The sequence below is a fragment of the Rhodococcus sp. P-2 genome (assembly GCF_016598535.1).
In the GTDB taxonomy this organism is placed as follows: Bacteria; Actinomycetota; Actinomycetes; order Mycobacteriales; family Mycobacteriaceae; genus Rhodococcus_F; species Rhodococcus_F baikonurensis.
In genome coordinates, this window is the sequence record NZ_CP066779.1 from 2,634,017 (window position 1) to 2,690,670 (window position 56,654).

The 56,654-nt window shown below is 62.7% G+C and carries 56 protein-coding genes and 1 pseudogene (2 of these 57 running past the window's edge); 32 read left to right on the forward strand and 25 right to left on the reverse strand.

The features are described from left to right. The 5 genes in view from benC to I7X09_RS12650 are tightly spaced (at most 44 nt apart) and all read left to right on the forward strand, a layout consistent with a single transcriptional unit that may run on beyond the window. Positions 1–1,200, forward strand: the 3' portion of a protein-coding gene (benC, locus tag I7X09_RS12630) for a benzoate 1,2-dioxygenase electron transfer component BenC (protein ID WP_200317095.1). Its footprint begins 354 nt before the window's first position; only the last 1,200 of its 1,554 coding nucleotides appear in the window; its start codon lies beyond the left edge, outside the window; the stop codon is at positions 1,198–1,200. Further along, positions 1,197–1,979, forward strand: coding sequence for a 1,6-dihydroxycyclohexa-2,4-diene-1-carboxylate dehydrogenase (locus I7X09_RS12635; RefSeq protein ID WP_200317096.1), 783 nt, complete (start codon positions 1,197–1,199; stop codon positions 1,977–1,979). The genes benC and I7X09_RS12635 overlap by 4 nt, the downstream gene beginning before the upstream one ends. A gap of 44 nt (positions 1,980–2,023) precedes the next feature. After that, a complete protein-coding gene (locus I7X09_RS12640; RefSeq protein ID WP_200317097.1) occupies positions 2,024–3,409 on the forward strand; it encodes an MFS transporter in 1,386 nt (461 codons plus the stop codon). Continuing rightward, entirely contained in the window at positions 3,406–6,108 is a 2,703-nt protein-coding gene (locus tag I7X09_RS12645; protein WP_200317099.1) for a helix-turn-helix transcriptional regulator, read from the forward strand. Before I7X09_RS12640 ends, I7X09_RS12645 begins: the two co-directional genes overlap by 4 nt. A 4-nt stretch (positions 6,109–6,112) precedes the next feature. Then, the gene (locus tag I7X09_RS12650; RefSeq protein WP_200317101.1) at positions 6,113–7,384 is read left to right on the forward strand and encodes a benzoate/H(+) symporter BenE family transporter; all 1,272 of its coding nucleotides are present in this window, start codon (positions 6,113–6,115) and stop codon (positions 7,382–7,384) included. On the opposite strand, the gene I7X09_RS12655 is transcribed toward I7X09_RS12650, so the two are convergent. Beyond that, positions 7,370–8,212, reverse strand: coding sequence for an alpha/beta fold hydrolase (locus I7X09_RS12655; protein WP_200317103.1), 843 nt, complete (start codon positions 8,210–8,212; stop codon positions 7,370–7,372). The two genes, I7X09_RS12650 and I7X09_RS12655, sit on opposite strands and share 15 nt — an antisense overlap. 137 nt (positions 8,213–8,349) lie before the next feature. Between I7X09_RS12655 and aztD the strand changes: the two genes are divergently transcribed. Beyond that, positions 8,350–9,597 carry a zinc metallochaperone AztD gene (gene aztD, locus I7X09_RS12660; RefSeq protein ID WP_200317105.1) on the forward strand — a complete coding sequence of 416 codons (1,248 nt, stop codon included), beginning with the start codon at positions 8,350–8,352 and terminating at the stop codon, positions 9,595–9,597. 275 nt (positions 9,598–9,872) lie between these two features. Here the strand turns inward: aztD and I7X09_RS12665 are convergent, their stop codons facing one another. Continuing rightward, a complete protein-coding gene (locus I7X09_RS12665; RefSeq protein ID WP_200317107.1) occupies positions 9,873–10,340 on the reverse strand; it encodes a VOC family protein in 468 nt (155 codons plus the stop codon). A 102-nt stretch (positions 10,341–10,442) separates the two neighbouring features. Between I7X09_RS12665 and I7X09_RS12670 the strand changes: the two genes are divergently transcribed. From I7X09_RS12670 to I7X09_RS29745, 5 genes and pseudogenes are all read left to right on the forward strand, one after another. Then, a complete protein-coding gene (locus I7X09_RS12670; protein WP_200317109.1) occupies positions 10,443–11,405 on the forward strand; it encodes a helix-turn-helix transcriptional regulator in 963 nt (320 codons plus the stop codon). Between the two features lie 122 nt (positions 11,406–11,527). Beyond that, the gene (locus I7X09_RS12675; protein ID WP_234036902.1) at positions 11,528–12,736 is read left to right on the forward strand and encodes an MFS transporter; all 1,209 of its coding nucleotides are present in this window, start codon (positions 11,528–11,530) and stop codon (positions 12,734–12,736) included. Positions 12,737–12,837: 101 nt separating this feature from the next. Further along, a complete protein-coding gene (locus I7X09_RS12680; protein ID WP_095971964.1) occupies positions 12,838–13,506 on the forward strand; it encodes a FadR/GntR family transcriptional regulator in 669 nt (222 codons plus the stop codon). 19 nt (positions 13,507–13,525) lie between these two features. Then, positions 13,526–13,957 (forward strand): hypothetical protein, encoded by a 432-nt coding sequence (locus tag I7X09_RS12685; RefSeq protein WP_234036903.1) that lies wholly within the window; start codon positions 13,526–13,528, stop codon positions 13,955–13,957. A gap of 435 nt (positions 13,958–14,392) precedes the next feature. Then, positions 14,393–14,725: pseudogene (locus I7X09_RS29745) on the forward strand (HNH endonuclease signature motif containing protein); the annotation flags it as partial. A 49-nt stretch (positions 14,726–14,774) separates the two neighbouring features. On the opposite strand, the gene I7X09_RS12695 reads toward I7X09_RS29745, so the two are convergent. Then, positions 14,775–15,776, reverse strand: coding sequence for a PHP domain-containing protein (locus I7X09_RS12695; RefSeq protein WP_054831839.1), 1,002 nt, complete (start codon positions 15,774–15,776; stop codon positions 14,775–14,777). A 60-nt stretch (positions 15,777–15,836) separates the two neighbouring features. Here I7X09_RS12695 and I7X09_RS12700 point away from each other — a divergent pair, with 60 nt between their 5' ends. Together I7X09_RS12700 and I7X09_RS12705 are read left to right on the forward strand one after the other, a co-directional pair. Then, complete coding sequence (locus tag I7X09_RS12700) at positions 15,837–16,247, forward strand: TIGR03668 family PPOX class F420-dependent oxidoreductase (protein ID WP_200317111.1); 411 nt, start codon at positions 15,837–15,839, stop codon at positions 16,245–16,247. A gap of 144 nt (positions 16,248–16,391) precedes the next feature. Further along, positions 16,392–17,144, forward strand: a complete 753-nt coding sequence (locus I7X09_RS12705) for a cyclase family protein (protein WP_200317815.1) — start codon at positions 16,392–16,394, stop codon at positions 17,142–17,144. Here I7X09_RS12705 and I7X09_RS12710 read toward each other — a convergent pair. The 4 genes from I7X09_RS12710 to I7X09_RS12725 form a co-directional block, all read right to left on the reverse strand. Beyond that, the gene (locus I7X09_RS12710) at positions 17,141–18,736 is read right to left on the reverse strand and encodes a GGDEF domain-containing protein (protein WP_200317113.1); all 1,596 of its coding nucleotides are present in this window, start codon (positions 18,734–18,736) and stop codon (positions 17,141–17,143) included. The two genes, I7X09_RS12705 and I7X09_RS12710, sit on opposite strands and share 4 nt — an antisense overlap. A 149-nt stretch (positions 18,737–18,885) precedes the next feature. Continuing rightward, positions 18,886–19,764 (reverse strand): metal ABC transporter permease, encoded by an 879-nt coding sequence (locus tag I7X09_RS12715; protein ID WP_200317114.1) that lies wholly within the window; start codon positions 19,762–19,764, stop codon positions 18,886–18,888. A gap of 3 nt (positions 19,765–19,767) precedes the next feature. After that, positions 19,768–20,499, reverse strand: coding sequence for a metal ABC transporter ATP-binding protein (locus tag I7X09_RS12720; protein ID WP_200317115.1), 732 nt, complete (start codon positions 20,497–20,499; stop codon positions 19,768–19,770). Further along, positions 20,496–21,422, reverse strand: a complete 927-nt coding sequence (locus I7X09_RS12725) for a metal ABC transporter substrate-binding protein (protein ID WP_200317116.1) — start codon at positions 21,420–21,422, stop codon at positions 20,496–20,498. Before I7X09_RS12725 ends, I7X09_RS12720 begins: the two co-directional genes overlap by 4 nt. A gap of 77 nt (positions 21,423–21,499) precedes the next feature. Here I7X09_RS12725 and I7X09_RS12730 point away from each other — a divergent pair, with 77 nt between their 5' ends. The 4 genes from I7X09_RS12730 to I7X09_RS12745 all read left to right on the forward strand — a co-directional run bounded on the left by I7X09_RS12730 (position 21,500) and on the right by I7X09_RS12745 (position 24,449). Then, entirely contained in the window at positions 21,500–22,177 is a 678-nt protein-coding gene (locus I7X09_RS12730; protein ID WP_070796666.1) for an SDR family oxidoreductase, read from the forward strand. A 139-nt stretch (positions 22,178–22,316) separates the two neighbouring features. Then, the gene (locus I7X09_RS12735) at positions 22,317–22,652 is read left to right on the forward strand and encodes a hypothetical protein (protein ID WP_200317117.1); all 336 of its coding nucleotides are present in this window, start codon (positions 22,317–22,319) and stop codon (positions 22,650–22,652) included. Beyond that, a complete protein-coding gene (locus tag I7X09_RS12740; protein WP_200317118.1) occupies positions 22,621–23,544 on the forward strand; it encodes a TIGR04222 domain-containing membrane protein in 924 nt (307 codons plus the stop codon). Before I7X09_RS12735 ends, I7X09_RS12740 begins: the two co-directional genes overlap by 32 nt. Beyond that, positions 23,541–24,449 carry a TIGR04222 domain-containing membrane protein gene (locus I7X09_RS12745; protein ID WP_200317120.1) on the forward strand — a complete coding sequence of 303 codons (909 nt, stop codon included), beginning with the start codon at positions 23,541–23,543 and terminating at the stop codon, positions 24,447–24,449. Before I7X09_RS12740 ends, I7X09_RS12745 begins: the two co-directional genes overlap by 4 nt. On the opposite strand, the gene I7X09_RS12750 is transcribed toward I7X09_RS12745, so the two are convergent. Genes I7X09_RS12750 through pdhA form a run of 5 tightly spaced genes read right to left on the reverse strand, consistent with a single transcriptional unit; the run spans position 24,378 to position 30,272 of the window. Continuing rightward, positions 24,378–25,484: a Glu/Leu/Phe/Val dehydrogenase family protein gene (locus I7X09_RS12750; protein ID WP_166810434.1), complete on the reverse strand. Its 1,107-nt coding sequence runs from the start codon at positions 25,482–25,484 to the stop codon at positions 24,378–24,380. The two genes, I7X09_RS12745 and I7X09_RS12750, sit on opposite strands and share 72 nt — an antisense overlap. 24 nt (positions 25,485–25,508) lie before the next feature. Next, the gene (gene lpdA / locus I7X09_RS12755) at positions 25,509–26,918 is read right to left on the reverse strand and encodes a dihydrolipoyl dehydrogenase (RefSeq protein WP_200317122.1); all 1,410 of its coding nucleotides are present in this window, start codon (positions 26,916–26,918) and stop codon (positions 25,509–25,511) included. Further along, positions 26,918–28,141: a dihydrolipoamide acetyltransferase family protein gene (locus tag I7X09_RS12760; RefSeq protein WP_200317124.1), complete on the reverse strand. Its 1,224-nt coding sequence runs from the start codon at positions 28,139–28,141 to the stop codon at positions 26,918–26,920. The genes lpdA and I7X09_RS12760 overlap by 1 nt, the downstream gene beginning before the upstream one ends. Beyond that, positions 28,138–29,142 carry an alpha-ketoacid dehydrogenase subunit beta gene (locus tag I7X09_RS12765; RefSeq protein WP_200317126.1) on the reverse strand — a complete coding sequence of 335 codons (1,005 nt, stop codon included), beginning with the start codon at positions 29,140–29,142 and terminating at the stop codon, positions 28,138–28,140. Before I7X09_RS12765 ends, I7X09_RS12760 begins: the two co-directional genes overlap by 4 nt. Before the next feature lie 2 nt (positions 29,143–29,144). After that, complete coding sequence (pdhA, locus tag I7X09_RS12770) at positions 29,145–30,272, reverse strand: pyruvate dehydrogenase (acetyl-transferring) E1 component subunit alpha (protein WP_442800589.1); 1,128 nt, start codon at positions 30,270–30,272, stop codon at positions 29,145–29,147. Positions 30,273–30,425: 153 nt separating this feature from the next. Here pdhA and I7X09_RS12775 point away from each other — a divergent pair, with 153 nt between their 5' ends. From I7X09_RS12775 to I7X09_RS12785, 3 genes are read left to right on the forward strand one after another with little or no spacing between them, the layout of a single operon-like run. Continuing rightward, the gene (locus tag I7X09_RS12775) at positions 30,426–30,896 is read left to right on the forward strand and encodes an Lrp/AsnC family transcriptional regulator (protein WP_095973450.1); all 471 of its coding nucleotides are present in this window, start codon (positions 30,426–30,428) and stop codon (positions 30,894–30,896) included. Positions 30,897–30,942: 46 nt separating this feature from the next. Then, positions 30,943–31,767: a DUF692 domain-containing protein gene (locus I7X09_RS12780; protein WP_200317132.1), complete on the forward strand. Its 825-nt coding sequence runs from the start codon at positions 30,943–30,945 to the stop codon at positions 31,765–31,767. Next, positions 31,764–32,090 carry a hypothetical protein gene (locus tag I7X09_RS12785; RefSeq protein WP_200317134.1) on the forward strand — a complete coding sequence of 109 codons (327 nt, stop codon included), beginning with the start codon at positions 31,764–31,766 and terminating at the stop codon, positions 32,088–32,090. The genes I7X09_RS12780 and I7X09_RS12785 overlap by 4 nt, the downstream gene beginning before the upstream one ends. Here the strand turns inward: I7X09_RS12785 and I7X09_RS12790 are convergent. From I7X09_RS12790 to I7X09_RS12825, 8 genes are all read right to left on the reverse strand, one after another. Further along, positions 32,079–32,873, reverse strand: coding sequence for a family 1 encapsulin nanocompartment shell protein (locus I7X09_RS12790; RefSeq protein WP_166810427.1), 795 nt, complete (start codon positions 32,871–32,873; stop codon positions 32,079–32,081). The two genes, I7X09_RS12785 and I7X09_RS12790, sit on opposite strands and share 12 nt — an antisense overlap. Next, complete coding sequence (locus I7X09_RS12795; protein ID WP_200317136.1) at positions 32,870–33,928, reverse strand: Dyp-type peroxidase; 1,059 nt, start codon at positions 33,926–33,928, stop codon at positions 32,870–32,872. Before I7X09_RS12795 ends, I7X09_RS12790 begins: the two co-directional genes overlap by 4 nt. A 68-nt stretch (positions 33,929–33,996) precedes the next feature. Beyond that, positions 33,997–34,953: an SMP-30/gluconolactonase/LRE family protein gene (locus tag I7X09_RS12800; protein WP_200317138.1), complete on the reverse strand. Its 957-nt coding sequence runs from the start codon at positions 34,951–34,953 to the stop codon at positions 33,997–33,999. Between the two features lie 33 nt (positions 34,954–34,986). Next, positions 34,987–35,943, reverse strand: coding sequence for an alpha/beta fold hydrolase (locus tag I7X09_RS12805; protein ID WP_124567008.1), 957 nt, complete (start codon positions 35,941–35,943; stop codon positions 34,987–34,989). A 1-nt stretch (position 35,944) separates the two neighbouring features. Then, the gene (locus I7X09_RS12810) at positions 35,945–36,319 is read right to left on the reverse strand and encodes a nuclear transport factor 2 family protein (RefSeq protein WP_095973457.1); all 375 of its coding nucleotides are present in this window, start codon (positions 36,317–36,319) and stop codon (positions 35,945–35,947) included. A 65-nt stretch (positions 36,320–36,384) separates the two neighbouring features. Continuing rightward, positions 36,385–37,065: a hypothetical protein gene (locus tag I7X09_RS12815; protein WP_200317141.1), complete on the reverse strand. Its 681-nt coding sequence runs from the start codon at positions 37,063–37,065 to the stop codon at positions 36,385–36,387. A gap of 54 nt (positions 37,066–37,119) precedes the next feature. Beyond that, positions 37,120–38,550 carry an APC family permease gene (locus I7X09_RS12820; RefSeq protein WP_234036904.1) on the reverse strand — a complete coding sequence of 477 codons (1,431 nt, stop codon included), beginning with the start codon at positions 38,548–38,550 and terminating at the stop codon, positions 37,120–37,122. 98 nt (positions 38,551–38,648) lie between these two features. After that, entirely contained in the window at positions 38,649–39,371 is a 723-nt protein-coding gene (locus tag I7X09_RS12825; RefSeq protein ID WP_007729085.1) for a FadR/GntR family transcriptional regulator, read from the reverse strand. Positions 39,372–39,557: 186 nt separating this feature from the next. On the opposite strand from I7X09_RS12825, the gene I7X09_RS12830 reads away from it, so the two are divergent. The 5 genes from I7X09_RS12830 to I7X09_RS12850 are packed head-to-tail and all read left to right on the forward strand — an operon-like array spanning position 39,558 to position 44,506. Beyond that, positions 39,558–40,364, forward strand: a complete 807-nt coding sequence (locus I7X09_RS12830) for a gamma-glutamyl-gamma-aminobutyrate hydrolase family protein (protein WP_234036905.1) — start codon at positions 39,558–39,560, stop codon at positions 40,362–40,364. After that, complete coding sequence (locus I7X09_RS12835; protein WP_021332597.1) at positions 40,348–41,121, forward strand: SDR family NAD(P)-dependent oxidoreductase; 774 nt, start codon at positions 40,348–40,350, stop codon at positions 41,119–41,121. The genes I7X09_RS12830 and I7X09_RS12835 overlap by 17 nt, the downstream gene beginning before the upstream one ends. Beyond that, the gene (locus I7X09_RS12840) at positions 41,118–42,494 is read left to right on the forward strand and encodes a glutamine synthetase family protein (protein ID WP_200317143.1); all 1,377 of its coding nucleotides are present in this window, start codon (positions 41,118–41,120) and stop codon (positions 42,492–42,494) included. The genes I7X09_RS12835 and I7X09_RS12840 overlap by 4 nt, the downstream gene beginning before the upstream one ends. Positions 42,495–42,525: 31 nt before the next feature. Further along, entirely contained in the window at positions 42,526–43,989 is a 1,464-nt protein-coding gene (locus I7X09_RS12845; protein ID WP_200317145.1) for an aldehyde dehydrogenase family protein, read from the forward strand. Positions 43,990–44,008: 19 nt separating this feature from the next. Beyond that, entirely contained in the window at positions 44,009–44,506 is a 498-nt protein-coding gene (locus tag I7X09_RS12850; protein ID WP_124567004.1) for a hypothetical protein, read from the forward strand. A 67-nt stretch (positions 44,507–44,573) separates the two neighbouring features. On the opposite strand, the gene I7X09_RS12855 is transcribed toward I7X09_RS12850, so the two are convergent. Next, complete coding sequence (locus I7X09_RS12855) at positions 44,574–46,022, reverse strand: MFS transporter (protein ID WP_200317816.1); 1,449 nt, start codon at positions 46,020–46,022, stop codon at positions 44,574–44,576. 337 nt (positions 46,023–46,359) lie between these two features. Then, on the reverse strand, positions 46,360–49,206 hold the full coding sequence (gene leuS, locus I7X09_RS12860; protein ID WP_200317151.1) for a leucine--tRNA ligase: 2,847 nt from the start codon (positions 49,204–49,206) through the stop codon (positions 46,360–46,362). 101 nt (positions 49,207–49,307) lie between these two features. Between leuS and I7X09_RS12865 the strand changes: the two genes are divergently transcribed. Further along, on the forward strand, positions 49,308–49,802 hold the full coding sequence (locus I7X09_RS12865; RefSeq protein ID WP_030537477.1) for an SdpI family protein: 495 nt from the start codon (positions 49,308–49,310) through the stop codon (positions 49,800–49,802). A 5-nt stretch (positions 49,803–49,807) separates the two neighbouring features. Beyond that, complete coding sequence (locus I7X09_RS12870) at positions 49,808–50,767, forward strand: DUF1648 domain-containing protein (protein ID WP_234036906.1); 960 nt, start codon at positions 49,808–49,810, stop codon at positions 50,765–50,767. Here the strand turns inward: I7X09_RS12870 and I7X09_RS12875 are convergent. Next, complete coding sequence (locus tag I7X09_RS12875; RefSeq protein WP_095973466.1) at positions 50,736–51,431, reverse strand: FadR/GntR family transcriptional regulator; 696 nt, start codon at positions 51,429–51,431, stop codon at positions 50,736–50,738. The genes I7X09_RS12870 and I7X09_RS12875 overlap by 32 nt on opposite strands. 162 nt (positions 51,432–51,593) lie before the next feature. Here I7X09_RS12875 and I7X09_RS12880 point away from each other — a divergent pair, with 162 nt between their 5' ends. The 3 genes from I7X09_RS12880 to I7X09_RS12890 all read left to right on the forward strand — a co-directional run bounded on the left by I7X09_RS12880 (position 51,594) and on the right by I7X09_RS12890 (position 53,986). Further along, on the forward strand, positions 51,594–52,763 hold the full coding sequence (locus tag I7X09_RS12880; RefSeq protein WP_200317152.1) for an MFS transporter: 1,170 nt from the start codon (positions 51,594–51,596) through the stop codon (positions 52,761–52,763). Between the two features lie 4 nt (positions 52,764–52,767). Then, entirely contained in the window at positions 52,768–53,748 is a 981-nt protein-coding gene (locus I7X09_RS12885) for a bile acid:sodium symporter family protein (RefSeq protein WP_095973468.1), read from the forward strand. 73 nt (positions 53,749–53,821) lie between these two features. Continuing rightward, positions 53,822–53,986, forward strand: coding sequence for a hypothetical protein (locus tag I7X09_RS12890; RefSeq protein WP_172436805.1), 165 nt, complete (start codon positions 53,822–53,824; stop codon positions 53,984–53,986). 28 nt (positions 53,987–54,014) lie between these two features. On the opposite strand, the gene I7X09_RS12895 is transcribed toward I7X09_RS12890, so the two are convergent. Together I7X09_RS12895 and I7X09_RS12900 are read right to left on the reverse strand one after the other, a co-directional pair. After that, entirely contained in the window at positions 54,015–54,620 is a 606-nt protein-coding gene (locus I7X09_RS12895) for a YqgE/AlgH family protein (protein WP_200317153.1), read from the reverse strand. Between the two features lie 53 nt (positions 54,621–54,673). Beyond that, positions 54,674–55,369 (reverse strand): TetR/AcrR family transcriptional regulator, encoded by a 696-nt coding sequence (locus I7X09_RS12900; protein WP_166810412.1) that lies wholly within the window; start codon positions 55,367–55,369, stop codon positions 54,674–54,676. A gap of 134 nt (positions 55,370–55,503) precedes the next feature. On the opposite strand from I7X09_RS12900, the gene I7X09_RS12905 reads away from it, so the two are divergent. Next, positions 55,504–56,445: an NAD-dependent epimerase/dehydratase family protein gene (locus I7X09_RS12905; protein WP_200317155.1), complete on the forward strand. Its 942-nt coding sequence runs from the start codon at positions 55,504–55,506 to the stop codon at positions 56,443–56,445. A 54-nt stretch (positions 56,446–56,499) separates the two neighbouring features. Continuing rightward, positions 56,500–56,654, forward strand: partial view of a TetR/AcrR family transcriptional regulator gene (locus I7X09_RS12910; protein ID WP_095973475.1) — the 5' portion only. 469 nt of this gene lie beyond the right edge of the window; the window shows 155 of its 624 coding nt (coding positions 1–155); the start codon lies at positions 56,500–56,502; its stop codon lies beyond the right edge, outside the window.

Sequence of the window (56,654 nt, forward strand, 5' to 3'; positions counted from 1 at the left end):
ATCGTCCGTCATTCGGATTCGACGGTGGGTTTCACCGTCTCGGTCGACAACCGCGCAGATCTGGTCTTCCTCCCCGGCCAGTACGTGAACATCCTCGTTCCCGGAACCGAAGCGACGCGGTCGTACTCGTTCAGCACCGGTCCCGAGGTCGAGTCGGCGTCGTTCCTGGTCAAGATCACCCCCGGTGGGCTGATGTCCGACTATCTCAGTCAGCGGGCGCAGGTAGGTGACACTCTCGAACTGACCGGACCGATGGGTAGCTTCTTCCTGCGGGCAGGTCAACGGCGAGCCCTACTGCTTGCCGGCGGAACCGGCTTGGCCCCGCTGCTCTCCATACTGGAGAAGATGCGTACCGAAAGCTCGACTCGGCCCGTTCATCTGGTCTACGGCGTCAGCTCCGACACCGATCTCGTCGAGCTCGACAAACTGCATGACCACGCGCAGTCCCTACCCCAATTCACCTTCGACTACTGCGTATCCGATCCCGACAGCACAGCACCCAACAAAGGCTATGTCACCGGCTTGATCGAGGCCTCTCACCTCGACGACGGCAACGTCGACGTCTACCTGTGCGGCCCGCCGCCCATGGTCGAAGCAGTACGCCGGCACTTCAAGGAAGTCTCGATCACACCCACGAACTTCTACTTCGAGAAGTTCAACAACGCGGCAGCACCGGCTGATTCACCGGCAACCTCGACCGAAGAATCTGCAGCCGGCACGTACGAGATCGGTGAAGAACACCTGCCGGTCGCGGAGTCGGATGCCCAGTTCGACGCCCGGATGGCACTTGAACTCGGAGCAATGGAACTCACGATCGGTCGCCTCACTTCGGCACAGTTGACGGAGTACCGCATTCTGGCGGAGAACTCGGCTGCTTCGATCGACCGTGATCGTTTCACGGACGCACCGGCATTCACCGAAACCAATGCTCTGTTCCACGACTTTCTCTTCCGCTGCACCGGCAACGAAGTACTGCTGCAGGCATACCACCGCCTCGAGGTCACGCAGTTGATGAACCGTGTGCTCCGCACCGCCGATTGGGTGGACGAGCATGTCGCGGAGGATCACTCGAGGATCGTGCGCGCATTCGAGCAGAATGATCGCGTTGCGGCACGCGAGCTGATCGTCCAGCACAGCGAACACGCAAAGTCGACGATGCGCCGAGCCATCACCGACGCTCGGGAACGTGTGGCGTCGTGAGCACCCGATTCTTCGCCGGACGGTTCGACGACCGCGTGGTGGTCGTCACCGGAGCGGCTCAGGGGATCGGGCGCAGCGTAGCCGAAAGAATTTCCGCCGAAGGAGGTTCCGTCGCACTGGTGGACCGGGCAGAACTGGTCCACGACATAGCGATACCGTTGAAACGATCCCATTCGGTGACGGCGGACCTCGAGACGTTCGAAGGAGCCCAACACGCAATAGATTCCGCGTTGGAGCACTTCGGGCGCATCGACGTCCTGGTCAACAATGTCGGCGGGACCATCTGGGCCAAACCCTACGAGCACTACACGCCGGAGCAGATTCAATCAGAGGTCACACGATCGCTGTTCCCCACTCTGTGGACGTGTCGAGCGGTACTGCCCCATCTGATCGAGCAGGCGAGCGGCACCATCGTCAACGTCTCCTCGGTCGCCACCCGCGGCGTCAACCGTGTTCCTTACGCGGCGGCCAAGGGCGGAGTCAGCGCGATCACCGCGGCCTTGGCAATGGAGGTCGCGCAACACGGAATACGGGTTGTAGCAACCGCTCCCGGCGGAACCGAGGCGCCACCACGCGTCGTGGCACGCGGACCGGGCGCCGAGACCGACGAGGAGAAAGCCTGGTACCAGCAGATCGTCGACCAGACCGTCGACTCGTCGCTGCTCAAGCGTTACGGCACCCTGGACGAACAGGCTGCCGCCATCACTTTCCTTGCCTCCGAAGAGGCTTCGTATGTCACCGGAACGGTCCTTCCCGTTGCCGGTGGCGACCTCGGCTGAATCCAGCCTCCCCCGATTCCTGATCTCTCGAACGGAGATTCGCCATGTCCTCGATCGATCGTGGTTCCTGGGCCAGTGCCCGCCATCGCTCGTCAGTGTTGTGGGTGGTCACCATCGCCGCCATTGCCATTCTGTTCGACGGATACGACCTGGTCGTGTACGGCACGATCCTGCCGGTCCTCATGGACGACCCCGGCCATATCGGCACCTTGACCGCATCTCAGGCGGGCGCATTGGGTTCGTACGCCCTCGTCGGAGTGATGGTGGGCGCGCTGACGTGTGGAGCGATCGGTGATCACTTCGGTCGCCGAAAGATGATGCTGATCAACATCATCTGGTTCTCTGTCGGAATGGCACTGGCAGCGTTCGCCACCAGCATCACCACCTTCGGTCTGCTGCGGTTCTTCACCGGCATCGGGGTGGGTGGACTTGTCGCCACCGCCGGAGCCATGATTGCCGAGTTCGCACCGCCGGGACGCCGCAATCTGTTCAACGCCATCGTCTACAGCGGTGTCCCGGCCGGTGGCGTCATGGCTTCCGTCCTGGCGATCGTTCTCCGCGATTCCATCGGATGGCGCGGACTGTTCCTCATCGGCGCTCTGCCATTGATCTTCCTGTTTCCCCTTGCCTGGTTCAAACTGCCCGAGTCTCCCGCTTGGCTTCTTGCTCGCGGACGTGTCGAGGAAGCTCGCGCCATTTCCTCGCGAACAGGAATTCCGTTGCCTGTCAGTGCAGATCGACCCAACGACGCCGTAGCCGAGAAGGTCGGGTTCCGAGCGTTGGCGAGCAGACAATATGTCTGGGGCACCGCGCTTCTCGGCCTCATGAGCTTCGCCGGCCTCCTGCTGACCTACGGACTCAACACCTGGCTGCCCAAGATCATGGAAAATGCAGGTTACAACGCGAAGGGTTCCCTCTCGTTCCTGCTGGTACTCAACGGCGGCGCCATCATCGGCGGACTTCTCGCCTCCAAGATCGCGGACGTCACCGGTCCGCAGCGCGTTGTCGCCACCACCTTCGGCCTGGCTGCACTTGCCCTGCTCCTGTTCACTTTCGGATTCCCACTTCCCGTGCTCCTTGCCTCTGTTGCCATCGCCGGTGTCGGCACCATCGGTACTCAGGTCCTGATCTACGGATTCGTGTCCAACTACTACTCGACGGCCGCTCGGGCCGCAGGTGTCGCGTGGTGCGCCGGCTTCGGACGTCTGGGCGGAATATTCGGGCCACTGATCGGAGGAAGTCTGATCAGCGCGGGGATCAGCTCGGAATCGGCGTTCTACGTCTTCGCCGGCATCGCGGTGCTGGGCGCCATCGTCACCTTCTTCGTGCCGAAGCAGGCTCCCGACCCTGGCGCCGCTGCACTTCGAACCGATGACGACCGTGCCGAAAAGGAAACCCGTGGTGAGCCCGGCGTTACGGTAGTCGGGTGACACTTCGTGACCTGCTGCTCGGCCGAGAACGCGAGCTTGCCGTTCTCGGCCGAGGCTTGGCCGCGGCGGAGGCAGGAGTACCGACTCTCGTGCTGGTCGAGGGCGATGCCGGCAGTGGTAAGTCCACTCTCGTCGACCGGTTCGCCGAAATCTCTTCCGCCCACACGCTCCGCCGCGCCCGTGGGCTGGAGTGGGAGTCGAACACCGACTTCGGGGTGATCGGACAACTACTCGAACGTCCGGTTTCGAATTCGGACCCGGTAGCCGTAGCGCACGAGATCATCGACGCGGCGGCACAACTGACCATCGTCGTCGTCGACGACGCCCATCACAGTGACGTCAGCTCGCTTCAGGCAATCACCTCAGCCCTTCATCGAGGCCGAACGGCCCCACTGTTGTTCGTCCTCGTCACCGAGGAAACGCCGTTCCTGGGCGAGGAGGTCAGGAAGATTCTCGACCTGCACCGGTCGGCGCGATTGCACATCAGCCCGCTCGACGCTTCCGTCATCATCGACATCGCACGGATGCGAAACGGAATCGACCTCAGTTCCGGCGTCGCGCTTCAACTTCAGGGTTTCACCGCCGGCAACACACTCGACGTCGTCTCGCTTCTCGACGAGCTGCCACCGACCTATTGGACCCGATGGCACCGAACCTTGCCGGTCCCTCGCCATCGATCAGTGTCGATCGCCGCCGCTCTCTCGGCATGTCCAACTGGAGCACGAACGTTGATCGAAGCAGCAGCAGTTCTCGGACGCAGCACGACGTTGTCACATCTTGCCCAGTTGGCCGAAATCGACGACGTGGTCGGTGCCTTGGACAGCGCCTTCGCCACCGGTCTCCTCACCGTCCACGAGCAACGGGGCAGCACCGAGGTGTCACTGAGCGGCCCGATGGTCACGGCGGCAGTACTCGCGGCCTTGGGACCAGCGCACTTGCATCGACTGCACATCCGCGCAGCCGACATCGCGTGGGGAGAAGGCGAACGACTTTTCCACCTTGCTGCTGCCAGTACCACCCACGACGAGGGCCTCGCCGCCGAACTGGTTGCGTACGCGGCACTACGAGCATCCGAGGGCGCGTGGTCGGAGGTCGCCGACGCCATGGTCACGGCCAGCCGTCTCACCACGGCCCGAGCCGAACACGAAGACCGACTGCTCCGCGGAGTCGACGCACTTACCGGATCGGGCGACATCCCCCGGGCAATGGTCTTCGCGCCGGAGATAGAAAGCATTTCGCGCGGGCCTCTGCGCGACGCCGTCCTCGGCTACCTCGCCATTCATCGAGGGCGTCCGACCGAGGCTGCAGATCTGCTGACCAGAGCGTGGGACAACTGCAGTGCCGATCGTGAACCAGGCACCGCTGCGATGATCGCTCAACGAATGGTCTTGCATTCTCTGGCTCGACTCGATGGCACAGCTCTCGTCGAGTGGGTGGACCGCGCAGTCGAATTGGTGGGCCCTTCGGATCCCGCAGCAGTGGAGTCCGAGGCGATCAAGGGTCTCGGACTCGGCGCCACCGGAAGGACCGTCGACGCACTCGCGGCATACGACGAACTGTCCGATCGCGTTCGTCCTGGAGCCCAAGCACAACGCTTCCAGATGGGACGCGGATGGCTCGAGCTTGCGTTGGATCACCCGGAGTCCGCCAGACGCGACCTCGAAAGCGCGGTGTCAACGGAGTTTTCCAGTGGTTCGGCGCGAATCTCACTGTGGGCACAAGCCTGGCTCGCCCGCACTCAATTCGCGCTCGGCGCCTGGGACGAAGCGCTCTCGACGGTCGAGGGCGCCGCGGCCGAGGTGGATCGGTTCGAGATAGAAATCATCCGACCGTTGGTCCACTGGTCGGGAGCGCAGATTCACGCTCTGCGCGGCAACTGGGAACTGGCCCGTGACCATGTGCGACGCGCATACGCAGGCATTCACGCCTACGAGATCATGTACGTTCCTGCGCTTCTCGCCAGAGCACAGGTTGCCGAGGCAGCCGCCGACTACGCCGAAGTCCTGGTGGCACTCACTCCGCTCACCTCGAGCAAAGCACAACAATGGCTCGACGAGCCGGGCTTCTGGCCGTGGGTCGATCTCTACGCCAATGCATTGGTCATGGTCGGGCGAGTCGATGATGCCGACACCTTCCTACAAACACACGAGCAGACAGCGCGAGGTCGCGAGCACCGCTCCGCCGCGGCACGTCTCGGCTACGTTCGCGGCCGGATCCACGGAGCACGGGGTGAACTCGACTCGGCGAGAGAGGTTTTCGACGCTGCCCTGTTCAGCATCGAGACGCTGCCCCTGCCCTACGACCGAGCCCGAATCAATTTTGCCTACGGCCAGACTCTCCGCCGGGCCGGCAAACGCGCCGAGGCCGATGTCGTTCTCCGGGCCGCCCGCGAGCTTTATCACTCGTTGGGCGCCGCCACTTACGTCGAGCGCTGCGAGCGCGAACTCCGGGCAGGCGGATTGAACCTCTCGCGAACGGAGAAGGGAATCACCGACCTGACCCCGCAGGAGCGAGCCGTCGCCGACCTTGTCGCAGCGGGCAAGTCCAACAAGGAAGCTGCCGGGGAATTATTCCTCTCCGTCAAGACTATTCAGTATCATCTCACGCGCGCGTACGCCAAGCTCGGACTGCGATCACGGAGCGAACTCGCGGCATTGTTCCGCGATCGGGGGCTTTCGGATCCGCGCCAGGAGAACTGAGAACATGCCGGATACTTCGACGACCGCGCCCGTTCGCGTCGTTACCGAGCCACTCCCCCAACCGCTCTACGGCCCGAAGCGGGTCTTGCGCGACTTCGGTGCAACGTCCATTGCCAACGGAGTCATCGGCATCGTCTTCTCGGCCACCGGGCCGGTAGCGGTCATTCTCGCCGCGGGATTGACGGGTGGTCTCAGTCAAGCTCAATTGGCCTCTTGGCTTTTCGGCGCCTTCTTCGTCAACGGCATTTTGACCGTCACGGCTTCCTGGCTGTACCGACAGCCACTGGCCTTCTTCTGGACGATCCCTGGAACCGTTGTCGTCGGAGCGTCATTGGAGCATCTGCCGTGGGAGCAAGTGCTCGGCGCCTTCTTCGCGACGGGTGTCCTGATCTTGTTGTTGGGATTGACCGGGTGGGTCACACCGATTATGGCCGCCTTACCCATGCCCATCGTAATGGCAATGGTGGCAGGCGTTTTCCTTCATTTCGGAACCGATTTGGTCGAGGCACCCGCCCACGACGCGTTGATCGCACTGCCGATGATCGCCACCTTTGTCGCTCTGAGCGTGTTCACCAAGTTGGGAAGATTCGTTCCACCCGTACTCGGCGCGTTGATCGTCGGTGTGGTCGTGATACTCGTGACTGGAAGATTCACCTCCGCCGGCAACGCTCACGAGTGGATGGCGCACCCGATGCCGACCACGCCGACCTGGTCCTGGCAGGCGATGATCGAACTGGTTGTACCGCTGGCGATCACAGTCGTCGTGGTGCAGAACGGCCAGGGAATCGCAGTCCTGCGAGCCGCCGGTCATCAGCCGCCGATCGGCACCGCGACTATTGCCTGCGGAGTGTTCTCCCTGGTGAACGCGGCGGTGGGGTGTATATCGACGTGTCTGACCGGGCCGACGAACGCATTGCTCACGGCGTCAGGAGAGCGGGCACGCCAATACACCGCCGGAATCTTCTGCGGCCTACTCGCCGTCGCCTTCGGCCTGTTCGCCCCGACGTTCGTCGCGATGATGTTGGGAACTCCGATCGCATTCATCGTCACGCTGGGTGGCCTGGCCATGCTCAAGGCCTTGCAGGGCGCCTTCGTCGCCGCATTCGGCGGGAAATTCACCTTCGGCGCTTTGATCGCGTTCCTCGTGACGATCTCCGACGTCGAACTACTCCATATCGGAGCCGCTTTCTGGGGACTCGTGTTCGGGGTCATCGCCTCGCGGATGCTCGAGCGTGGTGACTACCCCGACCGAGTCGCGATCTCAGGTACGAGTTGAATTCGGCAACCCGTGGGCGATTTCGTCGAGGATATCGGCAACATCCTCGGGCGCGGCGAGCATGGGGGAATGTCCCGTCGTCAACGTAAAGACCCTCTCGCAAGAGTGCCGAGAGACCATCTCTCGTTGATGTGCAGGAGTGATCACGAGATCGCGAAGGGTTTCAATGTAGTAGCGAGGCACAGTCCCTTCCCGCTCCGGCGTCAGCGATACCGAACCACCGAAAACACTCATCGGTTGCGGGCGAAGTTTCGACATCGATTCACGCGCCACCTCATCTGTGCAGTCCCCGAACAAGAGCATCGGATACAACGTCAAGGCAACCTCAGGGTCGATCCCGAGTTCATCGCACGCGAAGAACAATCTCGCAGTGCTCCTGTCCTCTCGCGAACTACTCAGGCAGGATTCCCCGTCTCCGGGTAGCGTCGCGGCCAGATAGACGGCCGCAGCAACTTTCTTCGGGTGCATTTCAGTCAGTTGTGCCGTCAGTGTTCCGCCCATCGAGTGGCCGACAAGTATCACTTCTCCAGGCAGTTGAAGCAGATCGGCCGATAGCTTGGAAAGCGTTGATTCCCAAGTTATTTCTCCATCTTTCGTCATGTCTCGACCCAAGCCTGGTTGATCGGTGGCCAGAGCCGTGTGCCCGCGTCTCTCCAGCGCCTCGACCACATGGTCCCAGCACCAGGCTCCGTGTCCTGCGCCATGAATCAACATGAACTGCGTCATTGCTCCCCAGCTTTCGATCGACCGATGTGATCTACAGCATGTCCCTGCCGACATCCGTGCACTAATACCTAGTTGAACCAGCGCCATACCCAAATCGAACACACCTGCACCGAATATTCAGCGAACACACACCAGGCGATCGCCAGCGCTTTCTCGCCCTCTTGGCGGCCGTCCTGACATGCGAACATTCGCATACTCGACTTTGACAATCATTTACATTAAGCAGTAGATCTATACCCATGCACCTCAACACCCGCATGTCGCGGCGCCTCACCCTTGCCACATCAGTAGGCCTCTCAATCGCCCTCGTTACGGGTTGCTCATCCGACAACAAGGACTCAGCCCAGTCCGAAACCACGACCACGACGTCGGCCGCACCCACCGAACAGGCCTTGGCAACACCGCGTCTCGCGGTGTCGTACGACGGTGGCGTCCTGGTGCTGGATGCTACTTCCCTCGACGTGGTCGGCGAGACCGAGATCGACGGCTTCACCCGACTCAACCCGGCCGGCGACGGTCGCCACGTCATGATCTCTGCCGGCGAAGCGTTCAAAGTACTCGACACCGGCACGTGGTCCTCGGCCCACGGCGACCATTCTCATTACTACACAGCCGATCCCGCGATGTCCGAGGTCGAGTTCGCAGCCAACGAACCCGGACACGTTGTACGCCATGCCGGAAAGACAGCCCTCTTCAACGACGGCTCGGGACTCGTCGAGATATTCGATCCGGCGCAACTCGCAAAGCGCCAACCCCGCGTCGAGACGTACACCACCCCGGAACCCCATCACGGCGTTGCCGTCGCACTTGCCGACGGAAGCCTGTTGACGACAATCGGAAATTCGGAGTCCCGCAACGGCATTGTCGTCCTCGATGCCGACCGCAAGGAAATCCTGCGCAACGAACAGTGCCCGGGCGTCCACGGCGAAGCAGTGGCCGCAGGTGAAGCCATCGTGCTGGGCTGCCAGGACGGCCTGCTCGTGTACAAGAACGGAGCAATCACCAAAGTCCAGAGCCCCGATGCCTACGGCCGCATCGGCAACCAAGCCGGCTCCGAGGAGTCGGACATCGTTCTGGGCGACTACAAAACCGACCCGGATGCCGAACTCGAACGCCCGCAACGGGTCTCCCTGACCAACACGTCGACGTCGGAACTCAAGCTCGTCGACCTCGGCACCAGCTACACCTTCCGCTCTCTCGGGCGCGGACCACATGGTGAGGCCCTGGTGCTCGGCACCGACGGCGCCATCCACGTCATCGACCCCAACACCGGCGTCGTCACCAAGAAGATTTCCGTCATCGACGCATGGACCGAACCCACCAAGTGGCAAGAGCCCAGGCCCGCACTCTTCGTAGAAGATCACACCGCCTACGTCACCGACCCCGCGTCGAAGAAGCTGATCGCAGTCGACCTCGAGGACGGCAGCGTCCTGACCGAGACCACCCTCGACCACGCCCCGAACGAATTGACCGGTGTCACCGGCTGATCCCGACGCTCACGTCGGCCAATCGAAGCCGTTGTCGCCCAACTCTGCCGGAGCTGAGCGACGAGCAGGACCACGACTGAGGGCGGCCCAAGTCAGAGTGGAATAACTCTGCGTAGAGGTTCGTTGTAGAGGGTGTCGGTGTTCGGTTCTTTGCCCCGGGTACCACCCCAGAAATGCCGCTTCGAGCGGCCACTTGCCGAGAGGCGCAAGACGGGCACCGACGCGCTGGAGCCGCCGGACACCTTTAGGTGCCGGCGGCTTCGTCGTGGGAATGATCAGGCCGGGTTTTCGCCGGAAGCAACGTCGAGGATCCACGTCACCCCGAAGGCATCGGTGAGCATGCCGAAACCGGGGCTCCACGCCGCGGCGGCAAGACCCTCGATGATCGATGCGCCAGCAGAGAGTTTGGCCCAGTAACTCTGCACCTCTTCGAGAGTTTCACCGCGAACCGAGACGAAGAACGGTTGGTCGGTGATCGTGGTGCCGTTCTCGCGGTGCGTCGTGCCGGCGTTGCCGGGCGAGCCTCCCGATTGTCCTGGGATGTCGTACGCCATTACGCGAAAGCCGTCCGTTGTCTCCACCTGGCCGAACACGACTTTCTCAGCGCCGGGCACCTCCTTGGGCATCCCGAAGTCGCCGTAGGTTGCGATCGTGACCTGTCCACCGAAGACGGACTGGTAGAACTCCAGCGCCGCGCGGGCGTCTCCGCGGAAGTTGAGGTGGGTCGTTGTTCTGATGCTCATGTCAGCTCCTGGTACGAACTTCGCCCGGGTTTTCCCTGGCAGCCTCAACTCTCACAGCCATATAGGACTGTTTTCGTCCTAGACTCGTCGTAGTCTCACGGCATGGCGACCACCACTCGACTCTTGAATCTGCTGTCCCTCTTGCAGACGAGGCGCGACTGGCCGGGCGCCCTACTCGCCGAGCGGCTCGACATCAGCCACCGCACGGTCCGCCGCGACATCGACCGGCTCCGGGAGATGGGTTACAGCATTGCGGCGACCATGGGCCCGGACGGCGGATACCGACTCGACGCCGGTAGCGAGCTGCCGCCCCTGCTGTTCGACGACGATCAGGTCATCGCCTTGGCGGTTGCCCTGCAGGCGGCGACGCTGACCGGCGTCGGTATCGAAGAGGACGCGGTGCGAGCGTTGACCACCGTGCGGCAAGTGATGCCGTCGCGTCTGCGCCATCGCCTCGACGCACTCACGTTCACCACGATTTCGACCGATTCCAGCGATGCAGACTCGGTGTCCCCTGAGGTGCTCGTAGCGATTTCCGCAGCGGTGCGCGCTCGCGAGGTGCTCCGCTTCGACTACTCGAACGGCAACAGCGAAATAACACCCCCACGCCGAGTGGAGCCGCATCATCTGGTGACCTCCAAGCGTCGCTGGTACCTCGTCGCGTGGGATCTCGAGCGCGACGACTGGCGAATCTTCCGCGCCGATCGCATCACCCCACGCACCCCTAACGGTCCACGGTTCACACCGAAGGCGATCCCGAGCGGTGACGTGAGCGAATACGTGGCCGCGCGCTTCAAGGGATCGGAACATATCAACAAATGGCCGTGCCACGGCAAGGTCGTTCTCCATCGACCAGCCAGTTATGTTCTTCCCTTTGCCGGAGACGGCATCGTCGAGGATCTTGGCCCCGAGCAGTGCAGCCTCGAAGCCGGATCGTGGTCTTGGACGGCGCTGGCAGCCTCCTTCAACCGATTCGACACCGACATCGATGTCGTCGGCCCGGCAGAGCTGAACCACGCTTTCGCACAACTCGCCGCCCGCAATGCCGCGACTGCTGCGAGTTAGTCAGGCGTCTCGAATGAGAGCCAGGTCTCCAACACAACCGTGCGTCCGCAGGTTCGTGATAGCTTTCAAGTCCTCAGAGGACCTGAGGACTTGAGGACTTGAACGAAGGGATGCGCAAAGAGATGAAGAAGGGGCAAGTTGCATTTCTCACCGGCACACACGTCGTGAACGATCTGTACCAGGGGGCTGTGCCTGCACTGTTGCCGTTCATGATGCTGGAACGCGGATATTCCTACTCTGCGGTTGCCGGAATCACGCTCGCCGCAACGGGTTTATCCAGTGTCGTGCAACCTGCATTCGGCATGCTGGTCGATCGGAAGAGCCGGAATTGGCTGGTACCCACGGGTTTTGTGACGGCCGCGGCGGGCATCGTTGTGGCCGCAATGAGCACCACCTACATCGTCACTTGGCTGGCAATTGCTGTGGCCGGCATCGGCATTGCCGCATACCATCCGCCCGCCACAAATTTGGCACGCGCAGCTGGAGGTCACTCGCAGAAAGCCATGAGCGTGTTCTCCGTAGGTGGCACGTTGGGCGCCTCACTGGCGCCACCGTTTGTCACGCTCGTGGTCGGTTCGCTCGGACTGTCCGGCGGCTACCTGCTCGCAGTTCCTGCAGTGGTAGCGGCTATTTGGTGGATCGTCACCCAATCGCGGTCGGCCGGCACAGGCGTGGACGCCGAATCCGCCCAGTCGTTGAGTTCGCAGCTAGCAGCGAACGGACCCGTATCGGACGATTGGCGGTCGTTCACTCGACTCGTGCTCGTGACGGTGTGTTGGTCAATTCCGTATGTGACCACGCTGTCCTTGGTCTCACCGTACGTACTCAACGGGCTGAACGGATCGTCCTCGAGTGCTGCAATCGTGTTGTCCTCCTTCACCTTGGCAGGAGCGGCCGGCACGCTGGTGGGCGGAGCCCTCGCGGACCGTCGCGGTCGACGCGCATCCATCCGACTCGGCTATCTGCTTGCGGTACCTTCATTGGCATTGCTCGCCGCGGCTCCGAACGTGGCAGTTGCCGAACTTGGAATCGTCTGTCTCGGATTCGCGATGTTCCTGCCCTTCGCGCCGCAGGTGACGTTGGCGCAGGACTACCTGCCGAACCGCCCCGGCACGGCAAGTGGAGTGACACTCGGACTCGCAATGTCCGTGGGAGGCATCGCATCTCCGCTGTTCGGTTACCTGGCAGATCACTTCGGGCCGCGCATGACGATCGGGACGACAACTGCCGTACTGTTCGTCGGCGCCGTCATCGCCTTCACACTGCGCGATCGACGACTCGACCCGGAGGACGAGACGGAGCGAGAACTGGACATCATCGCTCTTCGATAACCGGCAGACGGCCCCGTAGTCTGAAGATTCATCGGAGGACATGAAGTATCACTCGGTGGGCCGCCCGACGGCGGTTCACCGAGTCAGTCAGGAGCAGACACATGGCAGTGCGCCAGGTCAAGCAGCAGTCACTGGTACAGAAGGCTGCGGATGAACTTGCACGCCTCATCGGCGACGGCGAATGGCCGGTCGGGACGAAAATCCCGAACGAGCAGGATCTGAGCACACTCCTCGGAGTCGGGCGTTCGACCGGCCGGGAGGCTGTTCGTGCACTGATTGCGTCGGGCCAGCTCTACTCTCATCAGGGATCCGGTACCTACGTCATGTCCTCGACTCCGGTCACAGAACTCGAGCGAGAACTCAAACGCTCGGACCGCCGCGAAGTCTACGAAGTACGTAGACTTCTGGAGGTGGAAGCGGGCCGCCTGGCTGCCATGCGTCGAACCTCTGCCGACGTCGACCTGTTACAGGCAGCACTCGAAGCCCGTGAAAATGCTTCGACACCAACAGAATTTGTCGACGCCGACATAAAACTACATCGCGCCGTGGTGAATGCTGCGCACAACAGCGTGTTGTCGATGGTGTTCGATTCATTCATCGAAACGCTCCGCAACTCGGCCCTGGACGTGATCACCGACGTCACGGCACGAAACCCCGAATCCATCGACGACGAAGCCGCTGCCCACCGAGATCTGGTGGAAGCCATCGTCGCGGGTGATGCCGACGCTGCCAGCGCGGCAACGCGCAGGAACATGGACGGGCTGGACTGACCCTCTATCGTTGTCAGGCATGACGTCCACATCGCTCCCTCCGCGGGGTCTCCGGATCGGTCTGTCCGCCATTGCGTGGCTCAACCTGCTCTCCTCACTTATCGGGATGGCCGGCCTGACGATCGGCGGCGGAATGGGTCTACCTCCGGAGTGGATCGAAGGAAGCGTCTTCCCTTCCTACTTCTGGCCCGGCATCATTCTCGGCGTCGTCGTCGGGGGCATCCAAGCCGCCGCACTCTTCGCTCAGCACAACAGGTTCCGCCTGGCATGGGGCCTGCACGCCGCCGCCGGCCTCACGATGATGATCTGGATCTTCGTCGAGATCGTCATGCTCCTCGTCTGGTCGCCGCTGCAAGGCATCTTCTTCAGCACTGGATTGGCCCAGACGATCCTCGCCGTTATCGCACTCGGCGCGTGGCCTCACCCCTTCCTCCAACGAACCGAGAAGTGACGGAAGCTGCTCTCGAACAACACAATCACGAAGACCAGACCCGGCTCGCCTTCTCGAAAAAATTCTTGACTCGAAAGTTTGTTCGAGTATGATGGGAGATGGAACGGGGGGTTCTCATGACGATCGACATCACCGACGACGCTGTCACCGACGTGGTCAACAGCTCCGCTGTGGGTGTGCGCGCCCGACTGTGGCGGTTGCACCCCACCGACGTCCGCGAGATCGCCATCACCGCATCAGCGGAAATCCTTCGCCTGGAAGCTATTCGAGTAGCCGCCGTCGACACCCTGACGTTGAACCCGGACGAACAAGTACTCTGCTACCGCGGCACCGGACAGTGGCTCGCGAACCACACCATGCTGCAAATCCCGGCCGGCAGAAGAATCGCGGCCCTGGGAAAAGCCCTCCGCTCGTTCCCTGAGATCGAAGACCAATTCGCCACTCGACGTCACCCCACTCAAAAGGCTTGTCACCGCGGCACAACGAACCGCCCTGATCGCCCGCGACAAAGGATGCGCCTTCCCCGGCTGCGACTGCGTCCCCGCCTGGACCGACGCCCACCACATCAAACACTGGGCCAAAGGAGGACCAACCGTCATGGACAACCTAATCCTGCTCTGCCGAACCCACCACACCCTGATGCACCGAAAACCCGGATTCACCGGGCAATGGGAAATCCGGATAGGCACCGATCACCTGCCCTGGTTCATCCCACCGCCAGGCATCGACCCCGACCAAAAACCCCGCCGCTCCACCACCCGGATCTGAACCCGGAGGTCACCGAGCACACGCCTCGGTGACCCATTCCGGCATGCTCTCAATTGCCCGCCCACTCCAAAAGATCCTCGGCGGTCCAGGTATTGATCACCCGATCCGCTTCGACACCGCACTTTTCGGCCCGGTCACAGCCGTAGCCCTGCCAGGCCAGCTGACCGGGGGCATGGGCGTCGGTATCGATGGAGAAGAGACAATCGAGATCGCGGGCCAACTCGATCAAACGCGAAGGCGGGTCACGACGCTCCGGTCTGGAGTTGATCTCGACGGCGGTGCCTGATTCGCGGCAGGCCTCGAACACTTTCTCCGCGTCGAACTGCGACTCGGGCCTGGTTCCGCGAGCACCCTCGACAAGACGCCCGGTGCAGTGTCCGAGAATGTCGACACGCGGGTTTCGCACTGCAGCAAGCATTCTGCGGGTCATCGCCTCACGTTCGGACCGCAGCTTCGAGTGCACGCTCGCCACCACGATGTCGAGTTCGTCGAGTAGATCGGGATCTTGGTCGAGTGAACCGTCTTCGAGAATGTCCACTTCGATTCCAGTGAGGATGCGGAAGGGGGCCAGCTCGGCGTTCAACCCTGCAATGACGTCGAGTTGAGAACGTAGGCGCTCCGCGGACAGCCCGTTGGCGACAGTCAGCCGAGGCGAATGGTCAGTCAGAGCGCAGTAGTCATGGCCCAGTGCTGCTGCGCGTCGCATCATCTCTTCGATGGGGCTGCCACCGTCGGACCAGTCGGAGTGTGTGTGGAGGTCGCCGCGCAGGGCTTGTCGCAATGGGCTGTCGCCGATGGGCTCAGCCTGCCCCCGCAGTTCCTCGAGATACTCGGGGACGCCGTCGTACGACTGGGCGATGATCATTGCAGTTTTGGGCCCGATGCCGGTGAGAGCCTTCCAACTGTCGGATTTCCGGCGAGACTCCTTCTGCTCGTCCGACAATCCCGCAAAGACCTCCGCAGCTCGCCGATAGGCCTTGACGCGGTGCGTTTCGGCGCGTGATCGTTCGAGCCAGTAGGCGATCTCCCGAAGCGCTTCATCCGGTTCCATGAGACCACTGTTCCGTCAGCGGCGGCTTGCGGCAACCCTTGATCCACTTACGCTGTGGTTATGGACGATCCGAGAGCACGATTCGAAGCCGCGCGGGTGGCTCACCTGGCGACGGCTGACGCAGCCGGCGTTCCGCACATTGTGCCGCTCGTATTCGCCCTACTCGGCGATACCGTCTATTCCTGCGTCGACCACAAGCCGAAAACCACGACCGCTCTTCGCCGGCTCCGGAACATCACCGATACGGGGCGTGCGAGCCTGCTGGTCGATCATTACGACGACGACTGGTCCGCCCTCTGGTGGGTCCGCGTCGACGGCCGCGCAGAGGTCCTCGACCCCGGCACCAAGGAGTCCGAGAGTGCAATCGATGCTTTGGCCGCGAAGTATCCGCAGTACGAGGATCACCGACCGCACGGACAGGTGATAGCTGTTCGCGATGTGGAGTGGTCGTCATGGTCCGCAGCAGCCTAAGGTTCTGTCCTAGTGTTCAAGGAGCGAAAGTGATTGCAACACTCTCAATTCGGACAATTTGGCGGGGGATCGATGAAACGACGGCAGTTACTTCAGCGCGCAGCCACAGGCCTGGCGCTGGTAGCGGGACCTCAGGTGATCGACATGGGTAGCAGTTCCGGAAGCAGTCAAGACGCAACAACCCCGTTGAACGACCTCTTGTCGGTTGTTTCGCTCTCACACGTGAACGACCCAGCGTCGACGCCGATTTTTCCCGGCGATCCCGAGTTCACTCTCGACACGGCGGCAACCATTGCCGACGACGGCTACTACCTCCAGTACGTCAAGGAGGGTGAACACACGGGTACGCATTGGGGCGCGCCCGCGCACTTTCAGGAAGGTGGACTCACCGCCGACCAACTCGATCCGGCCGACCTCTTCCTACCCGCAGTGAAGATCGACATCCGGGACAAGGCTGCCGCCGATTCCGACTACGCCCTCACCGTCGCAGACATTGAAGAGTGGGAGACGAGTAACGGCAAGATTCCCGATGGAGCGGCCGTAGTCCTCTGGACCGGATGGGAATCGCGCTGGGGTAGCGAAGAATATGCCAACTCCGACGCCGAGGGTGTCACCCACCAACCCGGCTTCTCGGTGGACGCGGCGCAGTGGCTGATAGACACCGGGCGCCTGGGCACGCGTGGCGCATTGGGAACCGACACCTTCGGTCCCGACCTCGGAAGCGACGAAACCTACCCCGTCTCGACGCGCCTGTACGACAAGCGTCGAATCAGCCTGGAGAACCTGAACAATCTTGCCGCCCTGCCGACCACCGGGGCGAGCATCCTCGTCGGTAGCGCCATCAACAGGGCGGGATCTGGTTCCCCGGCAACGATCTTCGCTCTCCTGCGGCGTTAGGCTTCGCGGCGATCTCGGTAGACGACGACAGCGCCCTTCCCACTTCTCTTCGCCTCGTACATCGCCGCATCTGCTCGGCGAAGCAGAGTGTGCGCGCTGAGCGGCTCATCCGCAGAGTCGAACTGCGCGGACCCGAACTGCGCCGACTCGAGCTGCGCCGACTCGAACTGCACGGACCCGAATACCGCTACACCGACGCTCGCACCCACCGACACCGATTTCTCGCCTGCAATCCCGTCGCTGCTGAGGGCGTCGACGATCCTGCGAGCAACGACGACGGCATCGTCGAGCGGGCCCTGCAGGAGCACAGTGAACTCGTCGCCTCCGAATCGAGCGACAAACGCACTTTCGGGAACCGCTTCGCGCAAACGCGCAGTGAGAGCGACCAGTAAACGATCGCCGGCCGGATGCCCGTATCGATCGTTGACCTGCTTGAAATCGTCCAGATCAACGAGCATCAGCACCCAATTGGAGTTCGTCAGGCGGTAGTTTTCGATGGCGCTCGCGAAGTGTTCGTCGAACGCGGCCCGGTTGGCGAGCTCGGTGAGCGGGTCGTGATGCGCTCGGTACCGGAGCTCGTCCTGGGCAGCGGAGATCTGTTGGAGGAGCGCGTCGTTCTCGAGGAGCGTGAGTATTTGGCGCACCAGCGCGAGAACCAGCACGACGACGCCGAGTATCACGACCACGGCATCGAGGTTGCCGACGATGAGTGCCTGCACCGTCACGATCGTCGCGATGACCGCGATCAAGAGATACGGCAGCAGCAATTGAGTCCGATCGCTTCGCCAAGGTTGTAGGGCTGTGCGCGGTCGGGGCTCGGCTCGTTCGGCCAGTGCCGCCAGCGCGATCAACGGCGGCCCGGCGATGAACCCGGCGTCGGCGATGGTCGGCATACTCTCGGCGCCGATCGCCACCAAGTACGCGTAAACGCTGTCCGACAGGGAGAGCATCACCAACCCGCACCCGAGGAACGTCAGCGGTACGCGAATCTCGGCAACGGCCTTGGGTCCGATGACCATCAGCAAGACCATCGCGATCAGAACGAAGTCGGTGATCGGGTACATCACCGCGACGAGAAACCCGAGAGACCCCGTAGGACCGGTATGAACGACGGCGCCGAGGGCAGTCGTCCACGTGAGGATGAACAACCCACCGACCACGACAAGACCGTCGAGCGTCAGCACCAGCCACAGATGGATCGGACCGATCGCCTCACGCCGGGGCGACTGGCGCACCAGCGACAGAAGCGCCGGCACGGCAAACACCGGGAACATGAAGAATCCGATGTCCGCGATCGACGGCGACGGGAGTGGTACGTGGAGAACCGAGCGGTAAAACGCCCAGAAGAACATTCCGAGGGTCCAGCCGGCCATACCGAGAGCCATCAGAGTTCGCCAGCGACGCTCGACTCCGTGATGGCGCCGCGACGTCCACCAACAGACCGCAGTCGCGGTGGCGCCGCCGACGATCTGGGCGATATCGTCCACCAGAACCGAAGTTCGTGGGCTGAGCAGTCCGGATCCGGCGAGGGCGATGACCGCGACGACGACGCCGAGAACCAGCCACGTGCGTCGTGCTCGGAACTGCGTCATCGAAGGGCCCATCGGTGTTCAAGGCGTCACCACCGATTGTCTTTCAGCCGGCTTCGTTGCGGCCGGCATGGTTGTGGTGACGAATGCCCGTACGAACCTACCTGATTTGGTAGCGGATTGTTAACTGGACGAACGATCAAGACCGTCCGCTAGGCCACGGCGCTGTACTCCGTTCGGGCCCTACGCCGCTGCGAAGTCCACTTCGCAATGACCCCCTGCGACGGGCTGAACAGGTACACCAGGGCGAACACGATGCCCTGCGTCATCACGACCATGCCCCCGGAAGCTGTGTCGAGGTAGTAGCTGACGTAGATACCGGTAATCGCGCAGATTGCGGAGACGACGGGAGCTGTCACCAGCATCCGTGAGAACTTGTCGGTGAGAAGGTAGGCCGTCGCCCCGGGGATGATCAGCATCGCCACCACCAGCACAACTCCGACAGCTTGCAGGGCCACTACCGAGGTGAGTGCGAGAACCCCGAGGAGTAAGGCACCGAGACGTTTGGGCGAGAGACCGATCGCGTTGGCATGGACCGGGTCGAAAGCGAACAACGTCAGATCACGACGCTTGATCAACAGAATGCTCAACGCCAACGCGCCGAGTATCGCGACCTGCAGAAGATCGGACGAACTCACCCCCAGCAGGTTGCCGAAAATGATGTGGTTGAGATCGGTCTGACTTGGGGTCACCGAGATGAGAACCAAACCGAACGCGAAAAGAGTCGTGAAGACGATACCGATCGCGGCGTCTTCCTTGACGCGGCTGGTGTTACGGATCAGCCCGATCAGTGCGACGGCGATCAACCCGAAGATCAAGGCCCCTATGGCAAATGGAGCGCCGACGACGTAGGCGAGGACAACACCGGGCAGGACGGCGTGCGAGACGGCATCGCCCATCAGTGACCACCCGATGAGCACCAACCAACAACTGAGCACCGCGCAGACAACCGCCGCCACAACGGCAACGGCCAACGCGCGCAACATGAATCCGTACTGGAGAGGGTCCAGGAGCAGTTCTACGATGTTCATCGATCAGGTCCTGTCCATCACGTCGAGACCGAAAGCCAGGGCGAGGTTTTCCGGTTGAAGCACGGTGTTCGGGTCGGAGTGCACCAGAACCTTGCGCATGAGCAGTACCGCCTCGTCGCAGAGTTTCGGCACCGCGTGAAGATCGTGGGTCGAGACCAAGATCGATCGGCCGTCGGCGGCCAACTCTCGTAGCAGCGTCGAAATCGTTGCCTCGGAACGCTTGTCAACGCCCGCGAACGGTTCGTCCAGCAACAGCATCGACGCGTCCTGCGCGATACCGCGTGCCACGAAGGCGCGCTTCTTCTGACCACCCGAGAGCTGTCCGATCTGGCGATCCGCGAACTCCGTGAGCTCCACCCGCTCCAGTGCCGCGGCCACCGCCTCGCGATCTGCACGTCGCGGACGCCGCAAGAACCCGAGATGGCCGTACCTGCCCATCATCACGACGTCACGGACGCTGATCGGGAAGGTCCAGTCGACGTCTTCACTCTGCGGCACGTATCCGACGCGGCCACTCTTGCGCGCAGCGGCTGCGTCGAGACCCGCGATTCTCACAGAGCCGTTGTCCGGCTTGATCATTCCCATGATCACCTTGAACAGGGTCGACTTGCCTGAACCGTTCATTCCGATCAGTCCGCAGACGCTTCCGGAATTCAATGTCAGATCGACATGGTCCAGGGCATGGACCTCGCCGTAGTGAACGCTGACGTTTTCGACGCGAATGGCTTCGTTCATGATTTGCCGCCAGTGAGGCCGCCGAGAATGACGTCGGTGTCGTGGCGAATCATGTCCAGGTAGGTGGGCACGGGACCGTCGGCTTCGGACAGCGAGTCGACGTACAACGTTCCACCGAATTTCGCCCCGGTCGCCCCGACGACCTGCTGCATGGGAGCATCCGAGACCGTCGACTCGCAGAAGACTGCGGGAACGGAATTGGCCCGGACGAAGTCGATCGCCGCGATGATCTGCTGCGGCGTCGCCTGCTGCTCGGCGTTGACCGGCCAGATGTACGCCTCGCCGAGTCCTGCGTCCCTGGCCAGATAGGAGAACGCACCCTCGCAACTGACGAGTGCACGCTGACCTGCAGGCAATACCGCCAGGCCACTGACCAGGCCGTCCTGCACTGCTTGTAGTTCCGCTTTGTACTTCGCGCCGTTCTCCGCAAATGCCGAGGCGTTGTCCGGGTCGAGGTCACTGAAAGCAGTCACCATGTTGTCGACGTAGATCTGCGTATTCAACGGAGACATCCACGCATGCGGATTCGGCTTGCCCGCATAGGCGTCGCCGGCGATCGGAATGCCTTCGACACCATCGCTGACCACGACGTGTGGCACATCCAGTCCGTCGACGAACTTGGCGAACCATGCTTCGAGGTTCATGCCGTTGTCGAGGATCAGATCGGCTTCGTTGGCCCGGCGAATGTCGCCGGGTGTCGGCTCGTAACCGTGAATCTCCGCTCCCGCCTTGGTGATCGACTCGACGCGCAGATGATCGCCCGCGACGTTCTGGGCGATGTCCGAGAGCACGGTGAACGTGGTGAGCACTACCGGGCGGCCGTCGTCGGAAGCGGAATTCATTGCCGAACAACTGGAAAGAAGCAGGGCGGCGAGGGCAGCAATTCCCAGGCGGCGGAAATTCTTCGCGTCGCGAGTCGTCATGATCGAACTCTAATATGTGGGTAAACAAATACACAAGTTCGTCAGGCCGAACATTCTTCACTCGATAGGCTCGAACCATGCGTCCTACTGCCTTGATCACCGGTTCCAGTCGCGGCCTCGGAGCTGCCATCGCACGCGAGCTGGCACCGACACACGACCTGCTGCTCGGTGCACGATCCGCGCAGGCCCTCGAGCCGATCTGCGCGGAACTACCCGGATCGACGCCCCTACCCCTCGACCTCACGGACTACGACGCCGTCGCGGTCGCCGCCTCGTCCATCACGACGCTCGACGTGCTGGTACACAACGCCGGCGTGGCCGACATCGGAACCATCGAGGAATCCTCGGTCGATCAGTGGCGACGCACCCTCGAGGCAAACGTCATCGCCGTCGCCGAACTCACTCGTGTCCTCCTTCCTGCCCTCAGGGCAGCCGGTGGCCACGTCGTACTGATCAATTCCGGTGCCGGACTGCGCGCCAACGCCGGCTGGGGCTCGTACGCGGCCAGCAAGTTCGCGCTGCGTGCTTTCGGAGACGCACTGCGCCTGGAAGAGCCGTCCTTGCGGGTCACCTCCATTCATCCCGGCCGGATCGACACCGATATGCAGCGCGACATCGTCGCCGGTGAGGGCGACGAGTACGACCCGGAGCGCTTCCTGAAGGCCTCCACCGTGGCGCGTGCCGTACTCACTGCCGTCGAAACACCGTCCGACGCACACCCCACGGAGATCGTGCTTCGACCTACCGGCCGGTAAATCCCCAGTTCGCCGGTAACGGAATGATGACGATGGCCACCCGGATATCGCTTTTCCGGGTACGGGCCCGATACTGACATCAGTTGTCGGACAAAGAGACTGGACTGGTTCTCAGGAGTTCATCGAGAGGTGGTGTGCGATGCATGATCATACGAATACGTGGGGAATTTCCACCGAGGCTTTCCTCGGGTGGTACGTCGCCGCTGCCACCGGAGCGGTGGTGATCGCGCTTGTGATCCGCGGCGTCGGCCTGCGCAAGCCCACACCGGAATTGCGCACGCTCACACCACCGGAGATGGGTGTACCGACCAGCGACGAGCCTGCAGTACGCGCTGCCGTGGCAGAACTCGAGTGTGCTGCACATACTGCCTGCCAGGGTCGACATGGCAGCGGGTCTTCACCGTCCCGTTGCTCGACCTACGCGAGCACCGTCAGCTGTGGGGGTGAGTGCTGTGAACAACTACTACTCAGCTGACACATGGGGGATCCCCAGCCAGACCTTCTTGCAGTGGTATCTGGTGGCCGCAGCCGTCGCGGTCGGACTCTCGCTCTACAGCAGGATGTCCGCGCGCCGCTCACCCGCGATCGTCGACGCGGTTCGTCGGCCGCTCACTCCGCCCGAGATCGGTGCCTTGACCAGTGATTACCAAGCGGTGCTCGCGTCGATGGCAATACTGCGCAGCGCCGAGCTGATCAGCACCGAAGGCAAGACCAAGCAGGCGCTCAGTGCGGAGGACAAGAATCGTCTCGACTGGTTCACCCGTACGGTGCACAAGCGGCTCGGAAACGGAAAGGTCCCGCTGCGGCAGGTGCGTCTGATGGGACGACTGAACGTCGCACTCGCACAACTACGTACGACGCTGATCGACGAGGGCTACTTGCAACGCCCGCAGGACGGCCCGGCTGCCGCTCTTCGGACCGTTCCGATCGTGGCGGTAATCGCTCTCGGCGTGATCCGGCTTATCGCGGGGATCATCGGCGGGAAGCCGGTCGGGTTTCTTCTCCTGACCATCATCGTTCTCGCGCTGATGATTCCACTTCTTCGCATCAAGCGTCGTCGGACAGCTTTGGGCGACAGTGAGCTTCGACGTCTCAAGCACGAAAACTCGTACCTCTCACCGAAACTACGGCCCGCCTATACAAGCTACGGTCCCTCACTCGCCGGGCTCTCGGCCGCGCTCTTCGGTTCGGGCGCTCTGGTTCTGATCGATCCGGCGCTGGCAGGAGCGGTGGCTGCGGGCGCCGCGTACAGCCCGGGCGGCGGAAGTTCGAGCTACTACAGTTGTGGCTCCTCTTCCGGATCATCCGGCTCGGACGGCGGTGGCGGCAGTGGTAGCAGTTGCGGCGGCGGGGGGTGTGGGGGATGAGCACTCGTGCCGGCGACACGTGGGGGATCCCCAGCGAGGATTTCCTGTACGGCTACACAGCCGTTTCGGTCACGCTCATGGTTCTCACTCTGGTGTGGCGTCTGATGATTCGAGCACGCCGGTACAGGTACTCAACCGAGCACGGGTATTCCGCCGAGCAACTGACCCCTCCCGAAGTCGGCATGCTGACCGGCGAGTCACGCGCCATCGCAGCATCATTGGCAATCCTGCGTAGCGCTGATCTGATCACCACCGACGGCGCTGTCCTGCGCCCGTTGGGCCCTGCCGACGAGACCCTGGACTGGTACACCCTCACCGTGTACCAGCGCCTGGCCCAGCAGGCCCTGCCCCATCGTCGGCGGCAACTCGCCGAGCGTATGACGGTGGAAACGGCTCGCCTACGAAACTCTTTGGCGGACCGGGGGTACCTGACCTCCGACAGCACCAGGCGTTCGATCTTTCTCTCCACAGTTCCGCTGAAGATCCTGGTGGCCGTGGGTATCGTCCGCATTGCCTTCGGCCTGCACAACGACAAGCCCGTCGAGTTTCTGATTCTCGCCGTACTCGTCACCGGGTTCAGCATCCCGCTGCTCGGGCTCAACTTCGATCGCACCACCTCGGGTAATGCAGCACGGTCGGAACTGACCACAGCACACGCCTACCTGTCCCCGCGCAACAAGCCTGCCTTCTCCGCTTACGGACCGCGCTTGGCAGGGATGTCCGCCGCCCTGTTCGCCGGTTCGGCAATGCTGATGATCAATCCCGCCTTGGCCTCCGCCACCGGAATCGGTGCCGACGGCAGCGGAGGTAGCGGGGGTTCGGACGGCGGTAGTTCAGACGGGGGAGGCGGCAGCTGCAGCGGGGGCGGCGGATGTGGCGGCGGCGGTGGCGGATGCGGGGGATAACCGCGCCCGGGCGAGCAGAAGCGCTGCCGCCTCGGTAGTGATGCCACGTTCCTCACTCAAGGAATACACCTCGTCCAGAGTTCGACCGATCCCTCGGGTTCGTTCGACGACGTCGTCTTCGTTCCACCCCAGTACTTCTCGCCCGACGAGGTGAAAGGCTCCGCCTGCGTTCGCGACGAAATCAGGGGCACAGAGAACCCCGCGGCTTCGCAGAACCGCGCCCGCCGCAGCATCGGTCAAGATGTTGTTTGCTGCGCCCGCCACGGCCAGAGTCGGAATCGACGCAGCGGCAGCGGAATCGATGATGCCTCCCATCGCGCAGGGAGCGAAGAGATCACACGGTGTTCGGAGTACCTCGCCTACAGGAACGACCGTGTGCCCCGCGAGAGAAGCAGCCTCGAGGCGCTGCGGGTCCGTATCTGCAACCAGCAGGCGTGCCCCTGCCTGGGCTGCGAGACGTACAACATCCCCGCCGACGGCGCCGAGTCCCTGCACCAGTACCGTTCGGCCGTCGAGTGTTCCGAGTCCACGACGACGCGCCGTGGCCTTCATCGCTTCGAACACGCCCAGAGCCGTTGCGTGCGCGCTGGAACCGGCGCCACCGTTGTCGACCGAACGCCCGAAGACGTACTTGGTGGTTCGACTGAGCTGATCCATGTCCGAGGAGTTGGTGTTGACGTCAGGACCGGTCCAGTAGTTTCCCTCGAGCTTGTCGATGTTCTCCGCGTGAATGTCGAGGATACGAGTCCAAGTCGCCGAGTCGATCCGATTGCGCGGTGCGGGCAGTGCTATCACCGACTTCCCGCCACCCATCGGCAGGTCGGAGACCGCCATTTTCAATGTCATTGCGCCGGCGAGCTTCCCGGCGTCCGCCAGAGCGTGACCGATCGAGGGATAATGCGCGGCCCGCGTGCCACCCGACGCCGGTCCCAGTCGGGTGGAGTCGATTCGGATCACAAAGGTCGTGTCGGTCTCCCGATCATGTCGGGTGACGGTCAGTTCACCGTCCCAGCGCAGTTCGTCGTCGATGCTCATTGCAGATCCTCTCCCGGTTATGGGTCAACCGTGCGCGTGCAGTGGTGTTCCCGCGAGGGCGAGCATGGCCTCACCCAACGCTTCGCTCTGGCTGGGGTGCGCGTGGATGAAACGCCCCACTTCATCGGGAAGTGCTTCCCAGGCAACTGCCAACTGCGCCTCACCGATCAGCTCGCCAACCCGGTCGCCCACCAGGTGGACGCCGACGACGGGACCTCTGGTTCTTCTGCGAATCACTTTGATTCCCCCGGTGGTTCGCAGGATCTGACTCTTGCCGTTACCCGCCAGGTCGTAGACGACGGTGGAGATGTCGCCGTACTGCGTGCGCGCCGCCTCTTCGCCGAGTCCGACTGATGCAACTTCGGGATGTGAGTACGTCACGCGAGGAATCAAGTGTTCGGCGACCGGTAGCGGATCCTTCCCGGCGATCTGTTCAGCCACAAAGATTCCTTGTTGGAAACCTCGGTGCGCCAACGCAAGACCGGGCACGATGTCGCCGACCGCGTACACACCGTCCACGGACGTACGGAGGCGTTCGTCGGTGACGACAAAACCCTTGTCGAGGCTGATTCCGTTTTCTTCGAAACCGTTACCGTCCGTGCGGGGTCCGCGGCCGACGGCGACCAACAGTAGGTCGGTATCGAATATCGTTCCGTCACCTAGTTCGATGCGGACCGAATCGGCTGCTTCTTTTGCGGAAACGATCTTTGTGTCTGTCTTACAGACGATTCCGCGTTTCCGGTAGGCCCGCTCCAGCTGCTTCGACGACCACGTGTCCTCGGCGGCGAGGAGTCGGGGGAGTGCCTCGACGATCGTGACTTCGGCGCCGAAGGAGCGCCACAGGCTCGCGAACTCGACACCGATGACACCGCCACCGAGCACTGTTGCGCTGCTGGGCACCCGGTCGAGTTCGAGCGCCTGGTCGCTGGTGAGGATCCGGCGGCCGAGCTCTATGCCGGGCAGTTCCCGCGGATACGAACCGGTGGCCAGAACGAGTGATGTTCCGGTATAGCGGGTTCCGTCGACGTCGATGCTTCGCCCACCGACGTACGTTCCGTATCCGTTGACAATAGTGATCTTGTGTTGCGCCAACAAACCTTGCAGACCGCTGTACAGCCGCTCGACTGTCCCGTTCTTGTAGTCGTGCACCTGCGCGATGTCGATGCCGTCAAAAGATGCCCGGACTCCGAATTGCTCACTGGTGCGTGCCGAGTCGGCCACCTCGGCGGAATGCAGCAGCGCCTTGGTCGGGATGCATCCGCGGTGCAGGCACGTTCCGCCGACCTTGTCTGCCTCGACCAATGTGACCGACAATCCGAGTTGGGCGGCGCGGATGGCGCAGGCATAGCCGCCCGATCCGCCACCGAGGATCACGACATCACTGTGCCGTTTGCCGGCCGTCATCGAAGCCTTGGTCATCGGAGCCGTGGTCATCAGAGCCTTCCCAGGATGCGGATCGGGTTCTCGATGTAGTCACCGAACAGCCTCAGGAATCCGCCGGCTTCGCCGCCGTCACAGACGCGGTGGTCGAAGCTCAACGAGATCTGAGTGACCTTACGGACGGTCAACTCGCCGTTCACCACCCACGGCTTGTCGATGATGCGTCCGATCCCAAGGATCGCCGCCTCGGGGTGGTTGATGATCGGAGTCGATCCGTCAACCCCGAATACCCCGTAGTTGTTGAGTGTGAACGTGCCGCCGGTCAGGCGGGCGGGTTCGAGTTTGCCGTCGCGGGCAAGGTCGGTGGTTACCCGAAGTGCCTGTGCGAGTTCGACAGTGCTCAGGGTGTCGGCATTGCGAATGACCGGCACCATCAATCCCTTCGGTGTCTGTGCGGCGATTCCGAGGTGGATGCGGGCGTGTCGAACTATCTCGCCTCGAGCCGTGTCGACCGACGAGTTCAGTTCGGGGTACTGCGCCAATGCGGCGGTGGTCAGCCGAGCCAGCAGCGCCATCAGGCTGATCTTGTCGGAATCGGGCAGTGACTTGTTGATCTCGCCTCGCGCCGCCAACAGTTCGGTGGCGTCGACGTCGACCCAGGTTGTCGCGTCGGGAATCTCGCGGCGGCTGGTGGACAGCTTGTCGGCCACCACCTTGCGTAGCCCCTTGATCGGGATCCGCTGGTCGCCCACATGCGACGTTTCCGTTTCCGTGCCGGTGTTCGACCCTGCCTCGACATCAGCGCGGGTGATGACCCCGCCTGCACCGGATCCGGAGAGGATAGACAGGTCGATATCGTTGTCGGCAGCCAGTTTACGAACGATCGGCGAGATCACGCGTACCGACGAAGAAGTCCGACGTCGGCGTCTCGGTGCATCCTCACTGGTGCCGTAGCCGATCAGGACGTTACCCGAACCGGCACGTTCTTCTTCGCGGTATTGCTCGTGGTTAGCCGAGACGACCGCGTCTACACTGTCGCCACCACTCACAGTGATCAGCGGCGTACCCACCTTCACGGTGTCACCGTCTTTGCCGTGGAGTTCGATCACGGTCCCGGCGAACGGGATGGGCACATCCACAGCAGCTTTCGCAGTCTCGACCTCGACGACGATCTGATCGATGGTGACCACGTCGCCTACCTTGACGTGCCACTCCGCGATGTCGGCCTCGGCCAGTCCTTCACCCAGGTCGGGGAGCATGAATACCTGGTTGCTCATGCCGTCACCGCCCAACGGGTGTCGGGAGTGTCGTTCCACTGCAGACGATCGACGGCATCGAGGACGCGGTCGACGCTCGGCAGGTGGTGACGCTCGAGCTTCGGTGCGGGGTAGGGGATGTCGAATCCGCTGACCCGGAGCACCGGGGCGTGGAGATGGTGGAAGCACCGCTCCTGCACGCGGGCAGCAATTTCCGCACCCACGCCGGCAAAACCTTGCGCTTCCTGGATGACGATGCAGCGTCCGGTCTTTCGCACCGATGCAGTGACCGTCTCGTCGTCGAACGGCACTATCGAGCGGATGTCGATCACCTCGATGTCGCGGCCGTCGGCCGCAGCGGCCTCGGCCGACTTCAGTGCAACCTCCACGGACGGGCCGTAGGCAATGAGCGTCGCGTCACGACCGGGGCGCCGGACGACGGCGCGACCGATCGGCTCAAGTGCGGTCAGTTCGACATCTGCACGGGAGAAATACAGCTTCTTGGGTTCGAGGAAGATCACCGGGTCGGGGTCCTCGATCGCCGAACGTAGCAGCGAGTACGCATCGTCCACCGTGGACGGCGCCACGACCTTCAGGCCGGGCGTGTGTGCGTAGTAGCCCTCGCTGGAATCACAGTGATGCTCCACCCCGCCGATACCACCGGCAAAAGGAACACGGATGACGATCGGAATCGACAGTGCGCCCTTCGTGCGGTTGCGGATCTTTGCGACGTGGGAGGCGATCTGCTCGAATGCCGGATAGGCAAACGCGTCGAACTGCATTTCCACGACCGGACGAAAACCGGCCATGGCCATACCGATTGCGAATCCGATGATGCCGGACTCGGCGAGGGGAGTGTCGAAGCACCGGTCGTCACCGAAGTCGCGGGTGAGGCCGTCGGTGACGCGGAAGACGCCGCCGAGGGTACCGACGTCCTCACCGAAGACGACGACGTTGTCGTCCGCGGCCAACGAGTCCCGTAGTGCGGTGTTGAGGGCTTGAGCCATCGTGAGCATGGGCATGGTCAGTTTCCCCCTGTGTCAGCGGCTTCGGCGGCAAGTTCGGTCTCGAGTTGCGCCTGTTGCTCACGCAATTGCGGTGTCTGCTCGGCGAAGACGTACCGGAACAGATCGAGCGGATCGTGCGGGCGGTCGACGTTCATGCCGGCGCGCAGTGTGGCGGCCTCGGCCTCGGCCTCTGCGGTCAGTGATTCCACGAACGCGTCGTCGATCAGATCGTGTGCGCGCAGATACTTTTCGAGTCGCGGCAACGGGTCTCGGCCGAGCCACGTTTCCACCTCCGCGCTGTCGCGGTAGCGGGTGGCGTCGTCGGCGTTGGTGTGGGCGTCGATGCGATAGGTGTGTGCTTCGACGATCACCGGTCCGTTTCCGCTCCGAACGAAGCGCGCCGCCTCGTCCATGACGGCCATCATCGCAACAGGATCGTTGCCGTCTACCTGCTCGCTGCCGATCCCGTAGCCGACGCCCTTGTGCGCCAACGTCGGTGCTGCACTTTGACGAGACAGTGGCACGCTGATTGCAAATCCGTTGTTCTGCACCAGAAAGATCACCGGCGCCTTGAAGACGGCGGCGAAGTTCAGCGCTTCGTGGAAGTCGCCCTCACTGGTGGCCCCGTCACCGCAGAGCGCCAGCGCGACGGTGTTCAAGCCCCGGCGCGACTCTCCGTAGGCCACCCCCGCTGCATGCAGCAATTGCGTTGCCAGCGGGGTGCACTGCGGCGCACTGCGTAGTGCTACCGGGTCGTATCCGCAATGCCAGTCGCCGGCAAGCATGCTCAGAATCTGCACCGGATCGACGCCTCTGGCGGCCAACGCCATCGAATCCCGATAGGTGGGGAAGAGCCAGTCACTCGGCTCCAGACTCATCGCTGCCGCGATCTGACATGCCTCCTGCCCCCGCGAGGACGGATACACAGCCAGACGTCCCTGTTTGGTGAGCGCCGTCGCCTGCTGGTCGAAGCGCCTGCCCAGGAACATCTTTCGATACATCTCGATCAGGCGATCGTCGCTCGGTTTTGCGTAGCGGGCCTCACTGCGAGTCAGTTCTCCAGCGGGGTCGAGGTACTGCACCGCGGAATCGGCGGGCAGGAACTTCTGATACCGCAGCGCCCCCAAGGGCTCGACAAGAGTCACTTCTACCTCCAGAAACGTTGTGTCCATCAGTATTCGCACTTCGGCGACGTAATAGCAGAAGGCGTCGAAGATTCAAGAAAAACGGCCTATTATGAGGATTCGGGCAGCAATATGTCCATGAACCGACTCGACTACCGAAGCAGGAATGGACAGATGGCCACCGAACCGCACGCTCTCGATGCGATCGACCGCCGCATCATCGCCGAACTGGTCGCAGACAGTCGCATCTCCATGCGTGCACTGGCCGAGAAGGCGCACATATCTCGCGCTCACGCCTACGTCCGCATCGAAAGGCTCGAGGACGCCGGAATCATCACCGGATTCACGACGCGGATCGCCCACGAGAGGGCCGGACTCGGCTCCTCGGCGTACGTGGCACTTTCGATCAGGCAGCACTCGTGGCGAGGTCTGGCGGCGTCGTTGAAGGCACTGCCGTTTGTCGAGCATTTCTCCCTCCTCGGCGGCGACTTCGACGTTCTGGTGTTGGTTCGAGCCCCGGACAACCAGGAACTACGCCACACCGTTCTCGAAGAACTCCAGGGACTCGACGGGGTTCTCTCGACCAAAACGTGGCTGATCTTCGAAGAAGGCAACGGTCCAGGACCCAACTGGCTGCCCGGCTGATCCGTCTATAGTCGCCGTTAGCAGTTGCACACGGGAGGTGACTCGAATGACCCTGTACGGCCTGGGAATCGGTTGGCGTCCCGAGGTCTCCGGAATCATCGCGCAGCTGGACGGCCTGGCATTCTGCGAAGTCATTGCCGAATCCATCGGAAACGAGATACCGCCGCACCTCGGTTCGCTGGGAGTTCCGGTGATCCCGCACGGAATCTCGCTCTCCCTTGGCGGGGCCGAGGCGGTAGATCAGGCACGGATCGATCACCTTGCGCATGCATCCCGGCTACTGGACGCCCCCTTGGCGAGTGAGCACATCGCCTTCGTGCGGGCGGGCGGCATCGAGGCCGGGCACCTGCTCCCACTGCCACGCACCTACGAAGCGATCGATATCTTGGCACGCAACATCACCCGCACTCAGGACGGTCTACCGGTGCCGTTTGCCGTCGAAAACGTTGCCGCCCTTTTCGACTGGCCCGACGACGAGTTGACCGAAGGGGAGTTTCTCTCGGAGATCGTCGAGCGCACTGGAGCCCTGCTGGTTCTCGACATCGCGAACGTCTACGCCAATGCTCTCAACCGAGGGCGTGATCCCTGGGCCGAGCTGAGCCGGCTACCACTCGAACGAATCGCGTACTGCCACATCGCCGGTGGCAGTATCAGCGACAGCAAATACCACGACACGCATACCGATCCGGTGCCCGAAGCAGTGCTGGAACTTCTTGCGCAATTCACCGCCGCCGGTCACCGTCCCGCGATCATGCTCGAGCGCGACGGAAACTATCCGCCGGCACTGGAATTGCTCGACGAGCTCGATGCCATCGCCGATGCAGCGGGTCTGGATCGCATCACCGCGAGCACCGACTGGTCACGCACATGAGCACGCTCGGTGAGCGTCAAGAGGCGCTGATTCGCGCACTGGTGGCGGGTGGCGAACTACCCGAAGGCTTCGACACAGACGATGCCGCCGTTGTCTCGGCGGCACTGCTCCGAAAGCGCGCAGGAGAAGTGGCGCACCACCTTCCGGTGGTGCGCCATATTCTCGGTGATCGTTATCTTGGGTTGTTCACAGCGTGGGCGGAGGGACGTCCGAAGACGACTTCACACGCGGACGCCCAGGCTTTTGTCGCCCACCTCCAGGACATCGGCGAACTGCCTCGCCCGCCCTGGTATCAGAGGTTTCGAAAGGTCTTACGCAAATGAGACAACGGCTTCGCTGGTGTACATGAGGAACGTCATCGATTCCTGGAAATACAGCTCGACGGAGTTCGCATCGTGCGAGAGATAGCCGATGGACAGGTCCTGGCCCAGATGCAGTTCGTAGTCGCCGCCACGTGTCGAGAGCAGGAAAGCGCCGTCGATGGCCGGGGCCCAGATGATCTCGCCGTCGAGGACGCGTCGCAGGTGCTCGCGGATCGGGTAGCCGTGATCGGAGGTCTCGTTGATCGCGGTGAACGCGTCGGCGTTCAGGAGCAGTGAGTACGGTCCGTTGACACCGGCCAGTCGCAGCGACGTGATCGCCTGGCTGATGGCTTCCGGGTAGTCCTTGGCGTCGACGGGGAGCTTCAGTTCCGGGTTGGAACCGCTGGCCCGCACGCCGGTGATGCTGGCTGCGGGATATCCCTCGAAGATGGCGCGGTCCTCGGCGAACGCGATTTGCTTGGCCGCGTCCTTGACGGGCTGCCAGTCGGAGTCCTTCGCGCCGCGTTCGACGTCGTCGATGGCCTGACGGCTGACGGTGAAGGGGACCCGCAGTTCGATGATCGGCTGCGACTGACGAGCGTGTGCGATGACGCCGTCGGCCAAGGGATTGATCGGCACCTGATGCCCGAGCGGGATGGCCGCGAGATCGTCACCCGACGGTCCCTCCACATCCACGACACGACGACCGGCGACGTGACGCTTGAAGGTGCGGCTGGCCTCTTCTTCGATCTCGGCCCAGGCTGCTGCCGAAATGGGTGCTAGGTCGCGGTGCAGGTTTGTCATTGCTGGGCACTCCTTTTGAGGCTGCCGATTCCGAGAGAACCGTCAGAGATGGGCGCTGTGAACGTCGCTTCGGGAACGAGCCTGGTCGGCAGGTCCGGGGGATCGTCGAGAAAGTCCGCCGTCGGAACGAAGAAATTGATTCCGGTGACGGCCGTCGAGAAATCGAGAATGCGGTCGTAGTTGCCGACGGGATTCCCGATGAACATGTTGGTGAGCATCTGCTCGGTCACCGTCGGCGACGCCGAGTAACCGATGAAGTAGGTTCCCATTTCAGCGGAGCCGACGTGGCCGAACGGCATGTTGTCGCGCAGGATCTGGATCTGCTCACCGGTTTCGTCCTCGATGACGGTGAGTGCGGTGTGCGAGTTGGCCGGTTTGGTGTCGTCGTCCATCTCGAGGTCTTCGAGCTTGGAGCGCCCGATCACGTTCTCCTGCTCCTCGACGGGCAGGGAATTCCACTCCGACATGTCGTGGAGGTACTTCTGGACGATGACGTAACTGCTGCCCGCGAAGTCCGGATCCTCGTCACCGACGGTGACCGCGACGTATGCGGCCTGCCCGGACGGGTTCTCGGTGCCGTCGACAAAACCCATGAGGTCGCGTTGCTCGAAGTACTTGAACCCGTGGACCTCGTCGATCACCGACGCGGCGCCGGCCAACCTGTTGGTCACGACCGTGGCGAACTCGAAGCACAGGTCCATCTGACGGGCCCGGATGTGGAACAACAGATCGCCCGGTGTGCTGGGAGCGTGGTGTTTGTCACCGGTCAACTCGATGAACGGGTGCAATTCCGCCGGGCGCGGTCCGTCGAAAAGCCGGTCCCATGCGTCCGAACCGATGCCGACGACGGCAGCCAAGCCACCTGCGGGAACCCGGAATCCGATCGAGCGCTGCAGCCCGGAAATATCCGCCAGAACGTCGTGAACTGCCTGCTCACCACCCTCGTCGATGGTGAAAACCAGGAAGATCGCAGCTTCCGTGAGCGGGGTCAGCAACGGCTGCGGTATCGCGGGAAGGGCCACCTCGGCCTCGTCGATCTCACTCGTTTCCGCCATGCAGACCAGTATGGACGATTCCGGCAGTCCCGGCATCAGTAGTGGGTAAGTCGCGTCAGGGTGTCGCGTTACGGGGTTGCCGCCTGGGCGCCCGCGTCGAAGCCGGCCGGAATCTCGAAGATCTTTCCGTCGAATCCGGCGCGGTAGAGATGCCCGGCCGCGAAACCGGAATTGCCACGCCCGTAGGTCAACACGCTCGACGCTTGCAGTCCGCTGGTGAGCGAGCAGTACTGGCCGGGTCCGTCGATCCGCCACACCTCACCACTGATGTCCGTGGGAACGATTGCGCGATCGCGCGAATCCAAGGTCAAACCATCTGGGGCAGAGAAGGTTTCGAAACCGCCGAGATCGACCAACGATTCCGAATACCCCGGATTGTCCACGGAGATGCGGCTGACGCCCGGGTTTGCGAACGTGCGCGACACGTAGAGCCAGCGATTATCGCCACTCAGGGCGGCGCCGTTTGCACTCGGGAAGGTTGCCCACGCCGGGTCGACGGCACCGCCTGGGCTGACCTTTCCGATCAGCGAACCGAAATCGTTGGTGGCATAAATCGTTCCGTCGTGCGCGACGGCGAGGCCGTTTGCAGCGCTCAGACCACCGGCTATAGGTGTCACGGCACCGGAGTTCACGTCCACCCGAGCGACCGACGCAGCCCGCGTCAGATCGCCGATCAGCACGCCGGCGTTTGCTCCGGTTCCCACCAGCAGTGAACCGTCCGGGCTCCACGCCAGCGCGCCCGCACCGCCGGGAACCGTCGCGATCGGAACTGCAGCCTGACCAGGCGCGTCGACGCGGAAGATTCGCCCACTCACCAGGTCTGTCGTGTACAGGCGCCCCTGCCCGTCCACCGTGACACCCTCGAGAGCTGCGCCCGGAATCTGAACGCTGAGGACGGCGGGGGACGATCCGGGGCAGGGCGCCGCGGCGGCGGCACCGGACACACCTAGAGCCAGAAGCGAACCGGCAACAAGAGCACCGGTGACACCTACCCGAATACTGCGATCGAAGATCCTGGTGCGCATCTGCGCAACGCTAGACCTTCTGCCCGATTTCGCCTAGAGAGACCGAAGGAAAGAGATCAAAAGTTCATTGACCTCGGCAGCACGTTCCTGTTGGACGAAGTGCCCCGCGCCACTGAGGAGGTGCACACCCCGCAGGTCGGGGACGGTGTCCTTCATCCGTTCCAGCGCCTTGGGGCCGCTCATCGCGATGACCGGATCTTCGGCTCCCGCGACGAAGAGCGTCGGGACGCCGATGTGCGCGCCGTCCAGATCCGCACTGCGTTCCCAGTTGGCGTCGTACGCCCGGTACCAGTTCAAGCCACCTGTGAAACCTGTTGCCGTAAAGGATTTTACATAGACGTCCAGATCGCCCTCGGTGAGCCACGACCACGGCAATGCAGGCGCCTCGGGAAGTACGTCGAGGTAGCCGTTTCCTTCGGACGGATTCTTCCAGACGTCGAGGTACCGGCAAGCCCCGGACAAGGCATGGAAGAGCCGTTGAAGGAATTCACGTGGACGGGCGTCGAGTTCGCGCTCCGCGACACCCGGTTCCTGGAAATAGTGAATGTGCAGAAAGTGCTTGCGCGCCATGCCGGCGTAGATCGTCGACGGCTTGGCCGGGAACCGGTCGGGCGCATAGGGGACCGCCAACGAGACCAGTCCCGCAACACGATCGGGGTGGCGCAGAGCAGTGGTCCACGCGACCGGCGCGCCGAAATCGTGACCGACGAATACCGCCTTGTCGATTCCGAGAGCATCGAGTAGGTCGATCAGCCGGTTCGCGACGGCATCGTTGGTGTAGTTCTCGATCGCGTCGGGGCGGGTAGTGCCGCCGTAACCGGGCATGTCGAGCGCAATCGCTCGAAAGCCGGCTTCCGCCAACGCCGCCGACTGATGGCGATAGCTGTATCCGAGGCCGGGAAAGCCGTGGCACATAACCACGGCTGTCCCAGAACCGGAATCGTCGATCTGCCAACGGAATCCGTCGACGTCGATCGTCTTCACCGTCATATCAGGCGGTGATCATGTCTTCCTGGTTCCAGAATGCGCGCATCGACAGGATCTTGCCGTCGTCGTCGAAAGTCATGACGTCGATGGGTGCGATGGTCAGCGTCTGCTCGCCGAGCTTGGTGATCAGCGAGAAGTGGAATGCCGCTTCGTTTCCGGCGATGCGGAGGGTGTGAAGGTGAGCTTCCTGGTCGAAGTTCTCGATCACGGAGTAGAACTCGAGAATGGACTCGCGAGTGGTGCGCACGTCGGTGCCAACCGGGTCTTCGACGGTTGCACCCTCGGCGTACAGGGCCACAACCTGTGCGGCAGTGCCCGTGGCAACTGTCTCGATGTAGGCGTCGACGGTCTTGCGGATTACCTCTGCGGACGGTGCCATGGTCTACCCCTCGTAGTTAGAACAGGTTCTAATTCTGAGGATAACCTACGTCTCTGATCCACGGGTCAGGTTTCGAGCACCTTGCGCAGGCGGGCCTTCTTCCGGTTCTCCCGCACGATCCAGACGACATCGGCGTCGTCCGACGCCTCCAGGGAGACGAATGCCGACAGTGCATTCTTCGGGTCCGCTGCGACCGCGACGCTCCAGCAGTATCCGAGCGCCTGCCGGAGAGTGCGTGTGTCGGCTTCACGACGGGCATCAGCCGGTTGCGAGACAATCCATTCGGTAGCGTCTCGGCACACCTGAACTGCCAGCGCAGCGTTGGTCTTGTCCTTCAGCAACCGCGGCTCGCAGATCCCGGCGGCTGCTGCGCGCAGCGTCAATGGATGGGCGGAACGTGCCCACTGCTCGATGATCGCCCGCAACAATTCCGGATCCGTGTCACCTATCGCCTGAACGGCCATCGCGGCAGCTTCACGTGCACGCCACGACGCACTGGTGGTCGCCGCCGTCAGACTGTCCAGAACAGCCTCGTCGCGTGAACGAACAAGGATGAATCCGAGCCCGACGATCCCGCAGCAGCGGATGTATTCGTCTTCGGACTCCACCGCCTGCAGGATGTCGTCACTGTCGGCGCCGCGCGCGAACTCGAGCATGAGCGCGAGGTTCGCGCGCGGGCCGGGCAATCCTGAACGCTCCTGCAGATAACTCCACAGTTCGTCACCGTCAAGATCCGCGAACGTCATGGGGAGTCCTACTTTCTCGAGTGCGGGCGCACCCATCATTTCACCGAAGCCCACTCACGACGGGAGTTCGAAGCTCACTTGCTTCCGTCGACGCGCATAGAGGAACCCGCCGACAAACGCGAGCATCAGCACCCCGGTCATCACTACTGCCAGTACGTTGCCACCCAGAAGAAGCGGGAGGTTTCCGGCAATGGCGATCGCAAATCCGATGAGTCCGACGAGCCCCAGGCTCGGGGCAAGTTTGGTGTGCCAGAAGCGCTGATCGACCTTCGTACGATGAAAGAAGACGAGAACTGCAAGGCACGTGAGCAACATGAGAGCCACGATCCCCACCGTTGCGACACCGGCGAACCACGCGAAGATCTGTGTCACCGGATCCAGACCGATGGCGATGCAAGCGCCGAGAAGCACCAGAGCACAGCAGGACTGCACCACAGACGCGATGTGCGGCGAACCATGCACGCGGTGCGTACGCCCACCTGCACCTGGCAGAACGCCGGTGTTCGACAGAACAAAGATGTACCTGGCCAAGACATTGTGGAGAGACAAAACTGCGGCAAAGAGACTGGACACCAACAGAATTTGAATCAGATGGGCCGTCACCGATCCGGCAAAGTCGGTGGCAGTGGTGATCAACATGCCGTCGGGGTCGGTGCCCGCAATGTCCACGGCACCCGTATCACCCCAAGCCGTCACGACCGCCCAACTGGAGAGAGCATAGAAGCCTCCGATGAGGATCAAGGCAGCGTACGTCGCTCGTGGGATCGTCCGCGCCGGATCCTTCGCCTCGTCGCGGAAGATCGCCGTCGACTCGAAGCCGATGTAACCGGCAAGCGCGAATACCAATGCGACGCCGGGGGATCCGGAGAAGATTTCCGACGGAGAGAACATTGCCGTCGACGGGCCTTCGGGACCACCGTCGGCGATGATGAAAGCGTCGAGGACGACGACGATCCCAACCTCTGCGATCAACAGGATGCCGAGCACCTTGCCCGACAATTCGATATGACGAAATCCGAGGACTGCGACCAGAGCCAACGAGGCGAGCGAGAAGATCCACCACGGCACCTCCGGACCACCGTACGAGGTGATCAACGAACTCATTGCCGGGCCGAGGTAGCCGTAAACGGCCAATTGCACTGTGCTGTAACTGACAAGCGCCAACATCGCACTGCCAACGCCGGCACCACGGCCGAGGCCATGTCCGATGTAGAGATAGAACGCGCCGGTTCCCGGGATGTAACGCGACATCGCGGTGAATCCGACTGCGAAGAGCAGAAGCACACCGGTTGTCACGGCGAAGGTCATCGGGAAGCCTGCACCGTTACCCCCGGAAATGCCCAGCGGCACAAGCCCACTGATCACAGTCAGGGGAGCGGCCGCGGCAACGACCATAAGGACTATCGAACCGGTACCCAGCGAGCCTCGAAGAGTTCGGTCATCGCCGGATGCATCGCGTGAAGCATTGACGGAAGTATGGGTCATACCGGCGATGTTAGAACCATTGAAGTTGATTCGGGACCCAATTCACAAAACTTTTACTTGCGAAAAACGGGACGCACCGTCCGTTCGTCGCGCTCCCGTCAGCCTTCTTCCTGCAGCGCCAAGCGTTTGAGCTCGTCTTTTGCGTGCAGAATGTGACGTTCCATCGCTTCCGCCGCGCGAGCGCTGTCGCCCCGCTTGATCGCCTCGAAGATCTCCTTGTGCTCCACCCTCGAAGCCTCGACCTGGTCTTCGAATACGAGATGATCGACGGGGACGAACATTTCGCCGCGAGCCTCGACCACAGCGGCCTCCAACCTGCTGTTTCCCGCCGCTCTGGCGATACCGCCGTGGAACCTGGCGTCACAAGCCCGGAACGATCCCCGACTTCCGGAAACCCCCAATTGCTCAATGGATTCGAGCAACTCGAGAAGATGACGATCGGTTCGCCGGACCGCCGCGAGGCTCGCCGTGCGCATTTCCAACCCGATACGGAGGTCGACGATCTCGTCGATATCTGCCTCTCGCGCTTTCAACTGGCCAACCCAGTCTTCATAAGGCCTGGTCAACTCCGAAACGAACGATCCGCCGGTGGCTCCTCGCCGAACCTCGATGTATCCCATCGCCTGAAGGATTCGGATCGCTTCTCGCACACTGACTCGACCGACTTCGAGTTGCTGAGACAGTTCACGCTCGGACGGCAGGCGATCACCGGGGCTGAGCGCGCCGCTGTGAATGAGCAGTCGCAAGCGTCGAGCGATATCCTCCCCCAACGTCGGTGCACTGACCATGAATTCAATGGCCGGCAGCTTGTCGATCTGCACGTCTCGTACCCCCTACTCGGTGCCTGGACCGACTCTTACGCTTCGTCTTGACCTACGAAATCGAACGCTCCCATTCGCAACTGTCCTTGAATAGATACAGCAGCGCGCGGCACTTCGAACCCGTTACCCCAACTTTACAAGCCAAACTCTAGCGAAAAGCCATTCAATGGTTCTATGCTCGCTCCTATGACCCAATTCACGATGACGGCGGAGGCACTCCCCGCCATGCCCCTGATCGGAGTCACCGGCCGGGTCGACCGCGGCGGGCCGTCACTACCCAACGTCGTCGGCGACGCGTTGATGGAAATGTTCTTCACCGATTTTCCCTCGAAAATCCGCGCGGCCGGTGGTCAACCGATCCTGCTGAGTATCCACAGTGATCCGCGCCGAATCGTCGAGCATCTCGACGCCCTCGTACTCAGCGGTGGTTCCGACGTGGACCCCAGGCGATACGGGCGCACCCCCGGACCAAACTCCTCGATGATCGACCCCGCTCGGGACGAATTCGAGTTCTCCCTGGTCGATGCGGCCTGGGAAATCGGACTGCCGATCCTGGGTGTGTGTCGAGGACACCAGGTCGTCAACGTCGCGCGCGGGGGCACACTGATTGCCGACCTTCCGACCGACGCCGGTGAGGCACACAGTTTCTTCGGTTACCCGCGTTCGTACCGACCGCAACACGTCGCTCTGGAATCCGGTTCCGTCCCACACAGTCTGTTCGGCAACAGCATTCACGTGAACAGCCTTCACCACCAAGCCGTGGACGCCCCGGGGAACGGCCTTCGGATCGTCGGACGCGCGCTCGACGGCGTCGCCGAAGCCATCCAGGCCGACGATCGCCCCGTGGTGGGCGTGCAGTGGCACCCCGAATTCTTCGTCGACATCGACCCGCTCTTCTCGTGGCTCGTCGACGCTGCAACCTCTCACCAGACCGATCCTTCACGCCAGACCGATCCTTACAGAATGGAAGACAACAATGTCACGTACGCATGAGAACAAGGTCGCCCTCATCACCGGTGCAGGTTCCGGAATCGGCCGCGGTATCGCACTGCGCCTCGCCTCCGATGGTGCCCGCGTCGCGGTCGTTGACCTTCACATCGAAAGTGCAAAAGAGACCGTCGCACTGATCGAATCGCAGTACGGCACACCCGCGCTCGCTCTCGAGGCCGACGTGCGCGACCGCGCCGCCGTGAGCGCCGCTTTCGAGGCCACCGTCGCCGAATGGGGACGCTTCGACTACCTCGTCAACAACGCCGGTCTGATCACGATGAGTTCTCTGGAGAACCTCACCGACGAAGAGTGGGATCTCGTCCTCGACGTCAATCTCAAGGGCATGTTCATCGTCACGCAGATCGCCACCCCGTACTTCCGCGACGGCAACAGCGGCGCTGTGGTGAACTTGTCGACGGTGGAAGCGGACGTCGTCGTGTCCTCTCAGGGCTTCGCCCAGGTCCACTACAACGCGTCGAAGGGTGGAGTGAAGATGCTGACGAAGGCTCTGGCCGTCGAACTCTCGCGGTACAACGTACGGGTCAACGCAATCGCCCCGGGCCCGGTCCCCACCGCCTTCCTACCTGGCATCGACGTCTCCTCCGGCGAAGTTCTCGACTTCATGAAGTCCAGGCTCCTGGTGCCGCGCGTCGGACGCCCCGAGGACATGGGTGCTGCAGTCTCCTTCCTCCTGTCCGACGACGCCTCCTACATCAGTGGGGTCCAGCTGCCCGTCGACGGCGGATGGCTCGCCCGATGAAAGGCCGGCTCACCACAGCCGAGCTGGCCGAGTCCGACATCGACACCGTCCTCATCGCCGGTATCGACCTCTACGGACGATTGATCGGCAAGCGGGTCCCGACGCGAATTTTCCTCGGGAACATCGACGAGGGCCTGCATGTGTGCACCTGCGTATATGCCTGGGATGCCAACCAGCGCATGGACAAACTGGTTGTCGACTACGCCGGCGGGCACACCGGCTGGCACGACTTCCGCTTGCGCCCTGATCTGGGAACACTACGACGCGCGTCGTGGCTGGAATCCACTGCCATCGTCATCGCCGACTCGGTAGACGAACACACCGGCGAGCTGGTCCCGATCGCACCGCGCACGATCCTGCGCAAACAGATCGACAAGCTCGAATCCGACGGTCACACCGTCTATGCGGCAACGGAACTCGAGTTTCACCTCTATCGGGGTACCCCCGACGCGTTGAGGCGAAGCGGCTATCGGGATCTCGAACCCACCACCCTGGTGCCCTCGGACTACACCATCACCGCCGGCAATGCGATGGAACCCTTCTTCCGCAAGGTACGAACCGCCCTGGAGGAGAGCGCAATTCCCGTCGAGGTCTCTCAGGTCGAGTACGGGCTGGGCCAGTGGGAGATCAACCTCGAATACGGAACGGCTCTCGAGATGGCCGACCGCCATGTGCTCTTCAAGCAGGTGGTCCACGATGTCGCGGCGGCGGAAGGGCTCACTGCGACCTTCATGGCACGCCCGAGCACCGACGGCATGGGCTCGTCGTGTCATATTCACGCGTCCATGCGTAGCGACGACACCTTCCCGTTCCACGACGAAAACGCAGAAAACACGGCGAGTGCCGAACTGCTGCAAGCGGTCGGCGGCGTTCTCGAACATTGTCCGGAACTCATGCTGTTCTACACGCCGACCATCAACTCGATGCGCCGGACCAGAGCCAGCCACGACTTCTCGGGGAACGGCTTGACCTGGGGTTTCGACAACAGGACGACTACCTGCCGACTCATTACCGGGGCGCCGTCCGCCAACCGTCTCGAAATGAGGCTGCCAGGGGCGGACGCAAATCCGTATCTCGCACTCGCCGCCGTTCTGGCGTCGATGAACGACGGCCTGAGCCGAAAGCTCGATCCCGGCGCACCGGTACGACGCGACGGGTACAGCGACACGGACACACTCGAGAAGGTGAAGCAGCAACCGCTGCCCAGCACACTCGACGAGGCGGCGCGTGCGCTCGAAGCCAGTGAGTTCGCACTCGCGGCGTTCGGCGCCGAGGTCGTGTCGCACTACGCGGCTGTCGCCAAGGACGAATGGGATTCCTTCATGTCCGCGGTCACCGACTGGGAACGCGAACGCTACCTCGACAACATCTGACCTACACACGATTTCGCCACGAAGGACAGTCATGACCACTTCATGCTCACTCGTGCCCCAGAACAACACGATCGACGGAAACGTCGAACCACCAGCTGTCGAACTCGGCGAATTTCTCACCGATCCCGACACCGGAGAGAAACTGCAAGCCCAACTCTCGTCTTCCGCCGATCAGGTGGAGAGGGCAATCACCGCCGCGACAGAACTCCATCGATCGGGTGTCTGGACCCGTCGATCGGTAGCCGACCGAGTGCTCTTACTCGAGAGAACTGCCGAACTTGTCGAGGAACGAACAACGGCGATCGCTCGTGAGGACTCAAAGAACAACGGTCTCCCCCTATCGATCAGCACGCTGTTCGCGGGCGGACTTCCCGATCTGTTCCGTAGTGCTGCAAAGCATCTGGAAGACTCCTCGGGGTTCGAGCAGTTGGCGTCGGGCGCACAATTACATCGGCTGGCTTGGGGCCCGACCGCTGTGATCGCACCGTGGAATGCACCGAGCTTCATCACCGCGAAGAAGACCGCATTCGCATTGGCCGCGGGCGCTCCTGTCATCGCCAAGCCCGCCAACTGGGCTCCGTCGGGCCCCAATGTGCTCGCCGAGGCGATCTCGCGTGCCATTGCCGAACTCGACGCACCGAAAGCTCTGTTTCAACTCGTTCACGGCGGCGGGGACGTCGGGCATCTACTGGCCGCCGATCGACGAATCCGAGCACTGGCGTTCACCGGCGGCCGAGCAGCCGGCAGTTCCATCGCCGCTGCGGCCTCGGCCGACTTCAAGGCGCTTCAACTCGAACTCGGCAGCAACAATCCCGTGATCGTCCGCGCCGACGCCGATATCGATCTGACTGCGACCGCACTCGTCGACGGGTTCACCAAACTCAACGGGCAATGGTGTGAGAGTCCGGGAAGCGTCTTCGTGCCACCACACCTTCACGACCGTCTTGTCGACGCAATACTCGACCGCACGGCTGAAATCGCGCTCGGGCGAACCGGTGACGACAACACTACGATGGGTCCGCAGGCGAACGAGCCTCAACTGCAACGAATGCGCGCGACTGTCGACTTCCTCCACGGCGTGGGCGGCACAGCTGTCTCGAGCACTCCTGTGCCGGACCTTTCCGGATGGTTCTTCCCTCCGACAGTGGTGCACGGGATCTCGTCGGAGCACACCAAGACGGAGACCTTCGGACCGATCCTGACCGTGCACCGCGCGTCAACCGACGAGCAGGCACTGCTCGAGGCGAACGCTCTCGATACCGGCCTGGCCGGTTACGTGTTCGGTGCGGACGTCGACGCCGCTCGTGAACTTGCGACCCGGATCGAGTGCGGCGAGAACAAGATCAACAGCACCAGTCTCCTGGACCTCGACGACCACTCGACCCAGAGTTTCTGGGGCGGAAGCGGTATCGGCGCACACGGCGACAAAGAGCTTCTCGACTTCTTCCGGGGATCGCGAATCGTCGGTGTCGATGCGCCCGAACTGCCTCTCTGAGCCGAAAGAGGTCGTGGGAATGGGTGAACCGACACGGGTTGGCACCATGGTCGTCGAATGCCATGACACCGCAGCAGTTCTCGCCCGTATTTCTTCGCTGGGGTGGAAGCTCGGCGTCGAGGTCGTCAGTCTGTCGACGTGGGTGTCCGTGACATCGCCGGGAGTCAGCGGGATGTCGATCGCATACAGTTGCCCGGCAACGATTTCCGACGCCATGTTGATCAAGCGTCTCAACAAGATCGTCGGGATAGTTCGAATCAAGACGGACCACGGTCCGTTCGTTCCGGTGACACCACAGGTCGGCCTACACGTCACCGCGACTTTCCAACGCGTCGATCCAGTCGCGCTCGTGGCGTACCGGCACGGCGCAACCGTGTGCAGTCAGGCGAACAACGTTCTGTCGGTTCAACTCACCACTACCCGATCGATCGCGGACACATTCGTCTCTGATCTGGCACAAGTTGCAGAGCGTCCGCTGCGGGGTGAGATCTCGCTGCAGAAGATTCATCTTGCATGACGTCGAGGTGCGACCATGGAGACGTGCGGCTACGGGCGTTGGCTCGTAGCCGCAGGTCATCGCATGATCAGTGAGCCGGAAGGAGGGACGTCTCCTGCGCCGCGCCGTCCTCCGCACCGATCTGGACGATATTTCGCGGCAGGAACACAGCTGCGATCGCGCCGAGAACCGCTGCAGCAGCACCGATCAGGAACGCGATGCGCATGCCCTCGTCGGTGTAGAACACAGCACCCTCCATCGCCATCGCGATGTGCGAGTTCAAGACCGTGAAAGCGATGACAGGAAGCACCGCGGGGAAGATGCTCTGGAAGACCGCAACCATGCTCGCCGTGGTTGCCTGCAACTGCGGCGGCACTGCTTCGATGAGCAGGTTCGGGATGGAGGCGTAGCCCATACCCATACCGACGCCGAATATTCCGGCAAAGATGATGAGCAGCGGCTTGTTGTCGTGAATGGTAGCCGTCAAGGTGAATCCGACTGCCATGAGGATCATTCCGATGATCATCAGCAAGCGCGGCCGGATGTTGCGGCCCACGAGGAAGCCCACGATCAAACCACCGACCACCACCATGCCACCCAGCGGCGCCTGGAAGATCGCGAATCCTTCTGCCGTGACACCGAATCCGTATCCCAGGCCGAGAACTGCGGGGGTCATCACCATCATCGGCAGCAGAATCGTGAAGACTCCCGACGCGCCGTAGCAGAACCCGGCTCCGACGGCGGTGAGCATCACCGAACGCTTGCCGAAGTAGCGCAGGTCGATCAAGGGTTCACGGATGGCCCGGGCAGAGGCAACCCACGCCACCAGCAGTGCGACGCCGCCGATCAGATAGGCCAGTGTCGAGCCGTTCTTCCAGCCCCAGGTCGGCCCGAAGCTGACGCCGATCAGAATTCCGGCGATGCCCGATCCGAGCAGTACCGCACCGATCAGATCCAGCGAAGAGCGCAGTCGCACAGCTGATTCCGCCGTCGAAGCGAAAATCATTCCACCGAGCAGAACCAAACCGATGACGAAGAACCAGAAGATGCTCCGGAACCCGTGGTTGTCGATCAACCAACCGGTGAGGAACGGCGCCGGAATAGCGATCAGGCCCATGCCGGAGGTCGCGATACTGACCGCCAGAGCAACGGTTTTCGGCGGAAACACGTCGCGGATGAGGGAGTAGCTCAAGAACAGGCAGGGGACTAGTAGGCCCGTCAGCGACCGGCCCAGAATCAGGACGGCATAACTGGGCGCAACCGCCGAAATGAAGGATCCGACCGCCGCGCCGGCGACCGCCAGGAGCAGGACTTTTCGTTTGCCGTACATATCGGCGAGCTTGCCGAGCAGTGGAGACGCTACCGCGCCGAGCAGCAGGAACGACGTGAGCAGCCAGGCTCCCTGCGTCGTTTGATAATGCACCGAGATGGCGGGCAGCGCAGTGGAAATCATCATGTAGCTCACCGCGAGCATTTCGAGAAGTAGAACGATCGACGCCAGCGAGAACACCAGTCGCGGAGTCCACCGCTCCGGCATCGACGTCGATTCGGGCAGACTGGGAGACGAACCGTCGCTGTGGACATGAGACGCCATGGCTGGAGAATCCTTTCGGGACATCTGCGAATTCGATTGACCCCCTGCCGAATACCGTCGGCCGGGGCCTTGCGGGGAAGTGCAGTGGAACGACAGCTACCGTTCTCGGCAACGTGTTACCTGCATCACAGCCCTCGCGTCGAACACGCGCTACAGAATGTTCCGCGGAGCGGGACAATCAGGACAAGGTCTGATTGTCGCCCCAGATGCAGCCCCAGATACGACTGTGCGCCGTTTCGGTAGCGGTAACTACCAAAACGGCGCACAGAGGCCGAAGGCCTTAGAGAACTATGTTCACCATCTTGCCCGGCACAACGATCACCTTGCGTGGTGCGTTGCCCTCGAGCAGCGCGACGATCTTCTCGTCGGCCAGGGCGATCTCCTCGACAGCCTTGCGATCGGCATCCGCCGGCACGCTGATGCGGCTACGAACCTTGCCGTTGACCTGGATCGGGTACTCGACGGTGTCCTCGACAAGCCACTTCTCCTCGACAGCGGGGAAGGGGCCGTGCGCAAGAGATTCCGTGTGTCCCAGACGCGACCACAGCTCCTCCGCGAGGTGCGGCGCCAGGGGAGCGAGCATCAGCACCAAAGGTTCGACGGCAGCACGGGGCGCGCCACCCGGGAAGGCCTTGGTGAGGTGGTTGTTGTACTCGATCAGCTTCGCAGCGGCCGTGTTGTCGCGCAGCGCCGTGTAATCCTCGATGACACCGGAAATCGCCTTGTTGAGCGCACGCAGCGTCTCCTCACCGGGTGCTTCGTCGGTGACACGGGGCTTGCCGGTTTCCTCGTCGATGACGACGCGCCACACGCGCTGCAGGAATCGCGCAGCACCGACGACATCCTTGGTCGCCCACGGACGCGAGGTGTCCAGCGGACCCATCGACATCTCGTACACACGCAGGGTGTCTGCACCGAACTCGGCGCAGATCTCGTCCGGCGCAACGGCATTCTTCAGGCTCTTGCCCATCTTGCCGTACTCGCGGTTGACCTCGGCGCCCTCGTAGAAGAACTTGCCGTCACGCTCGACGACGTCTTCTGCGGGCACGTAGACGCCGCGGGCATCGGTGTACGCGAATGCCTGGATGTAGCCCTGGTTGTAGAGGCGGCGGTACGGCTCGCTCGAGGACACGTAGCCCAGGTCGAACAGGACCTTGTGCCAGAAGCGCGAGTACAGCAGATGCAGCACCGCATGCTCGACGCCGCCGACGTACAGGTCGACTCCACCGGGATCGTTGGGGCCGTGCAGTTCCGGACGGGGACCCGTCCAGTACGCCTCGTTCTGCGGGTCGCAGAAGGCGTCCTGGTTGGTGGGGTCGATGTAACGCAGCTGGTACCACGAGCTGCCCGCCCACTGCGGCATGACATTGGTGTCGCGGTGGTAGGTCTGCAGTCCGTCGCCGAGATCGAGCTCGACGTTGACCCAGTCGGTCGCCTTGTTCAGCGGGGGAGAGGGCTCGGAGTTGGCGTCGTCCGGATCGAAGGACACGGGTGCGTAGTCCTCGACCTCCGGAAGCACCACGGGCAGAGCCGAATCCGGCAGGGCGTGCGCGTTGCCGTCCGCGTCGTAGACGATCGGGAAAGGCTCACCCCAGTAACGCTGACGCGCGAAGAGCCAGTCGCGCAGCTTGTACTGGATGGTGCCCTTGCCCTGCCCGCTCTCCTCGAGGCGGCTGATGACGGTCGCCTTGGCCTCGGCCACGTCCAGACCGTCGAGGTAGTCGGAGTTCACCAGCGCGCCGTCGCCCGAATACGGCGCCTCCGAAACATTGCCACCGGCAATAACTTCGAGAATCTCCAGACCGAACGCGTTCGCGAACTCCCAGTCACGGTGATCGTGTCCCGGAACTGCCATGATCGCGCCGGTGCCGTAGCCGGTCAGCACGTAGTCGGCGATGAAGATCGGGACCTTGTGGCCGTTGACCGGATTGACGGCGTAGGAACCGAGGAAGACGCCCGTCTTCTCCTTGTTTTCCTGACGCTCCAGGTCGGTCTTGGCGGCAATCGACTTACGGTATGCAGCAACAGCTTCCGCCGGCGTCGTGGCACCGCCGGTCCAGCGTGCGTCGACACCTTCGGGCCACTCGTCCGCGACGAGCTTGTCCACCAAGTCGTGCTCAGGAGCCAGCGTCACATAGGTGGCGCCGAATAGCGTGTCAGGGCGCGTCGTGAACACATCGACGCCGTACTGGCCTGCGGCAAAGGTAACTTCGGCGCCGTAGGAGCGTCCGATCCAGTTGCGCTGCATGGCCTTGACCTTGTCCGGCCAATCCAGGTACTCCAGGTCGTCGACCAGGCGATCGGAGTACGCGGTGATGCGCATCATCCACTGCTGGAGGTGCTTGCGGAAGACCGGGAAGTTTCCGCGGTCACTACGACCGTCGGCGGTAACTTCCTCGTTGGCCAGCACGGTCCCCAAACCGGGGCACCAGTTGACCATCGAATCCGACTGGTAGACAAGGCGGTACGAATCCAGAACCTTGGCCTTTTCGGCCACTGTCAGCGATGTCCACTCGCGTCCGTCTTCCAGAGCGCGCTCACCGGAATCGAACTCGGCTTCCAGCTCGGAGATACGACGGGCCTTACCGGCGGCCTTGTCGTACCAGGCGCCGTGGATCTGCAGGAAGATCCACTGCGTCCAGTGGTAGAAGTCGACGTCGGTGGTCGCGAGGCTACGACGCTCGTCGTGTCCCAGACCCAGGCGTCGCAGCTGGCGCTTCATGTTGGCGATGTTGGACTCGGTGGTGGTCCGCGGGTGGGTGCCCGTCTGCACGGCGTACTGCTCGGCCGGGAGCCCGAAGGCGTCGTAGCCGAGGGTGTGCAGGACATTGCGGCCCTGCATGCGATGGAAGCGCGCGAAGACGTCCGTGGCGATGTATCCGAGTGGGTGACCGACGTGCAGGCCCGAACCCGAGGGGTACGGGAACATGTCCTGAACGAAGAGCTTGTCGGCAGGAACACCGTCGGGCGAGGAGAGCGGACCGACCGGATTGGGCGCGTTGAACGTGCCTTCCTCACTCCAGCGGTCCTGCCAGTGCTGCTCGATCTGGCCGGCGAGCTCCGCGGTGTAGCGGTGCTGCGGAGTTGCGTCGGCTGGTGAATCGGGGGACTGCGGAGACTCGGTCACTGTGGTCGCTATCTACTTGGCTGACGGAAATACCGATAACCAGGGTAGAGCCTGCGCGACCCTGGCATACCATCAACTCCACTCGCGCCTATCCTGTATGGGTGATCGTTGTCGCTGTGGTGCTATTCGTGCTCGCTGTCGCCGTCGGTGGAGTTGCTGTCGCCGGACTGATCGGCAAACTCCCGCGCAACCGCTGGGCCGGTGTCCGCACCGAAGATTCCCTGCGGAGCGAGGAGTCGTTCGCCCTCGCCAACAAGGTGGCCGGTCCGACCATGCTCGCGGCCGCCGGAATGTTGGTCATCGGCGGAGTCGCAGCATTGACCATCGGCGGAGTCTTCGGCGTCGCGGTCGCGATCATCGCCGTCGTCGTCGCCGTTCTCACGGCCGGTTTCGGTGGAGGCATCGGTGCCCGCGCTGCCGCCGCACTCCCACAGCAGAGCGGATGCGGTAACGACTGCAACTGCGGCGGACACTCCGAGCCTGCCGCAGACGAGCCGGTGGCGGAGACCCCCGAGGCCAAGGCGAACGCTGCCGCTTGCGGCACCGCTTCCTGCGGTGCCTGCGCGCTCAAGGATGCTTGCCAGCCGGCTCATTGATTCACGTGAAACATCGCGTGGTCGACCCGGCCGGGGTCGTATTCGGGCTAGTCGTTCCGCTGTTGTGTGCGGTCTTCGGCTTCGTCCTGACAAAAATGTGGGAGCCTCGCCTCCCGGAGCAGATCGCGACTCACTGGACCACTACCTCGCCGGACGGCTTCTCCACCCCGTCTTCCAACGCGTGGACCATCGCACTTCTGACGCTGCTCTTCGGTGGCGGTCTCAGCGCAATTGCCGCTCTTGCTCCCGCGATGTTGATGATGCGTCGATTCATGTTGGTTGTCGGACTGAGCCTGGTCGGGCTCATCACGACAGTGAACTTCGCTCTGCTCTACACCCAACTCGATGTCACCGATCCGACTACGACGTCACTCCCGCTGTGGTCTCTCGGTGTCGGCTTTGTCGTCGGCGCGGTGCTGGGTTGGATCGGTGCCTCATTCCTGCGCGACTACCGCGGCCGCACGCTTGCCGCGACCAAACCATCGGCCGGGTTGCCTCGAAGCAGCTGCCCCCTACCCATCTCCGACGACGTCGGATTCAGCACCAAAGGCTCGGCGATCCTCACTGCGATCACTCTGGCACCCGGAGTCGTCATGGCGTTGTCGATGCGGTCACTCTGGCCGCTGTTCATCTTCGGTGCACTCGGACTGCTCGTCGTCAGCCTGGTTCGCTTCCGGGTGATCGTCGACGAACGGGAAATTCGGGTGATCAACATGGGGATGGCTGCGATGACCTACGGCATCGACGAAGTTGTCGAAGCCGACGTCGCGGAGATCAAACCGTTCGCGGACTTCGGCGGCTGGGGACTCAAGACCAAGGGTCGTCGCAACTACGGCGTCGTCACCCGCACCGGGCCGGCGGTGGTTGTCACCTTCGCTGGTGGCGACCGGCTCACGATCACGACACCGAAGGCCGAAGACATCGCCGGGTCCCTCAACCGAGTGGCCGACGCCCGGACTCGGTAACCGCCGAGCCTGAGCCGATCGCTTCCTGAGTCTTTTCCAGGTACCCACACGCCGCCGCCCTGGCTTTGCTGACATCTCGTTCGGCAATTGCTTCGGCGACTCCCCGGTGATGCGAGGACGTCAGCGACGGCGGATGCACCCCTTCGGTCACCTCGTAGGTGGCGCGAACGGTTTCGAGGATCCCAGCAAACAGATCTTTCAGAACCGGATTGTGAGCGGCATCGACGACGGCAATGTGAAATGCGAGATCCACGTCGACGAAGTTCTCCGCTGGGACGTCACGCTTGGCGGCCAGCTCACGAAGTGTCCGAACATCGTCGGCGCTGCGACGCTCACACGCCAAGCGGACTGCTTCCATCTCGAGCGCACGACGCACTTCGAAGACGTATTTCATCTCGTCGACGGACGCGTGTTTGCCGAGCAGGCCGCCGATGTCGGTCCGAGCACGCACGAAGGTCCCTGATCCGCGACGGATCTCGAGGACTCCCGTCGACGTCAGTGTCTTGATCGCTTCGCGCACGGTGTTCCGGCCGACGCCGAGAACACTCATCAACTCCGGCTCGGTCGGAACCCGGTTGCCGACGGTCCAGGCGCCGTCGGAGATCTGCGCGCGCATCCAGTCGAGGGATTGCTCGTACGCGGACTCCTTGCGAACAACGGTCATCTACTCATCCTCACAGCATTCGCGGCGATCATTCCACTCACCTACGATACGTAGGACGACCCACGTATTTTCGAACTCAGTCTTCAGGAGGGGCTTCCCACGTCCGCCACCGCTGTCGCTACCGAACAACGCACACGCCGCACCAACCGACACTTCTACGGCGTGGGCTATGCCCTCACCGTGATCCTTCTGGGCGCGAACATGCCCACCTCCGTCTACGGGCTGTACCGGACCGAGTTCGGGTTCACGCCCACCGTCCAGACGCTCATCTACGGCGTCTACGTCGCCGGCCTCGTTCCGGCGTTGCTCTTCTTCGGACCGCTGTCCGACGCCCTCGGTCGACGCACCGTGCTTCTGGCTGCGCTCGCACTGAGCGTCGTCGGCACGCTCGTCCTGGCATTCGCCGACGCGACGGTGTGGTTGTTCGTCGGACGCGTCGCTCAGGGCATCGCGGTTGGCGCGGCCAGTGCGGCGGGTAGTGCCGCACTGGTGGAGCAGGAACCGACGTTCGATCACCGGCGGGCAGCGCTCGTCTCGACGGTGACGGGTGCGCTGGGCGGTGCACTCGGACCACTCGTGTCCGGTGCGATCGCCCAGTACCTTCCGCAGCCACTGCGGTTGCCGTATCTGATCTTCCTTGTCGCGTTCATCCCGGCACTGATCGTGTTGCTGCTGCTGCCGCGGATCGGGGACGTCACACGCCCGAAGCGGTTCTTCCAGATGCCGCATGTTCCCGCCACCATTCGAGAGACGTTCTGGCTCAGCTCGCTCGCCGTCGCGCTGTCGTGGGGCGCAGTCGGGCTCTTCCAGTCGGTGGTCCCGTCGTGGATGACCAGCCTGCTGAACATCGACAACCTTCTGCTCGGCGGTGGGGCAGCCGCACTGGTCATGATCTGCTCGGTGATCGCGCAACTCGGCGGAAGCCGCATGGACCCGAGGGCGTCCGTCACCGTCGGCCTGGGAATCCTCGCCCTCGGAATGATCGGGTTGCCCGTGGTCGATCTCGTACCCAGCCTCGCGCTGCTGGGCGCCATCACCGTCGTGGTCGGCGCCGGGCACGGTCTGGCGTTTGCCGGCGGCATGAAGCGCGTCAACGCCGCCGCCCGGACCCACGCACGCGAGAGCCACGGCGGAGTTCTGGCCGCGTTCTTCACCGTCAGCTACGCGGGACTCGCGATCCCGTCGATCATCGCGGGTATCGCCATCACCATCCAAGGAATGCAGACGGCCATCATCGAGCTGTCGATCGTCGGGACGCTGCTGTGCCTGGCCGTGATGGGCTTCAACCTTCGTGGGGCTCGAGAGCCCGTCGACGCACGCCGTTATCCTTAGCCAGGTGAAGTTTCTCAGTAGGTTCTACATCGACGGGTTCATCCTCGGCATCATCATCGCCGGCGTGCTCGGAAGTGTGTTCCCGGTATCGGGTACCGCGGAGAGCATTCTGAACTGGGCCACCAAGATCGCCATCGGCTTCCTGTTCCTGCTCTACGGCGCACGGCTCTCACCGCAGGAAGCCTGGAAGGGCGTCAAGCACTGGCGACTGCACACCGTCGTCCTTGCCGCGACATTTGTGCTCTTCCCGTTGATCGGCCTAGCTCTGCGATTCCTGTCGCCGACCCTGATCAGCGACGACCTCTACACCGGCCTCCTCTACATGTGCCTCGTTCCGTCGACGGTTCAGTCGTCGATCGCGTTCACCTCGATCGCCAAGGGAAACGTCGCCGGCGCGATCGTCAGTGCGTCGTTCTCCAACCTGATCGGCGTCTTCGTCACGCCGCTGCTGGTGGTTCTGCTGATGAACACCACCGGCCAGGCGACCGTCGACTTCTCGTCGATCCTCGACATCGTCGTGCAGCTGCTGATCCCGTTCATCGTCGGTCAGCTGATCCGCCCGCTGGTGATCGGATGGCTGCAGAAGTACGCCGAACCCACCAAGTACGTCGATCGTGGATCGATCATCCTTGTTGTCTTCGCCGCCTTCAGTGAAAGCATGAAAGAGGGGATCTGGAGCACCGTCACGATCTGGCAGATCGTGATCCTCACAATCGTGTGCTGCCTGATCCTCGCGCTGGTTCTCGGCGTCACTGCCTTCGCGGGGCGCAAACTCGGCTTCGATCTTCCCGATCAGATCGTCATCATCTTCTGCGGGTCGAAGAAGTCCTTGGCAACGGGCCTACCGATGGCGGCCGTGCTGTTCGCGGGCCAGCCCGTCGGCCTGATCGTGTTGCCGCTGATGATCTTCCATCAGATCCAACTGATCGTCTGTGCTGCCATGGCGCAACGCTTCGCGAATCGGGATCCGGTGAGCGTCAGCTAGCGAGCAACGCGTCCCGGGTCGCGTCGACGCAGCCACAACCGCGCTGCAGTTCAGCACAATCGATGGACAACGCATGGCGACTCGATGCCAGGTCGACACAGTTCACCCCGGTGCATTCGAGCGATCCGTCGACATGTCGCAGCAGAGAATCGTGGCAGTGATCGACATCCGAAACACAATCCGCGCACTGGATCTGACGCTCAGCGATCATTACTGCCACCTCTCTCGAAAACGATGACACAGGAATATCATCGACCTCCGACAGATCAGTTCCGTTCGACCTCGATGGGGTGACTGGCCAGCATCGCTACGGGCAGCGGCTGGCGTCGTAGCACCCGTGCCCAGAAATCGACTCGGGGCGGCGTCAGCACATCCGACGGCAGTGAGCTGATCACCATCCAGTCTTCACGCTCGAGCTCCGAATCCAGCTGCCCCAGAGTCCAACCCGAGTACCCGGCAAAAATGCGGATCCCTTCGACCAGAGGAGCGATCACCTCCGGGTCCGAGTCCAGATCCACCATGACTACCTTGCCGTCCACCCGCCGCAGGCCGGCGACGCCGTCGATCCGTGCACCGTTGCGAGCGATTCCCAGGCAAAGCGCCGAGTCACGCTTGACTGGTCCACCGATGTACAGCGCCGAAGGATGCGCGGTCAACGGCGCCCACTGCGGCAACACGTTCTGCACGGCCGTCTCACTCGGCCGATTGACGACGACGCCCAAGCTCCCGGCGTCGTTGTGCTCGATCATGTAGATGACGGTGCGGCGAAATGCAGGTTCCGTGAGATCGGTCGACGACACCAACAAACTGCCCGGACGAACCTCCGGTTCTATCCAGGCCATTCGATCCTCGGGTTCTTCTGCGTGCGCCACAAAGACATCATCTCACCGACAACTGCGTGCGGAGGAACGAGACACAGGCGTGTTCAGGTCAGACCCGCCACATCGGCAAGTAGTGCCAGATGCCGCTCGAAAATCTCGCTCGCGTCGGTGAACGTATCGCTTCCGTACTGCCCGAACACCTCGAAGTTCACCGAGCCGAACAGGGATACCCAGACGAGAGTTGCGCGCACTGCGGCATCCGGCGGCAGGTCGGTGCCCAGTTCTTTCCGCACTCCCTCGAGGTCCATTGCCAGCGTGTCACTCAGGTCCGGACCCTCTCGCACCGTGAGTGCACCCGCGCGATGTGCGGCGTCGATGATCCCGATCAGCCGGGTCACGACGAGGGTGCCAGGGCCGGTGGTCTGCTCGCCCGGAGCGTCGTAACCGGGGACGGGGCTGCCGAACAGCAGACCGTAGCGGGCCGGTTCCCGAATCGCCCAACTCCGGACGGCACGTCCGAGAGCAACGAACTGTCCGCGAAAATCTTCTGCTGCAACGGCATTCACGGCGGCGTCCACTTCCGAGCCCAGTTCCGTGTACCCGTCCACCACCAGCAAGGTCAGCAGTTCGTCGCGACTGGCGACGTAGCGGTACACCGCTGAGGACACGACTCCCAGGTCACGTGCGACGGCCCGCAGAGACAAAGCTGCGGCGCCGACGGCAGCAAGATGCTCGCGTCCGATCCGGGTGATGTCCTGCAGCGTCTGTTCGCGCGCCCGCTCACGGGGAGTCCCAACCATGAGTCCATCTTGCCCCATGATCGAGAGCAGTATCAACAAAAGAGAGCACTGCTCTTGACAGCGCTAGGGCGCGGGTGCATTCTTGAAAACGAGAGCAGTGCTCTCATTTCACCCGAAACGAGAAGGAGCACACCATGTCGAACCTCGAAATCGTCACCGGAGCAGGACCCGTCGGATCCGCCGTCGCGCTACAGCTCGCCGAGCAGGGCATCAATGTCCGCCTCCTGACCAGGTCCGGCAGCGGGCCGGAGCACCCGTTGATCGAACGTCGACGCGTCGACGTCTCGGATTCCGAGGCCCTGCGTTCCGTCAGCGAAGGCGCCACGGCCATCTACCACTGCATCCACGCCGCCTACAACGCAGCCGATTGGGAGCGGGAACTCCCGGCGGCCGAGAAGGTCGTGCTCGACGCGGCCGCATCCATCGGCGCCGTCGTGGTCTTCCCCGAAAGCCTCTACGCCTACAACTCCGACACCCTGATGACCGAATCCGATCCACGCAACGCCACCGGCGGCAAGCGTGGCGTGCGGACCGCGCTGCTGCGTGCTCGCGAGGCTTCGGCAACACCTACCGTCAGCGTCGTCGCCTCGGACTTCTTCGGCCCCCGCGTCCGCACCGCCCACGCCGGCGAGCGCATGGTTCCGAAGATCATGGCAGGTAAGAAGATTCGTGTCATCGGTTCCGCAGACCAGCCGCACTCCTTCACCTACATCCCCGATCTCGCCGCAGCGATGATCGCCGCAGCACACAACCCCGAACTCTGGAACTCCGTCATCCACGCACCCACCGGCCCCGCGCTCACCCAACGCAAGATCGCCGAAGCCTTCGCCCGAGCCGCCGGGACATCCCCCGCCAAGGTGGGCGTCCTGCCCGCCTGGGTGCTCGACGCAGTCGGCAAGGTCAACACCGACACCCGCGAGCTCGCGGAGATGAACTACCAGTTCACCAAGCCGTTTGTCATGGACTCGAGTGCCAGTGATGTGCTCCTCGGACTCTCACCGACACCGCTCGATCAGGCCGCCGAGGAGACCGTCGCGTGGTGGCGCGCGGAACAGGCTCGCACCGCTGCTGCCTGAACCTGCAGGCAGGGGCTCTTGACGCAAGAACGGAACGGGTGTTCACTTCTTCACATGGCCTATCGCCGCACTCCGGCAGTACAGGAACGATTGGACGCCCAACGCGCCCGACTGCTCGAGGCCGCCACGACGGCAGTGGCAACCCACGGCTATGCGGGGTGTTCCATCGCCGCGGTGGCCAAGAACGCCGGCGTCGGCACCGGGACGCT

Bases quoted from the DNA above. Each gene is read 5' to 3' on its own strand.
- I7X09_RS12675 (WP_234036902.1), top strand. From the start codon at position 11,528: ATGAAGAAGGGGCAAGTTGCATTTCTCACCGGCACACACGTCGTGAAC.
- I7X09_RS12650 (WP_200317101.1), top strand. From the start codon at position 6,113: ATGCCGGATACTTCGACGACCGCGCCCGTTCGCGTCGTTACCGAGCCA.
- I7X09_RS12840 (WP_200317143.1), top strand. From the start codon at position 41,118: ATGAAAGGCCGGCTCACCACAGCCGAGCTGGCCGAGTCCGACATCGAC.
- I7X09_RS12890 (WP_172436805.1), top strand. From the start codon at position 53,822: ATGGCGACTCGATGCCAGGTCGACACAGTTCACCCCGGTGCATTCGAG.
- lpdA (WP_200317122.1), bottom strand. From the start codon at position 26,918: ATGACCACGGCTCCGATGACCAAGGCTTCGATGACGGCCGGCAAACGG.
- I7X09_RS12725 (WP_200317116.1), bottom strand. From the start codon at position 21,422: ATGACGACTCGCGACGCGAAGAATTTCCGCCGCCTGGGAATTGCTGCC.
- I7X09_RS12745 (WP_200317120.1), top strand. From the start codon at position 23,541: ATGAGCACTCGTGCCGGCGACACGTGGGGGATCCCCAGCGAGGATTTC.
- I7X09_RS12900 (WP_166810412.1), bottom strand. From the start codon at position 55,369: ATGGTTGGGACTCCCCGTGAGCGGGCGCGCGAACAGACGCTGCAGGAC.
- I7X09_RS12875 (WP_095973466.1), bottom strand. From the start codon at position 51,431: ATGACCGTTGTTCGCAAGGAGTCCGCGTACGAGCAATCCCTCGACTGG.
- I7X09_RS12720 (WP_200317115.1), bottom strand. From the start codon at position 20,499: ATGAACGAAGCCATTCGCGTCGAAAACGTCAGCGTTCACTACGGCGAG.
- I7X09_RS12715 (WP_200317114.1), bottom strand. From the start codon at position 19,764: ATGAACATCGTAGAACTGCTCCTGGACCCTCTCCAGTACGGATTCATG.
- I7X09_RS12700 (WP_200317111.1), top strand. From the start codon at position 15,837: ATGGACGATCCGAGAGCACGATTCGAAGCCGCGCGGGTGGCTCACCTG.
- I7X09_RS12820 (WP_234036904.1), bottom strand. From the start codon at position 38,550: ATGACCCATACTTCCGTCAATGCTTCACGCGATGCATCCGGCGATGAC.
- I7X09_RS12765 (WP_200317126.1), bottom strand. From the start codon at position 29,142: ATGCCCATGCTCACGATGGCTCAAGCCCTCAACACCGCACTACGGGAC.
- I7X09_RS12835 (WP_021332597.1), top strand. From the start codon at position 40,348: ATGTCACGTACGCATGAGAACAAGGTCGCCCTCATCACCGGTGCAGGT.
- I7X09_RS12795 (WP_200317136.1), bottom strand. From the start codon at position 33,928: ATGGCGGAAACGAGTGAGATCGACGAGGCCGAGGTGGCCCTTCCCGCG.
- I7X09_RS12785 (WP_200317134.1), top strand. From the start codon at position 31,764: ATGAGCACGCTCGGTGAGCGTCAAGAGGCGCTGATTCGCGCACTGGTG.
- I7X09_RS12815 (WP_200317141.1), bottom strand. From the start codon at position 37,065: ATGACGTTCGCGGATCTTGACGGTGACGAACTGTGGAGTTATCTGCAG.
- I7X09_RS12685 (WP_234036903.1), top strand. From the start codon at position 13,526: ATGACGTCCACATCGCTCCCTCCGCGGGGTCTCCGGATCGGTCTGTCC.
- I7X09_RS12750 (WP_166810434.1), bottom strand. From the start codon at position 25,484: ATGAGCATCGACGACGAACTGCGCTGGGACGGTGAACTGACCGTCACC.
- I7X09_RS12695 (WP_054831839.1), bottom strand. From the start codon at position 15,776: ATGGAACCGGATGAAGCGCTTCGGGAGATCGCCTACTGGCTCGAACGA.
- I7X09_RS12735 (WP_200317117.1), top strand. From the start codon at position 22,317: ATGCATGATCATACGAATACGTGGGGAATTTCCACCGAGGCTTTCCTC.
- I7X09_RS12790 (WP_166810427.1), bottom strand. From the start codon at position 32,873: ATGACAAACCTGCACCGCGACCTAGCACCCATTTCGGCAGCAGCCTGG.
- I7X09_RS12810 (WP_095973457.1), bottom strand. From the start codon at position 36,319: ATGGCACCGTCCGCAGAGGTAATCCGCAAGACCGTCGACGCCTACATC.
- I7X09_RS12780 (WP_200317132.1), top strand. From the start codon at position 30,943: ATGACCCTGTACGGCCTGGGAATCGGTTGGCGTCCCGAGGTCTCCGGA.
- I7X09_RS12905 (WP_200317155.1), top strand. From the start codon at position 55,504: ATGTCGAACCTCGAAATCGTCACCGGAGCAGGACCCGTCGGATCCGCC.
- I7X09_RS12760 (WP_200317124.1), bottom strand. From the start codon at position 28,141: ATGAGCAACCAGGTATTCATGCTCCCCGACCTGGGTGAAGGACTGGCC.
- I7X09_RS12775 (WP_095973450.1), top strand. From the start codon at position 30,426: ATGGCCACCGAACCGCACGCTCTCGATGCGATCGACCGCCGCATCATC.
- I7X09_RS12705 (WP_200317815.1), top strand. From the start codon at position 16,392: ATGGGTAGCAGTTCCGGAAGCAGTCAAGACGCAACAACCCCGTTGAAC.
- I7X09_RS12830 (WP_234036905.1), top strand. From the start codon at position 39,558: ATGACCCAATTCACGATGACGGCGGAGGCACTCCCCGCCATGCCCCTG.
- I7X09_RS12670 (WP_200317109.1), top strand. From the start codon at position 10,443: ATGGCGACCACCACTCGACTCTTGAATCTGCTGTCCCTCTTGCAGACG.
- I7X09_RS12800 (WP_200317138.1), bottom strand. From the start codon at position 34,953: ATGCGCACCAGGATCTTCGATCGCAGTATTCGGGTAGGTGTCACCGGT.
- I7X09_RS12640 (WP_200317097.1), top strand. From the start codon at position 2,024: ATGTCCTCGATCGATCGTGGTTCCTGGGCCAGTGCCCGCCATCGCTCG.
- I7X09_RS12665 (WP_200317107.1), bottom strand. From the start codon at position 10,340: ATGAGCATCAGAACAACGACCCACCTCAACTTCCGCGGAGACGCCCGC.
- I7X09_RS12855 (WP_200317816.1), bottom strand. From the start codon at position 46,022: ATGCCGGAGCGGTGGACTCCGCGACTGGTGTTCTCGCTGGCGTCGATC.
- I7X09_RS12680 (WP_095971964.1), top strand. From the start codon at position 12,838: ATGGCAGTGCGCCAGGTCAAGCAGCAGTCACTGGTACAGAAGGCTGCG.
- I7X09_RS12730 (WP_070796666.1), top strand. From the start codon at position 21,500: ATGCGTCCTACTGCCTTGATCACCGGTTCCAGTCGCGGCCTCGGAGCT.
- I7X09_RS12710 (WP_200317113.1), bottom strand. From the start codon at position 18,736: ATGACGCAGTTCCGAGCACGACGCACGTGGCTGGTTCTCGGCGTCGTC.
- I7X09_RS12845 (WP_200317145.1), top strand. From the start codon at position 42,526: ATGACCACTTCATGCTCACTCGTGCCCCAGAACAACACGATCGACGGA.
- aztD (WP_200317105.1), top strand. From the start codon at position 8,350: ATGCACCTCAACACCCGCATGTCGCGGCGCCTCACCCTTGCCACATCA.
- I7X09_RS12850 (WP_124567004.1), top strand. From the start codon at position 44,009: ATGGGTGAACCGACACGGGTTGGCACCATGGTCGTCGAATGCCATGAC.
- I7X09_RS12805 (WP_124567008.1), bottom strand. From the start codon at position 35,943: ATGACGGTGAAGACGATCGACGTCGACGGATTCCGTTGGCAGATCGAC.